At 71.1% G+C, this 57092-nt stretch carries 48 protein-coding genes, 4 tRNA genes and 1 riboswitch (1 of these 53 running past the window's edge); of the genes, 14 read left to right on the top strand and 38 right to left on the bottom strand.

Annotated elements, in window-relative coordinates:
• The 18 genes from AB0C96_RS12005 to AB0C96_RS11920 form a co-directional block, all read right to left on the bottom strand.
• Positions 1–235 carry the 5' portion of a DUF6238 family protein gene (locus tag AB0C96_RS12005; protein ID WP_362916294.1) on the bottom strand. 152 nt of this gene lie to the left of the window's left edge, so only the first 235 of its 387 coding nucleotides appear in the window; the start codon lies at positions 233–235; the stop codon falls past the left edge of the window.
• Entirely contained in the window at positions 232–1668 is a 1437-nt protein-coding gene (locus AB0C96_RS12000; protein ID WP_362916292.1) for an ATP/GTP-binding protein, read from the bottom strand. Before AB0C96_RS12000 ends, AB0C96_RS12005 begins: the two co-directional genes overlap by 4 nt.
• The gene (locus tag AB0C96_RS11995) at positions 1665–3191 is read right to left on the bottom strand and encodes an SCO6880 family protein (protein ID WP_362916290.1); all 1527 of its coding nucleotides are present in this window, start codon (positions 3189–3191) and stop codon (positions 1665–1667) included. Before AB0C96_RS11995 ends, AB0C96_RS12000 begins: the two co-directional genes overlap by 4 nt.
• A 6-nt stretch (positions 3192–3197) precedes the next feature.
• The gene (locus AB0C96_RS11990; RefSeq protein ID WP_362916289.1) at positions 3198–4832 is read right to left on the bottom strand and encodes a hypothetical protein; all 1635 of its coding nucleotides are present in this window, start codon (positions 4830–4832) and stop codon (positions 3198–3200) included.
• Entirely contained in the window at positions 4813–6126 is a 1314-nt protein-coding gene (locus tag AB0C96_RS11985) for a hypothetical protein (protein WP_362916287.1), read from the bottom strand. Before AB0C96_RS11985 ends, AB0C96_RS11990 begins: the two co-directional genes overlap by 20 nt.
• A 3-nt stretch (positions 6127–6129) precedes the next feature.
• Positions 6130–6468, bottom strand: coding sequence for a hypothetical protein (locus tag AB0C96_RS11980; RefSeq protein WP_362916285.1), 339 nt, complete (start codon positions 6466–6468; stop codon positions 6130–6132).
• Positions 6469–6514: 46 nt separating this feature from the next.
• Positions 6515–7507 (bottom strand): bifunctional lytic transglycosylase/C40 family peptidase, encoded by a 993-nt coding sequence (locus AB0C96_RS11975; protein ID WP_362916283.1) that lies wholly within the window; start codon positions 7505–7507, stop codon positions 6515–6517.
• A gap of 8 nt (positions 7508–7515) precedes the next feature.
• The gene (locus tag AB0C96_RS11970; RefSeq protein ID WP_362916281.1) at positions 7516–7986 is read right to left on the bottom strand and encodes a hypothetical protein; all 471 of its coding nucleotides are present in this window, start codon (positions 7984–7986) and stop codon (positions 7516–7518) included.
• A gap of 606 nt (positions 7987–8592) precedes the next feature.
• On the bottom strand, positions 8593–9144 hold the full coding sequence (locus AB0C96_RS11965) for a hypothetical protein (protein ID WP_362916279.1): 552 nt from the start codon (positions 9142–9144) through the stop codon (positions 8593–8595).
• Positions 9145–9227: 83 nt separating this feature from the next.
• Positions 9228–10280, bottom strand: coding sequence for a DUF2637 domain-containing protein (locus AB0C96_RS11960; RefSeq protein ID WP_362916278.1), 1053 nt, complete (start codon positions 10278–10280; stop codon positions 9228–9230).
• 65 nt (positions 10281–10345) lie between these two features.
• Complete coding sequence (locus tag AB0C96_RS11955) at positions 10346–10765, bottom strand: DUF6195 family protein (RefSeq protein ID WP_129281817.1); 420 nt, start codon at positions 10763–10765, stop codon at positions 10346–10348.
• Positions 10762–11112 carry a DUF4326 domain-containing protein gene (locus AB0C96_RS11950; protein WP_362916276.1) on the bottom strand — a complete coding sequence of 117 codons (351 nt, stop codon included), beginning with the start codon at positions 11110–11112 and terminating at the stop codon, positions 10762–10764. Before AB0C96_RS11950 ends, AB0C96_RS11955 begins: the two co-directional genes overlap by 4 nt.
• Positions 11112–11840: an ATP-binding protein gene (locus AB0C96_RS11945; protein WP_362916272.1), complete on the bottom strand. Its 729-nt coding sequence runs from the start codon at positions 11838–11840 to the stop codon at positions 11112–11114. Before AB0C96_RS11945 ends, AB0C96_RS11950 begins: the two co-directional genes overlap by 1 nt.
• A gap of 2 nt (positions 11841–11842) precedes the next feature.
• Positions 11843–12706 carry a hypothetical protein gene (locus tag AB0C96_RS11940; RefSeq protein ID WP_362916271.1) on the bottom strand — a complete coding sequence of 288 codons (864 nt, stop codon included), beginning with the start codon at positions 12704–12706 and terminating at the stop codon, positions 11843–11845.
• Positions 12706–13065: a hypothetical protein gene (locus tag AB0C96_RS11935; RefSeq protein WP_362916269.1), complete on the bottom strand. Its 360-nt coding sequence runs from the start codon at positions 13063–13065 to the stop codon at positions 12706–12708. Before AB0C96_RS11935 ends, AB0C96_RS11940 begins: the two co-directional genes overlap by 1 nt.
• Before the next feature lie 62 nt (positions 13066–13127).
• Positions 13128–13715 carry a WhiB family transcriptional regulator gene (locus AB0C96_RS11930; RefSeq protein ID WP_362916267.1) on the bottom strand — a complete coding sequence of 196 codons (588 nt, stop codon included), beginning with the start codon at positions 13713–13715 and terminating at the stop codon, positions 13128–13130.
• Positions 13716–13772: 57 nt separating this feature from the next.
• On the bottom strand, positions 13773–14087 hold the full coding sequence (locus AB0C96_RS11925; RefSeq protein WP_362916265.1) for a hypothetical protein: 315 nt from the start codon (positions 14085–14087) through the stop codon (positions 13773–13775).
• Between the two features lie 59 nt (positions 14088–14146).
• Positions 14147–14461 carry a transcriptional regulator gene (locus AB0C96_RS11920; RefSeq protein WP_362916263.1) on the bottom strand — a complete coding sequence of 105 codons (315 nt, stop codon included), beginning with the start codon at positions 14459–14461 and terminating at the stop codon, positions 14147–14149.
• A 345-nt stretch (positions 14462–14806) separates the two neighbouring features.
• On the opposite strand from AB0C96_RS11920, the gene AB0C96_RS11915 reads away from it, so the two are divergent.
• Positions 14807–15673, top strand: a complete 867-nt coding sequence (locus AB0C96_RS11915; protein ID WP_362916261.1) for a helix-turn-helix transcriptional regulator — start codon at positions 14807–14809, stop codon at positions 15671–15673.
• A 56-nt stretch (positions 15674–15729) separates the two neighbouring features.
• On the opposite strand, the gene AB0C96_RS11910 is transcribed toward AB0C96_RS11915, so the two are convergent.
• From AB0C96_RS11910 to AB0C96_RS11900, 3 genes are read right to left on the bottom strand one after another with little or no spacing between them, the layout of a single operon-like run.
• Positions 15730–16917, bottom strand: a complete 1188-nt coding sequence (locus AB0C96_RS11910) for an amidohydrolase family protein (protein WP_362916259.1) — start codon at positions 16915–16917, stop codon at positions 15730–15732.
• A gap of 23 nt (positions 16918–16940) precedes the next feature.
• Positions 16941–18056, bottom strand: a complete 1116-nt coding sequence (locus tag AB0C96_RS11905; RefSeq protein WP_362916257.1) for an MAB_1171c family putative transporter — start codon at positions 18054–18056, stop codon at positions 16941–16943.
• Positions 18057–18059: 3 nt separating this feature from the next.
• Positions 18060–18638: a hypothetical protein gene (locus tag AB0C96_RS11900; RefSeq protein ID WP_362916255.1), complete on the bottom strand. Its 579-nt coding sequence runs from the start codon at positions 18636–18638 to the stop codon at positions 18060–18062.
• 678 nt (positions 18639–19316) lie between these two features.
• On the opposite strand from AB0C96_RS11900, the gene AB0C96_RS11895 reads away from it, so the two are divergent.
• On the top strand, positions 19317–19754 hold the full coding sequence (locus AB0C96_RS11895; protein WP_362916253.1) for a PPOX class F420-dependent oxidoreductase: 438 nt from the start codon (positions 19317–19319) through the stop codon (positions 19752–19754).
• Between the two features lie 217 nt (positions 19755–19971).
• Here AB0C96_RS11895 and AB0C96_RS11890 read toward each other — a convergent pair.
• The 5 genes from AB0C96_RS11890 to AB0C96_RS11870 form a co-directional block, all read right to left on the bottom strand.
• Positions 19972–20045 (bottom strand) — tRNA-Phe (locus tag AB0C96_RS11890).
• A 23-nt stretch (positions 20046–20068) separates the two neighbouring features.
• Positions 20069–20143 (bottom strand) — tRNA-Asp (locus AB0C96_RS11885).
• A 242-nt stretch (positions 20144–20385) separates the two neighbouring features.
• Positions 20386–21621, bottom strand: a complete 1236-nt coding sequence (locus AB0C96_RS11880; RefSeq protein ID WP_362916251.1) for a site-specific integrase — start codon at positions 21619–21621, stop codon at positions 20386–20388.
• A gap of 105 nt (positions 21622–21726) precedes the next feature.
• Positions 21727–21799 (bottom strand) — tRNA-Glu (locus AB0C96_RS11875).
• Positions 21800–21955: 156 nt separating this feature from the next.
• Positions 21956–23509, bottom strand: coding sequence for a metallophosphoesterase (locus AB0C96_RS11870; protein WP_362916249.1), 1554 nt, complete (start codon positions 23507–23509; stop codon positions 21956–21958).
• Positions 23510–23628: 119 nt separating this feature from the next.
• Between AB0C96_RS11870 and AB0C96_RS11865 the strand changes: the two genes are divergently transcribed.
• The 4 genes from AB0C96_RS11865 (at position 23629) to AB0C96_RS11850 (ending at position 27624) form a co-directional block, all read left to right on the top strand.
• On the top strand, positions 23629–23979 hold the full coding sequence (locus tag AB0C96_RS11865; RefSeq protein WP_362916248.1) for a metallopeptidase family protein: 351 nt from the start codon (positions 23629–23631) through the stop codon (positions 23977–23979).
• A 335-nt stretch (positions 23980–24314) separates the two neighbouring features.
• Positions 24315–24848, top strand: coding sequence for a hypothetical protein (locus AB0C96_RS11860; RefSeq protein ID WP_362916246.1), 534 nt, complete (start codon positions 24315–24317; stop codon positions 24846–24848).
• A gap of 251 nt (positions 24849–25099) precedes the next feature.
• Complete coding sequence (locus AB0C96_RS11855) at positions 25100–27328, top strand: DEAD/DEAH box helicase (RefSeq protein WP_362916244.1); 2229 nt, start codon at positions 25100–25102, stop codon at positions 27326–27328.
• Between the two features lie 223 nt (positions 27329–27551).
• Positions 27552–27624: transfer RNA gene (locus AB0C96_RS11850), tRNA-Lys, on the top strand.
• Between the two features lie 183 nt (positions 27625–27807).
• Here the strand turns inward: AB0C96_RS11850 and AB0C96_RS11845 are convergent.
• The 3 genes from AB0C96_RS11845 to AB0C96_RS11835 form a co-directional block, all read right to left on the bottom strand.
• Positions 27808–28305 (bottom strand): VOC family protein, encoded by a 498-nt coding sequence (locus tag AB0C96_RS11845; protein WP_362916503.1) that lies wholly within the window; start codon positions 28303–28305, stop codon positions 27808–27810.
• 118 nt (positions 28306–28423) lie between these two features.
• Positions 28424–29140, bottom strand: a complete 717-nt coding sequence (locus AB0C96_RS11840; RefSeq protein ID WP_362916242.1) for a hypothetical protein — start codon at positions 29138–29140, stop codon at positions 28424–28426.
• A complete protein-coding gene (locus tag AB0C96_RS11835; protein ID WP_362916240.1) occupies positions 29137–29484 on the bottom strand; it encodes a PadR family transcriptional regulator in 348 nt (115 codons plus the stop codon). The genes AB0C96_RS11840 and AB0C96_RS11835 overlap by 4 nt, the downstream gene beginning before the upstream one ends.
• 351 nt (positions 29485–29835) lie before the next feature.
• Here AB0C96_RS11835 and AB0C96_RS11830 point away from each other — a divergent pair, with 351 nt between their 5' ends.
• Positions 29836–30894, top strand: a complete 1059-nt coding sequence (locus tag AB0C96_RS11830; protein ID WP_362916501.1) for a PP2C family protein-serine/threonine phosphatase — start codon at positions 29836–29838, stop codon at positions 30892–30894.
• Between the two features lie 96 nt (positions 30895–30990).
• Here AB0C96_RS11830 and AB0C96_RS11825 read toward each other — a convergent pair whose 3' ends face one another.
• Positions 30991–32133, bottom strand: coding sequence for a DUF2332 domain-containing protein (locus AB0C96_RS11825; RefSeq protein ID WP_362916238.1), 1143 nt, complete (start codon positions 32131–32133; stop codon positions 30991–30993).
• 282 nt (positions 32134–32415) lie between these two features.
• A riboswitch (cyclic di-AMP (ydaO/yuaA leader) is annotated at positions 32416–32570 on the top strand.
• Between the two features lie 11 nt (positions 32571–32581).
• Between AB0C96_RS11825 and AB0C96_RS11820 the strand changes: the two genes are divergently transcribed.
• Both AB0C96_RS11820 and AB0C96_RS11815 read left to right on the top strand, forming a co-directional pair.
• Positions 32582–33727 carry a M23 family metallopeptidase gene (locus tag AB0C96_RS11820; protein ID WP_362916236.1) on the top strand — a complete coding sequence of 382 codons (1146 nt, stop codon included), beginning with the start codon at positions 32582–32584 and terminating at the stop codon, positions 33725–33727.
• A gap of 76 nt (positions 33728–33803) precedes the next feature.
• A complete protein-coding gene (locus tag AB0C96_RS11815; RefSeq protein WP_362916234.1) occupies positions 33804–34745 on the top strand; it encodes an aldo/keto reductase in 942 nt (313 codons plus the stop codon).
• A gap of 94 nt (positions 34746–34839) precedes the next feature.
• On the opposite strand, the gene AB0C96_RS11810 is transcribed toward AB0C96_RS11815, so the two are convergent.
• From AB0C96_RS11810 to AB0C96_RS11790, 5 genes are all read right to left on the bottom strand, one after another.
• Positions 34840–35145: a hypothetical protein gene (locus AB0C96_RS11810; RefSeq protein WP_362916232.1), complete on the bottom strand. Its 306-nt coding sequence runs from the start codon at positions 35143–35145 to the stop codon at positions 34840–34842.
• Positions 35146–35323: 178 nt separating this feature from the next.
• The gene (locus tag AB0C96_RS11805; protein WP_362916230.1) at positions 35324–36631 is read right to left on the bottom strand and encodes a PrsW family intramembrane metalloprotease; all 1308 of its coding nucleotides are present in this window, start codon (positions 36629–36631) and stop codon (positions 35324–35326) included.
• An 83-nt stretch (positions 36632–36714) separates the two neighbouring features.
• Positions 36715–37569: a tRNA (guanosine(46)-N7)-methyltransferase TrmB gene (gene trmB / locus AB0C96_RS11800; protein WP_362916228.1), complete on the bottom strand. Its 855-nt coding sequence runs from the start codon at positions 37567–37569 to the stop codon at positions 36715–36717.
• 130 nt (positions 37570–37699) lie between these two features.
• Complete coding sequence (gene lhgO / locus AB0C96_RS11795) at positions 37700–38920, bottom strand: L-2-hydroxyglutarate oxidase (RefSeq protein ID WP_362916226.1); 1221 nt, start codon at positions 38918–38920, stop codon at positions 37700–37702.
• A 195-nt stretch (positions 38921–39115) separates the two neighbouring features.
• Positions 39116–40564 (bottom strand): MFS transporter, encoded by a 1449-nt coding sequence (locus AB0C96_RS11790; RefSeq protein WP_362916224.1) that lies wholly within the window; start codon positions 40562–40564, stop codon positions 39116–39118.
• An 884-nt stretch (positions 40565–41448) separates the two neighbouring features.
• On the opposite strand from AB0C96_RS11790, the gene AB0C96_RS11785 reads away from it, so the two are divergent.
• Entirely contained in the window at positions 41449–43545 is a 2097-nt protein-coding gene (locus tag AB0C96_RS11785) for an asparagine synthase-related protein (protein ID WP_362916222.1), read from the top strand.
• Between the two features lie 125 nt (positions 43546–43670).
• Positions 43671–47093, top strand: a complete 3423-nt coding sequence (locus tag AB0C96_RS11780; RefSeq protein WP_362916220.1) for a BTAD domain-containing putative transcriptional regulator — start codon at positions 43671–43673, stop codon at positions 47091–47093.
• Between the two features lie 143 nt (positions 47094–47236).
• On the opposite strand, the gene AB0C96_RS11775 is transcribed toward AB0C96_RS11780, so the two are convergent.
• Positions 47237–49252, bottom strand: coding sequence for a sigma-70 family RNA polymerase sigma factor (locus AB0C96_RS11775; RefSeq protein WP_362916218.1), 2016 nt, complete (start codon positions 49250–49252; stop codon positions 47237–47239).
• 269 nt (positions 49253–49521) lie between these two features.
• The gene (locus tag AB0C96_RS11770; protein WP_362916216.1) at positions 49522–50418 is read right to left on the bottom strand and encodes a helix-turn-helix domain-containing protein; all 897 of its coding nucleotides are present in this window, start codon (positions 50416–50418) and stop codon (positions 49522–49524) included.
• A 447-nt stretch (positions 50419–50865) separates the two neighbouring features.
• On the opposite strand from AB0C96_RS11770, the gene AB0C96_RS11765 reads away from it, so the two are divergent.
• Positions 50866–52245, top strand: coding sequence for an NAD(P)/FAD-dependent oxidoreductase (locus AB0C96_RS11765; protein ID WP_362916499.1), 1380 nt, complete (start codon positions 50866–50868; stop codon positions 52243–52245).
• A gap of 309 nt (positions 52246–52554) precedes the next feature.
• Entirely contained in the window at positions 52555–54372 is a 1818-nt protein-coding gene (locus AB0C96_RS11760; protein ID WP_362916214.1) for a SpoIIE family protein phosphatase, read from the top strand.
• An 89-nt stretch (positions 54373–54461) separates the two neighbouring features.
• Here the strand turns inward: AB0C96_RS11760 and AB0C96_RS11755 are convergent, their stop codons facing one another.
• Complete coding sequence (locus AB0C96_RS11755; protein ID WP_362916497.1) at positions 54462–55760, bottom strand: MFS transporter; 1299 nt, start codon at positions 55758–55760, stop codon at positions 54462–54464.
• A gap of 237 nt (positions 55761–55997) precedes the next feature.
• Here AB0C96_RS11755 and AB0C96_RS11750 point away from each other — a divergent pair, with 237 nt between their 5' ends.
• The gene (locus AB0C96_RS11750; RefSeq protein ID WP_362916212.1) at positions 55998–56558 is read left to right on the top strand and encodes a MarR family transcriptional regulator; all 561 of its coding nucleotides are present in this window, start codon (positions 55998–56000) and stop codon (positions 56556–56558) included.
• The last annotated feature ends 534 nt before the right edge of the window (positions 56559–57092 follow it).

Genomic DNA, 57092 nt, shown 5'->3' with positions numbered 1-57092 from the left:
CCGTGCGGACGCGGCCCCCGGCGGCGGAGTAGTCGCCGTGGTCCAGTACGACGGCCAGCGCCTTCGTACGTCGGGCGAGGTCGAGCGCTTCGGCGTGCAGCTGGTCGATGTCCTGTCGCGCCGCGTGCTCGTCGGCCGGGAGCGTGGTGTGGTCGGGGGTGATGCTCATGACGGGGGCGCGCTCCGAATCTGAGTGGAAGGGGTAGGCGGCGGAGAGGTGGCGGTGCCTGCTCATTCGGTGTCCGGGGAGGTGCTGGTCAGGTCGGTCATCGAGCCGGAGGAGAAGCACAGGTGCTGTTCGGCCTCGACCAGGAGGTGTTGGACGCCGGGATAGATGACTTCGCCGACCTTCCACAGTGCGATCCCGCGGCGCAGGCGCATGATGTGCTCCGCCGTCCAGGCCGGCAGGCCCAGCCGGGTCACCGTCGCTTCCGCCTCGGCCTTCTTCTGGCTGTAGATCACGATGGTGTCGGCCATCTTCAGGGCCGCTTGGGTCTCCGGGCTGTCATCAATGTCCGACAGGTGATGGACGATGAAGATGCAGGACAGGCCGTAGCCCCGTGCGAACTTGAGGAACTTCTCCAGCAGTGAGGCGAGTTGGGGTGTGCCGAGAATGTGCCAGGCTTCCTCGCAGACGAGGATGCGCTTGCGCTGGGTGTAGCGGCGGCAGCCGGATTCCGGGTTCGGGCCCAGCTCCCAGGCTCCGGAGTTCGCGTCGACCACGATGCGTTCGTGCTGTCCCGGCTCCGTCCCGCATTCGCACAGCGGGCGCAGCCACACCTCTTCGAGGAAGACGCTGATGACGGCGACGAGGATGGTCATGGCGACGCCGCCGGACGGGACCTTGGTCAGGTCGAAGACGATCATGTCGGCGTCGAGGTCCACGCCGAGGCTGGTCGGGCCGTCGAGCATGCCCGTAAGGTCCCCGGTTGCGTCTTGCTCGCTTCCGCAGAGCCGGTCCAGGACGTAGGACGCCTCCAGGCCGTCACCGAGGAGTTCGTCCCGCGTCCGCTGCTTGGCCGTCGCATCGGACTCCTCCGGGGACCGGAGTGCGGCGGCGACGTCGGCGAGGACCGGGGTGCGGCCGAGGTCGCCCGCCCGCTGGTGGGCCCGGCGGATCGCGATCCGCAGAGCAGAGCCGGCGAATTCGTCCAGGGCCTTGCCGAGCCCGAGTTCAACGATCGTGCGCACCAGCTCGACTTGCCGCTTGCCCGCGATGGCGGGGTCCATGGGATTGATGCACGAGGCGCCATGGCCACCGCCGGGGGCGAACTTCACCGGGGCCTTGCCGGTGAGCGAGCGGCCGAGCGCGGCCCACTCGCCTTCCTCGCGCTCCTTCTGCTCCTTGGTGTCGAGGACGACCACCTGTCGGCCGAGGCGGATCTGTCGCGCGGTGTACGTCTTGGTCAGGGCCGACTTCCCCCGGCCGGTGTCACCCATCACGATCATGTTGCCGCCGGGCAGGCCGTCGCCGAAGGCGCTGAAGGGGCAGTAGATGAACGCCTTGCCGGAGTAGAGTTCCCGGCCGATGATCGCGCCCGCAGTGCCAAGGGTCGGCGGTGCGATGGGCAGGTACAGGGCCTGGCTGGTGGTCGTCTCGGTGTAGAGGGGACGGCGCACCGTCTCGTGCATCGGGGACAGCGGGGCGAGGTCGAGCAGGTCAGTCACTTGATGCCTCCGGCGAGGGGGAGGGTCGTGGCGAAGGCGCGAGCGTGTTCGAGGTCGAGCCATTCGATCCGGAGGTGGGCGTTGCGGGCGCGGGAAGCGGTGGTGCGCTTCGTGCGCTCCAGTTCCCCGGCACTGCGCGAGGAGATGGTGATGTAGCCGACGACAGCGGAGCCGGCCGCGCCAGAGGAGGCCAGGGCCATGCCGCGTGATCCGGTGGCGCTGGCGGCAATCTGGTCGCGCGGGTCGATGTTCTTGCCGCGCTTACGGTCGCGGTCCATCTCGGCCTGGTTGTTCGTGTCTTCCGCGAGCATGCGCTCCACGGCTTTGTCGTTGGGTTCGAGCTGCTGCGTGATCGAGATTGTGCGGATGACGTCGGGCATCCCGATCAGCAGGGGCGACAGGAAGTCGGGGCCGACGGGGGTGGTGGGCCATCCGACGACGGCGGCCGTGGCGTGGTACCAGCTCTCGGTGGAGCCTGCCGCACGGGTGGCTAGGTGGGCGCCGTCGCGGACATCGACGTTGCGGGGGAAGGCGTGCGCCTGTGGGAGGTCGGTGTCCCAGATGGCGTGATCCGGGTCGTAGCTGTTGCGGATGAACGCGGTCATCCGGCCTTCGTCCAGGGGTGCAATCACGGAGAGGTCGGCGTCCTCGGCGCGGGACCACAGCTCATCCAGGTACGCGGCCATGGCGGCGGCGACTCCTTCGTCACCGGTTCCGCGGGCGGCACCCTCGGCCGCCAGGTCGCGGGTGAACTTCGCGTGGATGGTGATGTAGTAGCGGTGCTCCTCCGCAGAAGTGGACACGGCGTTGGCCAGCACGTCGTACGAGTCCTTCAGCCACTGCGGAGCGTCCGTCGTCGCGGCCGACTCGTCGCGCTGCGCGATGAACCGTTGGTGGGCGTAGGGGTCGGACTTCATCTGCCGGGCAAGGACCTGAATCCGCTTCACCGGGTGCTCTTCAACGTTGCCGAAGGCGTCCAGGAGTTCGCCCCAGCGCTCCAGGGCGACGACCTGTTCACCGACCTCCTTGCCGCCGAGGCCGGGCGAGGCGATCTCCAGGGTTGCCGTGACGCACCCAGCCTCCGGCTGGAGGACCACGACGGCCTGCTGTCCGCGGACCGTGACCGGCACCCACGTCATCCCGGTGACGCCCTCCGGCTCCGCCAGGGCGGTGTCCGGCGGGGTGCCGTCGTGGCGCACGCCGGCCTCGAAGGCCGGGGACACCCACACGCCGCCAGTCCGGCGGAGCGCCTTGCGGTGGTAGCGGTTGATCCGCCACCAGCGGTACAGCGTGCGTCGCTGGGACGTGCCCCTGGGCCGATACGGGGCGTACACGATGACCAGGGCGAGCAGGATCGGCAGGACGAGGCTCGTCGCGGCGATGGCCGTCACGCCGTTGAAGAGGTAGCCGAACAGGATGCCGGTGACGGCACCGCCACCAAGGACGACCTGTTCGCCGAGGTCGCGGCGGCCCACCAGCCCCGTGGGACGGTGCTTTCCGAACTGATACGTACGAGTCGACATGGAGGGTCACTGATCCTTGCTGGGGTTCGGTCGTCCGGGGGCCTGGCCGCCCGAGGGCCGCGGAGGCGGCGGGGGTGTGACGGAGGGCCCGGAGCCCGAGGTGGTTCCTGATGCGGACGAGGGGGAGGCGGGCGGCGTCGGACCGGCGGTTCCCCGGCCGGGCGACGGTGGCGAGGGCGGTTGAGCAGTGCTCGGTGCCCCGTTGGCTCCCGGTGGGCGTCCGGCCGACGCGTGGCCACCGGCCGAGGACCAGTCAGGGGAAGAGCTGACGACAGGGTCGGATGTCGCTCCCTGGGGACGAGCGGCGGCCGGTGCGCCGGACGTGCCGGCGGTGTCACCGCTGCCCTGTTGGCCTTCGGGCTGATCGGGCTTGCCGCCGCCTGCGGCGTCGGTGCCCTGCGCGCCCGGGGAACTGGTGGCCTTGTTCTTCGCCATGTCGACGCCGGCCTTCGCCACAGCGGCCCCGGCAGCAACCGGGTTGGCCGCAGCCGTTCCGCCGCCCATCTTGGCGCCAGCGGTCTTGGCCCCCGCGGTCTTGGAGCCGCCGCCGACCAAGCTGTCTTGCACGCGGGCGCCCATCGCCCGGTTGGCGTGCTGGGCAGGTCCGTCGACTGCGGCGGCCGGGCCGGAGGACTGGGCGGCCTTGCGGTCGTGGTGGAGCTGGGCCATCTCGTCGCCGAAGGCGGGCACCCACTTGTAGAGCGTGGCGGACGCGAAGACCGCCAGGAGCAGGATCAGCGCTCCGACCAAGATCTTGGAGACCGCATCGGACATGCTCCCCGAGGTGTCACTCAGGACCGCGCCGCCGAGGCCCAGCAGGGCGAACAGCACGGGCTTCGACAAGCCGACGGCGAAGAGGGCGCCGAACCACTTCTTGGACTTCCCCCAGAGATCGCGGTCAACCAGGCCCGCGTTGACGATGGGGCCCAGTGCGACAGCCACGTAGATGGCCGCGCTGCGGATCAGCAACTCGATCCACATCAACAAGGCACCGAACATCATGATGAGGTTGACGGTCAGCAGCTGACCCACACCCTCGGTGGGGTTCGCCGCCATGACCTTGAGGATGGTCCCCAAGAATGGCTTGAAGTTCGATGTCGCATAGGGCTCGAAGACGGCCGTGACCTCGTCAATAGCCTTCATCAGCAGCGCGATTGCGCCCGGCGTCATGGCGTTGACTACGAACTGAAGGAGCAGGAAGCCGATCGCCTCGGAGATCGCGGTGGTCACTGCGACTCCGCGGACCGCCCGCTTGGCCACGGCGATCAGCCACAGGGCGACGGTGAGCAGGCTGGAGGCGGCGAAGATGATCGCGTACTGCTTCAAGAAGCCGGGGCTCGTGAGGTCGATCTTCGTGGTGTTCTGAATCAGCTCCAGCATCTTGCGCAGGAACCAGATGTTGGCCTCGGTGAGCTTTTGGAGCAGGAAGCCCAGCGGGTCCTTGACGAAGTCGATGGCCGCCTTCGCCTCGCACACCATCGGTATGTAGCAGAAGGGGTTGGCCACCGCAGACGGCACGAAGATGAACCCGATGATCACGTTGACCATGGCCACCGCTTGGAGACGGCGGCGCCAGCGGCCCGGTGAGCCCCGCTCGATGGTCAGGAGACCGGGTGCGTCGTCACGCAGTCGCAGGCGCATTGCTGTCACCCCCCACGTCCGCGAAAGAGTCGGCAGGGTCTGCCTCCTGCATGGCCGGCGGTGAGGGCACGAGAGGTTCGGACGGGGTGACGGCCGTCGTCTTCCAGGTGCCGTCCTCCCAGACCAGATCCACGGTCATCCGCAGGTAGGCGACCTGCGGGCGCTGCGTCTCGTCCTTCCCGGCGACGCCGCCCGCCGACGCGGTCCACAGTTCGACGCTCGCGGCCTGGTCGGAGTACGAGATCGAGCGGGTGGCGAGCGCCGCGGTCCGCGTGATCAGTTCACTTCCGTCGGCGGCCTTGCCGTCGGTACCGACCCCGCGGTTCTCCATGACCAGGCGAGCCGTCGAGTCGGTGTCGGAGGTGACCGAGTGCAGCACGCTGGACGCAGCGGTGGCAGCCAGCATCCGGTGCCGCCAGCCCTCATCGGTGAAGAACCGGGGATCGCCGTAGAGCATGGTGGCGCTGACCGCAGCGGCGCGAGCGCCACGCTCACTGTGTCCGTACGGGGCCGGGAAGCCGCGCTGGTCCTCGGCGCCGCTCAGCACGGGGTCTTCTGCAGCGTCCGGAACGTAGTCGGAGAAGTCCCCCGGCACGTTGGATGCCTGCCGCACGTCGATCGGAGCGACCAGGCCGGTCGAGGCCGAACTGTCCTTCAACTTCCAGTCGTTCGACTCCCAGACCAGCGTGACCGTCACCGACTGGAAACCCGCCTTGGGTGTCGCGTGCCCGGCCGCGCTGCCGTGAACCGTCGTCGTCCACAGCCGGACCATCGCCCTATGCGAGTCGAAGCCCAGGACGTGAGCCGAGAGGACACCGGTACGTGCGATGGTCTTCTTGACGGAGACCTTGGAGGCGTCGCCTCGAAGGGAGCTGACCGCGTCACCGGCGGTGTGGTCGGCCTTCTTCGCTGCCGCACCGGCCGTTCCCTTGGCCGCCATGACCGACACCGCGCGGCGTCGCGCGTCCTTGTCCGTGAGGAACTGCGAACTACCGGACACCGTGGTGTAGTTGGCTGCCGCCGCCTTGGCCCCTGACCGCGTGTGCGGGTAGCCGACCGAGACGCCGTCCAGCTCGTGAACGCCCGCTTCGCTCGTCTGCGGAGTCGAGTGGGCGGGTGCTGACGCGGCGGGGGCGGAAGCGGGCGGGGTGCCCGTGACCATGCTGACGATCACCCCGGCCGCGGTGACCACTGCCGCCCCTGCGGCGGCGATTCCCCAGAGCTTCGCCGACGGTCGGCGCGCTCCGGTGGACTCGGGGGAGGAAACCTTCCTCCGTCGGGATCGGGACGTCATGGGTCACACACCCATGCCGTAGGTGATGGCGAAGATGGTGCCGAAGGAGGCGACGAGGAAGACGCAGGCCAGGCCACCGACCATCATGCCCTTGCCGCGCGAGCTGTCCATCGTGGAGTGGCCCTCACCGAACCAGCCCTTGGACTTGCCGACACCGGCCAGGAACGCACCGGCCCCGACGACGAGGACGACGGCTGCGATGACGCCGAGGATCACCTTCGCCGTGCCGCCGAGCTTCCCGAAGGGGCCCCAGTCGGGCTTCACACCGGACACGACGTCGGCTCCGGCGGCGAGCGTGGAGTGCAGAGAGGGATCGGCAGCGGCAGAAAGGAGGTTGTGCATGTGAGATCCTTTGGTGCTTGGGTAGTTTTGGTATGTTTTGGCATGATTAGCCGACGTGGCGCATCGCGATGATCTGGGGTTTCCAGTAGCTGAGCGGCTTGATCCGCACCTGAGCGCCGGTGTGCGGGGCCTCGATGACCTGGCCGTCGCCGATGTACATGCCGACGTGCTCAGGCCCAGCGCTGCCGGGAACGCTGAACAGCAGGTCGCCCGGAGCGAGTTGGGAAATGCTCTTGACGGCGGTCCCGGAGTGGACCTGGTCGTACGTGACCCGGGGAAGATTCACGCCTGCCGCGGACCAGGCCATTTTGGTGAGCGAGGAGCAGTCGCAGCCGCCCGCGCCCTTGTACGGGGAGGTGCAGGTGCCGCCCCACTGGTACCAGGTGCCCAGGGCCGTCTTCGCGGCGGCGATGGCGCGAGCGGCGCCCTTGCCGGCCGGGGCGTCAGGGCTGACGGCGTCCGCCCATTTCGAGGCCAGCGCACGGATGTTGCGTACGTAGTCGCGGGTCTCGGGGTACGGCGGGATACCGCCGTACTTGATCACGGCGCCGCCGCCCGCGTTGTACGCGGCCAACATGTTGTCCGTTGAGTCGCCCGGCACCTTCTTGACCTCTTTGGCCAAGGTGCAGTCGTACGCGGCCTGCGCGGCGATGGCGTCGGCCGGGTTCCGGACGTCCTTGATCCCGTCCCCGTCGCCGTCGACACCGTGAGCGGCCCAGGTCTCAGGGGTGAACTGCGCAATGCCCTGCGCGATCGGGTTGCCGTCCTTGTCCTTGGACTCTGCTTTCGGGTTGAAGCTCGACTCCTGGTAGAGCTGAGCTGCCAAGAGCGAGGCCGTGACCTGCGGGCACTCGCCAGCGTGCTTGTTGATCAACTCGCGGACCCAGCCCGGTACCGGCGCGTCCGTCTTGATGCCGCCGCCGGGGCCGGTTTCCTGTGCGGAAGCGCTGTCGGCCCCGCCGAACGTGGTCAGCATGGCGACACCGCCGATCAGCCCGGCCGTGACGAGTCCCAGGCCAACTTGCGTGCCCTTGTTCATCGCGGCCGTCACGCCCAGGGCAAGGCGGTGACGCGCCAGCCCTTGGAGGTGTGTTCCAGGCGGAGCACGAGCTGTTCGCTGCTGCTTCGCGCGTGCCCGGACTTCGGGGTGGTCGTGAGGGTGTAGCTCACGCGGACGAGAGCGGAGGAGGCCGTCACGGCGGGTGCGCCGTCGGGGATGGCCGCTGACGTGATCTTGGCCGTCTGGTGCGCCTTTTCGGCCCGCAGGGCGGCCCATGCGGCGTCCTGGCTTGGACGCTTCTGTGCCAGAACGCCCGCCAGGTCCCCAGACGCGAGCCGGGCGGCCCGAGCGCCGGCGTCCGCGTATGAGTTGTCGGCTCCGTCGCGGGCGTCGTGCTCCGCGTAGGCCGCGGTGAAGGCGCGCGCCGTCCGCTCAACGTCGCTGGGGAGAGCGGTAGTTGCTGAAGTCTCTGTGGCGTTCGTGCTCGGTGAGGCTGTATCCGGGATGCCCGCCGACACAGAGTGTGGCTGCGCTGCCGATGCCGAGGTGTCGGGCTTGCCGCTGTTCGAGCTGGAGCAGCCGGACGACAGGAGGACCAGTGACCCAGCTACGCCTATTGCGGTTGATATGGGTATGAAACGGGTGGATCGAGGCATGCGGGGACCACAACCTTGGTGCAGGAGATTTCAGGAAGTGCGAGCGGCGCGGCCCCGCGGGGGCTGGGGGCCGCGCCGCTCCTTCGCAGGAGGGGGAATCCTGCTGCGGGCTCTACCGGCGATTGCCGGAGGATTTGAGAATCAGGCTGGAGCGTGTGTATCTCTCGACCTGTCTCTTCTGCGGAAGAGTTCGATCGCGTATCGCGTCAGGTCGGATTCCGGATTCGGTTTCAGCTCACGTACTTGTGCGTGATTGCTGAGCCGGGAGCGTTACTCATATCAAGGTCATCAGCCCCTTGCGTGATTCGAGGGAGATCGCGAATAGACCTCCGCGGCCTGAAAGTGCCTTGTGGCGTTGGCCGTGCCTGAATCCTTGCAGGGGTTCGCGGACAACTCGAATCAGCAAAAAAGCCGGAACTTAATTCCTGGAATTAAGTTCCGGCTTTCGCGGTGGAGGGGGTCGCGGCCCTATATGGAATGCTGATGAAGGTGCTCGATCGCCACGCCGAGCCACGGCGCGGCCGGGCCGGAGAGGAGCAGGGGCGCGCACACGCTGTACGAGAGCACGACCGCAGACGGCTTAGCGGCGATTCCAGACAGAAGCGCGTGGTCGAACGGCAGCCAATCATTGGTTCCCACCGGCAGGAGCCGCACGCCGACCGAGGTGAGCACCACTCGCGCCGCGGTGTGATCGCGCCACTGCGGAAGGGCGGAGTCCTCCGCCTCTTGACGCCGACGGGCGTCGAGGCGGCCGTTGGTCACCCACCGCCGGCCGAAGGTCGGGTGATCCTCGAAGTACCCATTCGTCGAGGACGGGTAGTCGACCTCCGTCCCGTAGAAGCGGGCGGCTGAGCACTGCGCGTCTGCGAAGGCGACTTCCCCGTCCGCAAGAGGAGGACCGTCCACTGGGACCGGCGTAAGTTCGCCGCCGCCCTGGAGGTGAAGCGCGAGTGCGGTGGCCGCCTGCGCGGCATCGGGCCGGGTCGTGTCCTGCCCCCGGTTTCGTCGGCGAAGCCACATGGTGGTCGTTCCTTCCTGATCAAGCGGGCTGCCCGGGGCCTCTATGGGGAGAACCAGAGTCCCCGGGCAGTCATGCGATGAGATCACCAGAGCGCACTGGAGGCGTCGGCGGGTGCCCGGCCTGCTGCCTCTTCCTCCTGCTTCAACCGAGCCAGCAGCACGCCCATGCGGTCGTTTCCGATCCGCTGATGTGCCCGGACGGCCTCCTTCACTGCGTCACGGCTGATCCGTCCCGCCTTCTCGGAAGCGGCCCGTGCGATCGGGAGCAGATCCTCCAGCCACTCGTCATCGGCCTCCCGGCCCTGCGGGCATTCCGTGTCGTCCGGGACGGATGGCTTTTCTCCGTCCGCAGGGGTGCGGACCGCCGTGGGCCCAGAGGGTTCGGCGCCTGCCGGAACTGCTGTGGTCGGCGTGTGGTCCGCAGGTCCACCGCTCGGTCCGTCCGCAGTCCTGCCTCCCGTCTCCTCTTCGTCCGCTTCTGCGGACGGGTGGGCCGCGGCGCCGTCCGTACGCGGTTCTTCCTCGGGCTGAGTCTCGGCTTTCCGCAGGTCAACGGTTGCGGCGGCGGTGTCCTGCCGTGCGGACGGACCGCCCGTCAACGGCCGTGGAGGCATCGGCGCCGGGGCTTCCAGTGGATGAGGACTCGGCCGGACTGCGACGCGTTCGAGCGTCGGAGTCTGTTCGCGGACCGGTCCGGGACCAATGTCAGCCCCGTCCGGGACCGCCCGCTCAGCCGTCCGCGCCATCAGGATGTAGAGGTGGACCGAGCCCGCCAGCGCGAGGGGCGCGAGCATCGACAGCACACCGACGACGCTGTCCGTAAGGTGCAGCGCGGACCGTCCGGCCTGCGGAGAATCGTTCAACGTGATTGCGTGCAGAGCGTTCGCGCCGAGGCTCGCCCCGGTCGCCGCGAGGAACAAGAACCAGGCGTAAAACCGCGCGGCGAACCGCTGGTGCCGAAGGAGCACGATCGCCCGCACGCCGTAGGCAATGAACCCGTCGATGAACACCGGGAACAGGTAGGACAAGATCTCCCTGGCGTGGATCGCGAGGGCGATCTGACGCAGTGCGTCGTACGAGAAGGCGAAGCCGGCCGCGCCGAGCAGGATGATCGCACTGCGGTCCCAGGCCGTCATTCCGCGCAGGCTGTAGCCCACTTGCCGTTCGGTCCTCGCCGCCGTGTCTATGTGCGCGTGTGACATCAGAGGTTGCCCCCGTCGCGCGGGTTGATGTCCTGCCAGGCAGGGGTCTGCGAGAGCAGCTGTCCGAGCTGTTCCAAGGACGTCACCTCGTACACGTGCTGACTCGGGCAGCTCACGCACGAAATCCGCAGCAGGATGCGTTCCGTGCCGCCCTGGTCCGTGTAGTACAGCTCCAGGTGCTGACCCCCGGTCGTGTCGAGAGACGCGAAGGCTTGCAGGTGTTCCTCGAAGCTGAGGAGTCCCAGCACTTCCCAGTCGAGCGTGACTGCGGCGTCCCCCAGGAGGGTGCGTGCGTACTTCGACGCTGCGGTGATCGACCTCGGCCCCCAGGTGCGGAACGCGGCCTCCCGAGCGGTCTTGCGTCGCTCCTCTGCGGTGGTGAGGTGCTTGGCCGCAGCGAACATGATCGGGTGGCTCATCGGGGGCCTTCCAGAAGATCGATGATGCGGAGTGCGGTGCCGTCGCCGGGCTCATTGGCGAGGTGGAGAAGGACGTCCGCGTGGCACGGAGCATCAAGAGGGCATGTGCACATCAGATCGAGCCCCCGCAGCGCTCGGGCGAAGCGCGCGGCGTAGTGGCGGCCTACCGGGCCTCGGAGCGTGGCCGCGAAGAGATCCACCGACTCCGCAGCGCTCAGGGGAGGACCGAGCGGGGACCGGGCCCCGGCCGTGAACGGGTTCGCATACCGGCTGCGAGGACCGACGTAGGCACAGGCTGTGGGCAGTGCTGCGGCATCGCGGGATGCTCCGCGAAGGCGGACGGGCATCACGCCGCCCTCCCGCCGCGGCGCCGGTCGGCACCGATCATCGGCACGAGGGTCGTGACCATCTCCGCCAGGCGACTTGCCACGCGCGCCCCGGCGAAGTCGGTCAGGTCCGGCCCATTCTCATCGCGAGCTGGAAGGTTGGACGTGATGATCGTCGGCAAACAGTGGTTGTACCTGTAGTTGATCAGCCGGTACGTGATCTCTTCGGTCCATTCCGAGGTCTTCGCCGTACCGAGGTCATCGAGGAACAGGTACTGAACCCGGCTGAGTCGTTGCAGCTCGTATTCCGCGGCGCCCATGACCTGTGAAGGGCGCAGGTTGCCGTACATGTCCGCCGAGTTCACGGCGATCAGCTCGAACCGGTCCGGTGCGCCGGCCGCGATCCTCCGCAAGGCCCCGTATGCCTGGTGCGTCTTGCCCGTCCCCGTGAGGCCGGTGAGGAGCAGAGCACCAGCGGCGGCGTTGTCCGCGAGTGCGCGGTCGGCCCACTTGATGACCTCCGCCAGCGTGGCCTCAGCGTCACGGAACCGGGGAGGGGTTGCCTTCTGCCAGCGGCTCAGTGCGTAGTCGGCCCGAGCCCGGCAGTGCCACTCGCGGTCTCCGGGGTTCTCTTCCGGGGCCTCGTCGGCGGGGTCGACATCCGGCACGACCTGAAGTCCTTTCGCAGCGAGTATTCGTTCCATGGCGCGCATTGACCTGGCGCTGCCCGCGCGTTCCGGCTCTGCCATGATCAAAATCCGTTCTGGTAAGCGCTGGGGGCAGCGGTGTTCTGAAAGGGAATCCCGCCTCCGGACTGCCGACGCAACGGCACGACATTCCCTTGGGAGGCTGCTGCGGAAGCGTGCGAGGGCAGATCCGCCCAGATGCGCAGCAGGTAGCGGGCAGACTGTGGCGGGCGGTCGGCGTTCCACCGCCGCGCCACCATCTCGACCAGCCGTTCATTTCCCCAGCGTGCTGCGAGAGCTGTTACCCGATCCCATTCGGATTCGGTCAGTCGCCAGCCGACAAGCATTCCAGCGCTTGTTATGGCTGTTACCAGGTCCTTGGCTCCGTCCGGAACCTTCACCGAGTCCTGCTTGGCGGTGGTGTTCTCTCGGCGCGATCCCAGCAAGCTAGCTTGCTCTTTGGTGGTGGTAATACTCCCTACGGGAGTATTACCACCACGCACGCGCGAGGAAGAAACTTCCGAATCTGCGTGCTGAAACTTCCCACTTCCGGCTTCCAAGGCGGAGTTTTGGGAAGGAACTTCCTGGACCTTCTCTCCCGATTCTGACTCTTCAGGGCGCAGAGTAGGAAGTTCCTTCTCTGAACCGGTGCGGTCCGCAGCGGTCCCGCTGCACAGTAGTATTGAGTAGGTATTCGGGTTGGAAGCTCCCCCTCCCCGCTCGTGACTGAGTTCCCCGAGCCTTTCCAGCTCTCCGAGGCACTTCGTTATCGAGCGAGGCGTGAGACGAGTAAGCGTGGATATTTCGTCCAAGGTTAGCGTTGCCTTGCCGTCGTCGTCCGCCTCGCGGGCCAGCGCCAGCATGACGAGGCGCGAGCCCCTGCACGACTTTGATTGTGACCAGATCAGTTCGGTCGCTATGTCGCTCATCACTGCTCACCGCCGACTATCGCTATGCGACGGCGGAGGGAAAGGCCAAAAGAGTGGTCGTCCTCCGGGATGTAGCCGTCCTGATGCGGCTCCGGGGTGAGGTACAGCGTTTCGGTAGGGAGGTAGAAATCGTGGGCGAGACGCCAGTCGGCGGCCTTGCCGAAACTGCGCCTGACCATGCACGCCACTTCTTCTTCGGTCCTGCGGTCGATGAGCATGCGGTAGAAGTCCGATTCGAAGAGGTGGGTAACAGACCGGCGCTCGGGATAGACCCGCACGAGTACGGCTGTAGGTGCAATTTCTCGGATCGCGGCACTGATATTCGTGTGCCGAAATCCGGAGTGGCTGTTCTGAAGCATGGGGAGAACTCCCGTGAACGCAGGGTCCGCCGTGCGGAGGAATCGTTTCCTCGGGAGCGGCGTCAGGCCGCATCGGCGACGACGCGGAGCGGGGGCGTGCCCTGCCCCGCCTGCGACTTTCGGTAGCGACGGGCGAGTTTCAGCAGATACTCGTGCGTTACGCCGAGCCCGCGAGCGACAGCGGCAGCGTCCAGCGAGGGATCAGTGGCGAAGCGCGCAATCACGGCGTCCCGGGCGGTCTTGCTCAGTACCGCGGTGCACCCTTGAAGCGCGCCTTCTACAGCCTTCTCGTTGACTCGCTCTTGCCATGCCCGCCGCAGCTCTGAACGCTCCGAGGCCAGAAGGCCGCCCCGGATTCCAAACTCGTCGTCATCCTTCAGGGATTCCACCAGGCACCGGGCAGCGACGGCCAACGGGCATGACGCGCAGAGATTACGTGGACGGTTGAGGTGAATTCCCAACTTGGCTTTCACCAAGTCCGGGTCTTCGCGTGGACCGTCACAGAGAGGGACGAAAATGTTGATGTCCTGGTTGGCGCATCGGGCGGATTCCGCCCAGTGCTTGCCTGGAGCCTTCTTTGACTCCTCTATGAGGGGCAGCCAATTTCCCTGGCGTGCAGCCTCGATGAGGCTGAATATGTCAGTGCTCATTTGTATCTCGCGATGTTCACGGCGCCGCTTATTGTTGCAATCGGGCGCGAGAGGAGATCAGGAACGCTTACGAGAGCGCTTGGAAGGCTGAAGCGTCATCAGCGCCGACTCGTCATCCTTCTGAGCCTTTGCGCCAGGGCTGACGAAATGCATATCGGAAATCGCCTGGAGGTCGTCTTCCGCGAACTGAACGTACCTTCCGAGCTTCCGGTGTGGGAGCGTTGATATGCGCTCACGGAGCCACTTCTCCGGAATGTTCAGCCGTTCAGCGGCCTCGCTGTATCCGATGTGCAGACGCTTGTCGCGGGAGTCCGTAGTCCGATTGCCCAACAGGGCATCCAGAGCGCCGACTTGAGCCAAGAGGTCGACCACGGCCGCGAGTCCCTGCAAGTCGAGAGCCGGTCCAGCGTTCGCCGGTGCCACGGCCGCCATCACGCTTCCAGCCCGCACAGCTCAGCCGTCCGCAGATCGAAGGCATGGCCGCCGGAGGCTGCCCATCCGGCATGAGGGAACGAGCGGATGATCCACCGGGCGATGGTGAGCGCCTTCGCCCGAGGCACACGAAGGGTGCATCCTCGGTCGTTCACAGCGGTGAGCCCGAGGTGGGGCCACAGGGTCTGAGGGCCCTGGAGGCGCACCTGTACGACAGCGGCCTCGGGCAGCATGGATGCCAGTTGCGCGGCCAGCCGCTCGGCCGGGCCCGAAGCGATCTCCGGCTTCGGGTTGCAGTCCGTAGTAGGGGACATGCGACACTCCTTCATGAAGTACGCCGCTCCGTCGTGCCGTGCGAAAGGACACGGAGTGGCCGTTCGAGTGACCAGCGCCCCTGTCGGGAGCCGCGGATCACGAGCTGTCTGGCGTCCGAGAGGTGCGAACTCTCGGACGCCGATGGCGTTTTGAGGGGGAAGAGCCGCGCCTGAGTGATGCGCAGCTTCCCCTCTCCACCAGACCGGTCCACGATGGGAACCGCAGGTGGGCGAAGGTCGAGAGGGGTGCGAACCCGCTCGTTTTTCGCTAAGCTGAAGCTATCTTGGTTCGCACGAAAAGTCAACAGCCCGAGGTTTCCTCGGTTCATACAAAAACGAGGTCCGATGCCAGCTCGCCGTTTCGACAGAGAACGTGTGCGCGCGGTACGTCGAGCCGCGGACGTCTCGCAGGCCGACGTGGGGTCCGGCGTCGATGCTGCGGACTCGACGGTGGCGGGGTGGGAGTCGGGAGCGACGACACCCGATCAAGAGAAGCTGCCTGCTCTTGCCAAAGTGCTCAATCGGCCGCTGGACGACCTCTTCCCGCGCGACGGCTTGCCCGATTTGGCCGACCTGCGATGTGACGCCGGCCTCTACCGGTACGAGACGAAGGCGATCATCGGGACCAAGAGCGACGGGCCTGTGGCCGGAGCCGAACAGGGCGTCCGACGGCTCAAGGATCGGTACATCCCTCTCCTGGCGGCTGCCTACGGGGTGACCGAGGAGGAGTTGAAGCGCGCCCAGGATCGGTCTTTCGGAGAGGCCGACGAAGACGCCGCCGAGGCCGAGAAGGTGCCGGAGACGCTGGCCGAGAAGATCACTCTCCTACTGGAGCGCTCCTATCCGGGCCGAACCGCGCCAGGGGACCAAGAGATCGCGGACTCGGTGAACGCCTACGCGGGCTCCCAGGTCACCTCAGCCGAGGACATCGAGGCCCTGCGGACGGGTGAGGACGACGCACCGGTGCCCGTGGTCCTCGAAGGTCTGGCTCGGTTCTTCGACGTCTCCAAGCTGTACTTCGAGCCGAACGACGCCGTCGCTCGGCAGGTCTACGAAGGGCTCCGCCTCATGCAGGCGGCCAAGGAGGGCAAGGTGGGCCGAGTCCGAGCCCGCGGGATGAGCGCCGAGGGCCTGCCGGCCGATGTCCTCTCGATCCTGAACGACCTCGCCAGCGAACTGGACAAGAAGGCCGATCCAGGCACCGACAACTAGTGCCCTGTTTCCCGGACCCGCGAGGGCCAGGGAAACAGGGCACCAGCGTGCGGTTCCTACTGCCCCGTGCTGTTCGGCTCGTGGCGCAGACCGGAGGCGAACACGGCTCGGACTCCGCTCAGCGCGGAGAGATCCCCAAGCGGGTCACCGTCCACCAGGAGGAGATCCGCGCGGTAGCCGGGAGCGACCTTCCCCGTGACGTCGCCCAGGCCCAGTGCAGCGGCAGCTTGCGACGTCGCCATGTCGATGATCGAGGCGTTCGACAGACCCAGGTGCGAGTAGAACGACAGGGCCTGATCAAGTCCGTCGAAGCCGGCGCGCTGCACGCCTGCGTCCGTCCCCGCGATCAGGCGGACTCCGGCCTCGGCCATCTGCCGCACCAGATCGAACATCGCGTTGGCGCGGTCCTCGCCGAAGAAGCGCGGGAGCATCTGCCAGTGCGGGCTTACGGCTGGGCAGACGGTGATGTCCTTCGCGATGATCTGCTGGACCACGTCGGGCCGGAAGTCCAGGCCATCGCTCGACATCCAGGTGCAGTGCTCGATGGTGTCGACGCCCGCCTCGACAGCTGTGGCGATGCCGTCGGCACCGTGGGCATGGGCCGCGACAGGCACGCCCGCCTTGTGGGCTTCGTCTACCAGAGCGGCCAGTTCCTCCGCCGTGAACTGCGACTGGTGGCTCTTGGGACCGTCCTTCGTCAGACCACCACCGGTGACCATCGCCTTGATGACCCCGGCCCCGGCCGCGAGGTTGCGCCGTACGAGGTCGCGGATCTCGGCCTCGCCGGAAACTTCGCCGCCGAGGAAGTGACAGTGTCCGCCCACGGTGGTCGCCGGGGTGGCCGCGGAGACGATCCTCGGTCCCGGTGTACGACGATCGTTGATCTCGGCAGCCAGGCGAAGCGCCAGCCCGGCGCGGTCACCGAGATCGCGGACAGTGGTGACGCCACTGCGCAGAAGCTGTTCGCCACGACGCCGCATGTCCTCGAACAGAGCCTCGTCCGTCGAGCCCTGGAGGGTGGACACCGGATCAGGCCCGCCATCGAAAGCCAGGTGAACGTGCGCGTCGATGAGCCCCGGCAGGACGGTTCCGCCGAACTCGAATCGGGGCACGTCGGCCCCGGCCCGCTCCTCGATCTCCTTGCGCGGCCCGACGGCAGAGATCGACTCGCCCTCGATGAGAACGGCGCCGTCTTCCAGGTAGGTCCCCGAGCCGACGAGCACTCGTCCACCAGTAATCAGCATCGTGACTCCTTGATCTTGCGTGGCTATGCGGCTGCGCGCAGTTCGTCGGATACCGCAATCAGTTGTTTCACATCTGACTCGCGGTCGCTGCCCAGCGCCATCGCAAGGGGAACCGCGCGGCGGGGCGCGGGGACACCTTTTTCGATCCGGGCAGAGGCCCGGCGGAGCCGGGCGGCAAGCTCGGCGGAGTCGATGTTGAGGACTGTGCTGTCGTCACCCTCGTCCAGCAGGTAGGGGCTGATGTCCACTAGGCCGTCGCGGCACTCCACGATGCGGCGGTGGTAGCGCCGGTGCACGCCACGGGCTCGCCACCGGTCCAACGCGGCCGAGGACGCCGGCCTCAGCACGTTGTCCGGGTACGCCTCCGCCAGCAGCTCCCACAACGGTGCAAGACGGCGGTGATCGCGCCGGTGCTGGAGCCAGAGGCGCAGAGACGAGATACGGGTTCGGGCTCCGGAGTACGTGATGCCCGCCGCGAACAGCAGAACGGACGCCACCAAGAGGAAGGCGATGGCTGCCATCAGCGGTTCAGACACCGCTACGTCGGCAGCGCGAACGGCGACGATGACGGCGCGGATCGCGCAGGCCACCGCCATTGCTCCCAGACCTACGGCGGCCATCCAGAGCCCGGTGGAGTGCGGGCGCCGGGACATGCGGGCGTAGCTGCGAGTCCACCGGCACGCCATGCCGAGCGCGTACATCAGGTACAGGCCAGCGCCGCCGTAGAAGAACGCGATCTGCGGAATCGTCATGTCGGCCGTGCTGAAGGAGCCGGCGAATACGTCGCGCGGCACCGACTCGGCAGCCACAGTGATCGCCACCGCGACGACCGCAACAACGACGGCTTCCTTACGGGCCCTGCGCCGGCCCGCATCCTCGTCGGCGGCGGAGTAGAGGTAGAAGCACATCAGGAAGTACACCGCGAGAAGCAGCAGCACGTTCTGGATCAGCTTCGCCGTCCCATGGCCGGCGACGGTGTCGACGCCGGACGCGCCGCCGGGCATCGCTACGGGGTACGAGAGCCCGGCGCAGAGCAGGCAGAGGGTGACCGAGCGAAGAGGTGCGTCATGCGGGCTTCGCTTCCACTGGTAGAGCTTCCAGACCAGTGCGGCCAGGAGCCCCAGGAGCAGGAGTTCCACGTCTTACAGCCATCCTCGCCGGTCGCCGAGAGCTGCTTCGACCCGTCGCAGAGCGGGGTCATCAGCCGGAGGAGTGGAGCTTGCGAGCAGAGCCGACCACTCCAGGATGATCGTGGCCACGAGCTCGACGGAGCACTCCTCGCCGTCGTCGTACGAGCAGCGCTGGGCGACACGCTTGATCGACTCGGTACCGAAGACCGGCATCAGGGTGGCCCACCCCTCCACGTCGACGGCCGCCGCCTCTTCATCAGGCTCGGTATCCGGCGTGTCCGTCTCCACCTTGCCGGAGGCGTCCCCGGCAGCCTCCTCGTTCTCCGCCACGAGGATGTGCCCGACCTCGTGCAGGATGATGTGCTCCTGGTGCAGGCGGGTTGTCTCCTGCTGGTACAGAATCACGTCGTAGGTGTCGTACTCCGCCCACATGCCCGAGGGGCCGGGCTTGGGCAGCGGGGCCTCGCGCAGGAACAGAGGACGCCCGCGCCGTCGGCTCAGGGCCTGGCAGAGTTCGTCAACGTCAAGCGGGGGCGTGACCCCGAGGTCTTGCAGCTCGCGGCGTATCAGGCGATGCAGATCCTTCTCCACCGTCCGGGCCCCGGCCGGGCGCCAGCGCCCGAAGCGTCGGCGGCTGGCTCGGCCTTGAGCAGGAATCTTGGACTCCGCCGCGTCTCGACCACTCTTATCCGACCACACTGAGTAATCCCTCCAACCGGCAGGTGATGGCTCCCACGAGCCGGGCGACACCGCGCCCAAGTCGATGACGTCCGGTTCCCGGTGCCGGAAAGGACCGCAGCCGGATGAGCCTGCGCTCCACCAAGCACCTCGTAGAGGTTGTGGGATGCCGTGGCATCCAGGGGCCTCTTGCCTACTCGGCAGTCACGTACGCGAACGCGCACGGAGACCCGAGCGGGCGGCCCCGTGGAGCTTCCGGGAACCACTTTGGACAGTACGTGACGCTTCCGACAGGACATGGCCTAAAAGTCATGATCGATTCATGCAGTCCGCAGGTAACTGCGAGCGTCGAAAGCGGCTCAAAGCGACCATGTTCAATGTCGTACAACACCTTGAGCTGTGGCTTTATGTTCTGGCGTGAACGGGTCAACCTTCGCGAGACGTCGGTGGCTCCGTTATTAATCCGATACTTTTGTTGGTGGGAGCTCTTTCGCAAACAGTTGCTAAGCGGACAAAAGATCTGCCCAGAGGGTTTGTGGTGGCGGTCACTTTGGGGCAGTTCGGGCAACTAGCGCGTTTACGCTTTCAGCCATGTCGAACGCGATATCCGTCCAGCCGGACAGCTACCTGGAGTTCTGGAACGAGTACCACCTGTGCACGTTGACTACGATACGCCCCGATGGTCGACCGCATGTCGTGCCCGTTGGCGTGACCGTGGATGCTTCCGCTGGAGTGGCCCGAGTTATTACCCGCAAATCCAGTCGCAAAGTAGCCAACATCCTTGCGTGGGGCAGTGAAGCTCGCGTGGCTGTATGTCAGGTCGACGGTGGCCGCTGGGCCACGCTCGAAGGCGTGGCGGAGGTGTGCACCGACGAGGCGATTGTCCAAGATGCCGTTGCTCGTTACGGAGAGCGATACGGACGTACGCCGGCCCCGGACCCTGAGCGTGTGGTCATCAGGATCGCGATTGAACGAAGCATGGGGCAGACCCTCCCGGCACGCCCTCGTCCGTCCGTAGCGGCCGAGTAAGCCCGGTTGCCTTCTTCTCTCCGACGGCGCTGCCAGTGACGGGGGCTTCACGGGCATCGCCGACGGGGATGAGGCGGCAGGGGCGCGCCATCAGGCACGAGCACCTGGTTCGTGGGGGCGGTGCCGATCTGACCGCCGGTGTACCTATCCGCGAGGGGGCGGCGGACGCTTGACGACATACAACAAGGCCCCGATCCGAAGATCGGGGCCTTAGCTGTGGCTGGGGCCGGGGTCGAACCGGCGACCTATCGCTTTTCAGGCGATCGCTCGTACCAACTGAGCTACCCAGCCACGAAGTTCACGAGGAACTTCAGCGGTCCTGACGGGATTTGAACCCGCGGCCTCCACCTTGACAGGGTGGCGAGCACTCCAAACTGCTCCACAGGACCTTGCACATCGCGCATTCGGCTAAAGGGTACGCAATGGTGGGGATTGGTTCCGGCGCTGGCGCCCGAACCGAGTGCTGACTATACCCGACGAAGACCGACGAGCTGAAATGGGTATTTTGCCCGCTTCGCGGGTGCTGCACTGCTCGCCGGGGTTCGTCTGCCTGGACAGTTCACCCGCTACTTGGCCGTGCACCCCGCACCCCGCACCCCCTCCGAGGGGGTGCGGGAAGGCCCCACGGCCGTCACGCAGCCAGGGTGGACGCGGGCAGCGGTGCGTCCGGGTTCATGGCCCAGTCGACCGCAGCGACGACTTCGTCATCCAAGGCGTCGAGCAGGTGGCCATAACGGTCGACGGTCGTGGTGATGGACTCGTGCCCGAGGCGGCCCTGAATGGCTGGGAGCGGAACCTTCGCGGCGATGAGCCAGGAAGCATGCGAGTGCCGTAGGTCGTGCACGCGTGGGGCCTTGGTGAGCCCATCGGCGCGAGCGCCTTCGATCGCGGGGTGCCAGCGCAGGCTACGGAAGGTCCAGGTGTCCCAGTGCCCGCCCTTCGGCCCCGTGAAGAGGAGATCGTTGGGAGTGATGCCCTTGGCCCGCCTTCGGAGCATCTGGTCCAGGTTGCTGGTGATCACTATGGTCCGGCGAGCCTTCTTGGTCTTGGGGGCACCGAGGTAGGCCGCGCCGTCCTCGTCCCGCTTCCAGCCTCGCTGGATGCGGATCGCGGGCCGACCGTTGCGGCGCACGAGGTCCCGAGGCTGGAGCGCGGTGATCTCTCCCCAGCGGGCGCCGGTCTCGGCAAGAGCGTCGGCGAGTTCGCGAGCATCCTGGTCGACCAGGTGAGTGCGCAACAGTGCCCACTCGTCACGTTCGAGAAAGACCATTTCGTCTTCGACCCCGTCGTCCTTACGGGGGAGCCGGGTGCCTGCGCACGGGTTCTTCGTCCGCAGGGGCGGGTTCCGCTCCACCGCGCTTTGGCAGATGCCGGAGAGCAACCCGTGGACGTTGCGGATGGTCTTGGGGCTGAGTTTGCGGCGCTTGGTGCCTTCCGGGTCATGAGGCGCCGGCCGCCCGGCCTCCAAGTCGTTGACCCAGGTGCGTATGAGGTCTGAGGTGAGCCCGCCCTCCCCATCGCGCATCGAATAGCTGCGGAACCACGGGGAGAGCTTCTGGTGGACCAGCTTGCGGTACTCGGCCTTGGTGTCGCCCTGAACTCCGGTGAGCTGATCGATGTAGCGAAGCGCGAAGGGCTCGAAGAGTTCACCGGGTTGGCGTACGTCCTCGACGAAGCCGTGCCCGCGCACCCACCCCGGCGGCCACTGCTGGCCGTGGCCGTTCACCAGGTCCTTGAAGCGCTCGGCGGCCGTCTCGTCCTCGAAGACCTCCGATTCCTGCTTCCCGCCCCGTGCCCCGCCAGCACGCCACATCACCGTGTGGCTGACCGTGCCGTCGCTCTTTGCTCGCTGCTTGATGTACGCCATGCAGCGCACCGTAAATCAGATCGGTGCTGACACGGTGCTGACGTTATAGACACAAAGAGTCCCCCTGACCGGCGTTTCCGCTGGTCAGGGGGACAATGATCAAGGTGCCCCCAACGGGATTCGAACCCGTGCTACCGCCTTGAAAGGGCGGCGTCCTGGGCCACTAGACGATGAGGGCTGGTGGCCACCTTGGCGTCGTTACCGGCGCCGTCGGGGACGTGAGAAGCATATGGGATGGGAGGACCGTTCGCCAAAACGGTTTAGCCGGCGCCGCCGGAAGGGCCCCTGCCCGGGCCCGAACGGGCGCCGGACGAAGGGCCGGAGACCGGGTGGATCAGCGGGATGACGGGCGCCCGGACGGGCCGCGCGGCGACCGGCCGGACGGGTGAGGCGGGCCGGACGGCGCCGGGGTGGCGCCGGGTCGGTTCTCGCGGGGGAGGTGCCGGCTGACCTCGGCACGGGACAGCCCCAGCCCGCCGAGCGTGATCTCGTCCCACGCCTGGAGCCGCTTGGTGTGCCGGTCCAGGTAGAGCACCGACGCCTGGACCGGCGCGGGCCTGGCGTTCTGCACCGCGCGCAGCCCACCCCCGCCCGTGGAGCCCTCGACCATCAACCGGGTGCCGCGGGGGAGCGTGGTGTTCTCCCGGTGGTGGAGGTGGCCGGCCAGCGCCAGGGGGACCAGGCCGTCCGCCTCGGTCGCGGCGGCGGGATTGTGGGCCAGCGCGATGTCGACCGGGGTGCCGGCGAGCCGTTCGGTGCGCAGCGCGTCGGCGAGCCGGCCGCCGGCGGTGCGCTCCGCCGGGTCACCGGCCGGCACGACCGAGCGGTCCGGGGTGAACTGCGGATCGCCGACACCCGCGATGCGGACGCCGGCGACCTCGGTGACCTTGCCGTCGTCGAGGACGGTGACGTGCCTGCGGCCGGCCAGGTACGACTGCGTGGTGCGCGAGTCGTGGTTGCCGCGCACCCACACGTAGGGCGCGCCGAGCGTGGCGACCGGGTCCAGGAAGTGGTTCTCGGCGGCCGAGCCGTGGTCCATGGTGTCGCCGGTGTCGACGATCACGTTGATCCGGTACTGCTTCACCAGGGAGGCGATGATCCGCCAGCTGCCGGGGTTGAGGTGGATGTCGGAGACGTGCAGGACGCGGATGGTGGTGGGGTCCGGGCGGTACGCGGGCAGCGTCGAGGTGGCGTCGTAGAGCTTGGTGACGTTGGTGACCAGGCGCGCCAACTCCTTTTGGTAGACGTCGAATTCGCTGACGATGGCGCGGGCGTTGCCGACCACGGACGGGGCGGAGGAGAGCAGCCCGGAGAACTTCGGCTCCAGGACCGAGCGCGGGTTCCAGGTGGCGTACGCGGTGGCCGCGCAGGCGGCGAGCAGGGCGAGCGCCAGGCCGCCGGCGGCGAGCGCGCGGCGCGGGCGGCGGTGGACGACCAGCCCCAGCGCGGTGGCGCCGGACACCACGGCGACGCCGGACGCGAGGACCACCCCCAGGGCGCCGTGGGTGACGTCACGGACGACCTCGGCCTGGAGACCGGCGAACCGCTCGGGGTGGTCGACCAGCGCCTGGGAGCGGACCGGGTCCAGTCGGTCGACGTCCACGTCGAGCCGCACCGGCGCGGAGTGGCTGCGCAGCTCCAGGTCGCCGAGCGGCGGGACGGTGATCCGGGTGCCGCCGGCCAGCGAGGGCCGCAGCGCCATGCTGGTGTCCATCGGGCCGACGGGGACGTGGACGGTGCCCAGGAGGAGGAGCCCGAGCCAGGCGCCGAGGACGGCGACGGACACCAGCCCGAGGGCGGCGGACACGGGACGGCGCGGGGCACCGTCGAGCAGGCGGCTTCGGGATATGGAACGGTTCGCTGTCCGGGAACGCGCGACGCGGGCCATTGGTCCCGTATGCCCCGTCTGATGGTCGTTACGCCGGGGGAGGCGGCTCCTGCTCGCCCGGCGTGCGGAGGGCGGGCCGCGACCACCGCGTACGCCGCCCGTTGGCGGAGAATGGTGGTGTGCTGGATATGACGCGCGAGGAGTTCGAGGAACTGGTCGCCGAGGCGTTGGACCGGATCCCGCCGGAGCTGACCCGGCTGATGGACAACGTGGCGGTATTCGTGGAGGACGAGCCCCCGGCCGCCGACCCCGAGCTGCTCGGGTTGTACGAGGGGACGCCGCTGACCGACCGCGGCGAGTGGTACGCCGGTGTGCTGCCGGACCGGATCACCATCTATCGGGGGCCGACGCTGCGGATGTGCGCGACCCGCGAAGACGTGGTCGCGGAGACCGAGGTGACGGTCGTTCATGAGGTGGCGCACCACTTCGGCATCGACGACGAGCGGCTGCACGCCCTGGGATACGGCTGAGGCGCGTCGCACCGGCCCGTGGGGCGGTCGCCGGTCCTGGGATGGTCGCCGGTCCTGGGATGGTCACCGGGCCTGGGACATCGCCGGTCCGTGGGGCGGGAGGCCGCCCGTGGGGCCCGCGCTGCGCGATCGGCCCGGCGGTGCGCGTGTCCTCGGGCGGGGGGCGGGAGTTGGGCAGGGCGTCCGTGCCGCCGTCCCTGCGCTCCGGATCCGGAGGTCCCGCCGTGCGCCCGAGCCCCAGCCGTCACACATCCCCGAAACCGCCCGCCGCGCCGGCCCCCGCCGCGCCGCCACCACCGACGCGCCGGGCGCTGGCCCGTGCCACCGCCGCCGCCGTGACCGTCTCCGCGCTGGCCGCGTCCCTGGCCGGCTGTCTGAGCGTCAGCGACGCGCCCCGGCCGAAACCGGCCGACAGCGCCGCGCAGCACGACGGGAAGGACGCCCGGCCGGGCCCCGGCGTGACCGCGGACGGCCGCGGCAACGGGGCGCGGCGGACCGGTCGCAACGGTGCGGCGCAGCCGGCCGGCGGCGAGAAGGCCGGCGGGCCGCCGTCCGAGGCGACGCCCACGCCCTCCGACCCCGGTACGCCGTCCCGCCCGGTGAAGCCGTCCGGACCGGAGCCCGATGCGGGCGACGGTCACGACGGTTCGGGCGGCAAGGGCGGGCACGCCGGGACGCCGGGTCCCTCGCCGTCCCGCTCCGACCGGCCGTCCACCCCGCCGGCCTCGCCCACGCCCGACGCGCCCAGCGCGGAGCCGACCCCGCCGCCGAGCAGCCCGGCGCCCCCGCCGAGCGCCCACGCCTCCGGCCCGTCCCCCGTCGAGCCGATGTGGCCGCACGCCGATCTGGACGAGGAGACGGGGGCCTGACGGGTCGGACGGGGGGCGGCGTAGCCTTGCCGGAGCGGGGTGGCGGGTGGTGGTCGGTAGGCCATTTGCCATCCGGGGGGCGGAGTGCGTATGGTGGTAGATCGTTTGATCCCATTTGCCCGGCGCCAGAAAAGAAGCGCGCCGCGTGGCGCGTACTCTCCCTTGCCGTGGCCGGACCGCATTGAGGCGGTCGTTGTGAAACACACGGAGTTTGGGCGCGTGCCGAGACTCCGGAAGGTTTCGCATTTCGCATGTCCATTTCCACTGAGCAGTCCGTCGTGCCCGCGTTCGACGAGCAGAACGAGCCGGCGGCCGCCGAGGTGACCGAGGCCACAGCCGCCGCCGAGTCCTCCGTCGACACCGATGCCGACGCCGCGACCGACACCGACGCCGCGACCGACACCGTCACCTTCGCCGACCTCGGACTGCCCGAGGGCGTCGTCCGCAAGCTGGCGCAGAACGGCGTCACCACCCCCTTCCCGATCCAGGCCGCGACCATCCCGGACGCGCTGGCCGGCAAGGACATCCTCGGCCGCGGCCGCACCGGCTCCGGCAAGACGCTCTCCTTCGGTCTGCCGACCCTGGCCCGACTGGCCGACGGCCGCACCGAGAAGAAGAAGCCGCGCGCCGTCATCCTCACCCCAACCCGTGAGCTGGCGATGCAGGTCGCGGACGCCCTCCAGCCCTACGGCGACGTCCTCGGCCTGAAGATGAAGGTCGTCTGCGGCGGTACGTCGATGGGCAACCAGATCTACGCCCTGGAGCGCGGCGTCGACATCCTCGTCGCCACCCCGGGCCGGCTGCGCGACATCATCAACCGTGGCGCCTGCTCCCTGGAGGCCGTCGAGGTCGCCGTCCTCGACGAGGCCGACCAGATGTCCGACCTGGGCTTCCTGCCCGAGGTCACCGAGCTGCTCGACCAGGTGCCGGCCGGTGGCCAGCGGATGCTCTTCTCCGCCACGATGGAGAACGAGATCGGCACGCTGGTCAAGCGCTACCTGAGCAACCCGGTCAGCCACGAGGTCGACAGCGCCCAGGGCAACGTCACGACCATGACCCACCACGTCCTGGTCGTGAAGCCCAAGGACAAGGCGCCGGTCACCGCCGCCATCGCCGCCCGCAAGGGCCGCACCATCATCTTCGTCCGCACCCAGCTGGGCGCCGACCGGATCGCCGAGCAGCTCGTCGAGGCGGGCGTGAAGGCGGACGCGCTGCACGGCGGCATGACCCAGGGCGCGCGCACCCGCGTCCTCGCCGACTTCAAGGACGGCTACGTCAACGCGCTGGTCGCCACCGACGTCGCGGCCCGCGGTATCCACGTCGACGGCATCGACCTGGTCCTGAACGTCGACCCGGCCGGTGACCACAAGGACTACCTGCACCGCTCGGGCCGTACCGCCCGCGCCGGCCAGTCCGGCACCGTCGTCTCGCTCTCCCTGCCGCACCAGCGCCGCCAGATCTTCCGCCTGATGGAGGACGCCGGCGTGGACGCCTCGCGGCACATCGTCGGTGGCTCCGGCGCCTTCGACGAGGACGTGGCCCGGATCACCGGCGCCCGCTCGCTCACCGAGGTGCAGGCCGAGTCCGCCAACAACTCCGCCAAGCAGGCCGAGCGCGAGGTGAGCCAGCTCACCCGCGAGCTGGAGCGCCTCCAGCGCCGCGCCACCGAGCTGCGCGAGGAGGCGGACCGGCTGACCGCCCGGGCCGCCCGCGAGCGCGGCGAGGACCCGACCGAGGCGCTCGCCGCGGCTGCCGAGGCGGCCGAGGCCGAGGTCGCCGCCGAGGCCGCGGTGCCGGCCCAGACCACGTCCGACGAGCGTCGTCCGGCCTCCGCCGACCGCCGGGACGACCGGGGCAACTTCGAGCGCCGTGACCGTCGGGACGAGCGTCGTCCGTTCGACCGGGACCGTCGCGATGACCGTGGTGACCGCGGCGAGCGGGGTGGCTTCGGCCGTGACCGTCGCGACGACCGTGCGGGTGGTCGTTCCTTCGACCGTGACCGTCGGGACGAGCGTCGTCCGTTCGACCGGGACCGTCGCGATGACCGCGGTGACCGTGGCGAGCGGGGCGGTTTCGGCCGTGACCGTCGCGACGACCGTGCGGGTGGTCGTTCCTTCGACCGTGACCGTCGGGACGAGCGTCGTCCGTTCGACCGGGACCGTCGCGATGACCGTGGTGACCGTGGCGAGCGGGGTGGCTTCGGCCGCGACCGTCGCGACGACCGGGGCGGCTTCGGCCGTGACCGCGGCGACCGCCCGAGCCGTCCGTTCAACCGCGACGACCGCTCCGCCGGCCGCCCGTCCTCCGGTGGCTACCGCTCCGGCGGCGGCGACCGTCCCTTCAACCGCGACGACCGTTCCGCCGGCCGCCCGTCCTCCGGTGGTCACCGCCCCTACGGCCGTCGTGACGACCACCGCGGCGCCCCCGCCGGCTCCTACGGCCGCCGCGACGACAAGCCGCGCTGGAAGCGCAACGGCTGACCGCCGGCCCTGATCGACAGGGCTGACCGGACGCACCGACGCAGGGCCCGTACGCACGCAAGTGCCGTACGGGCCCTGTGCGTTGAGGCGCGTGAGGCCGGGGGGCGTGGGCCGTTTCGCGGCCCTCGTGCGCCCGTCGGGCCGGCGCGTGACGCCCTTCCGACCGGCTCAACCGCTAATGCCTTCGGGCTGTGGCGGATCCTCGGGCTATGCTGCTCGGTGCGGGCCATTAGCTCAATTGGCAGAGCAGTGGACTTTTAATCCATTGGTTCAGGGTTCGAGCCCCTGATGGCCCACCGAATCCCTCCCAGGTCAGGCCGTCTGACCTGCGGCTCAGCGCCCCGACCGGAGAACACCGGCCGGGGCGCTTCGCTTTTCCGGCCGCATGCGTGCGCGATGCGTGAGCGGACGGCGTGGCAGGCGCCCCGTCAGATACCGGGCGGGCGCGGCGGACGAGCCGGGCCGCGGCCGCGATGTCGTCAGCCGAGACCAGAAGCCCGGTCCGGGAAGAAGTCGGCGCTTTGGACGTACTCCATCGCTTCGGCGAATTCCGGGTCGCCGAGGCGGCGTTCCCTCTCCTGCGGGCTCACGTCCTCCACGCGGGTCTGGATCCAGTACAGGTTGCCCAGCGGATCGCGCACCCGCCCGACCCGGTCTCCGAAGAACAGGTGGGTGACCTCGGTGACCGAGGTGCCGCCGGCCGCGACGGCCCGCCGGTGCGTGGCGTCGGCGTCCTCGACGTAGAGGCGGAGGAAGCCGGGGGTCGGCGGCCAGTCCGGCCGCGCGTCGAACATCATCACCACCGAGTCGCCGATCCGCACCTCCGCATGCTCGATACGGCCGTCCTGGCCGGCGAGGCACGCCAGCTCCTCCGCGTCGAACGCCCTCTTCATGAAGTCGATGAGCTGCACCGTGTCGGGAGAGATGATCCACGGCGTCACGGAGTGGTAGCCCTGGGGAACCGGCTTGACGGACATCTGGCTCATCTGGCTGCCTCCTGGGGTGCGAGTGCCTCAACGTGGTGATGACGCTAGGTCCCTTGTAGGTCAGTTCCTGTCCTAGAAGGCGCCCCGGTGGGAGAGTGGCCCCCGAGGTTCAGCCGGTGGCGGTCGCGGCCGGGCAGGTGCGGTGCCGGACCCAGGCGGCACCGGCTGCGACGGCACCGATCATTCCGACCAACGCGATCGGGATGGTGAAGAGCAGCTGGAAGTACCCGACCACGTACGCCCCGAAGACGCCGATCGCCCAGCCCAGCAGGGCCGCTGCCACGAGGATGACGGGAAGGGCCTTGGTCAGGGCCCGCATGGTCGCGTCGCGGGCGGGGTCGAGCGGGCGCTGGAGGCTCTCGGCCACGGCGCGCCGGACGAAGAAGAAGGCGGTCGCCAGGCATGCGACCCAGCCCACCCACATCAGAGGAACGCCGGGATCGGGGAACTTGCGCACGTCCCGCAGCACATGCCCGTCGAGCGTGGTCGTCAGTGATTCGCTGCTGGGGTCGAAGAGGTGGGACGTGCCCATCCACCAGAAGAGGAGCGCGGCAAGGGCGGGGAGCGCGGCGCCAGTGGCCGCCGCGAAGGCGGTCTCCTTCAGGCGCCGGTGCTCGGGCACCAGACCGCGTTCGACCGCCCAGGAGGTGGCCAGCGCCTCGATGTCACCGCCGATGTAGTCGGCGGGCGACCGGCCGTCGAAGGCGGCGGCGGTCAGGTCCGCAGCCAGTTCCTCGGCCATCTCATCGGCTGCGCCCGGTTCGATTCCGAGGCGGCGCCACACCTCCGTGGCCTGGTGTATCGCGTCCTCGACCGTCAGCGTCATGATTTCTCCCGTGCGGGCTGGGTGATGATCGAGCCGATGCTCGTGGCGAATGCGTCCCAGTCGCGGCTCCACGACCGGAGCATCTGCATGCCGGCTTCGCTGGGCCGGTAGTAGGTGCGGGCGGGGCCCCCGCCTCCGCTGCGGCGCTCGATCTCGACCAGCTCGCGCTTGCGCAGGCGCGCCAGCGCCGGGTAGATCGAGCCGTCCGCGACGTCGAGCCCGGCCTTGGCGAGCCGGACGGTCATCTCGTACCCGTAGACCGGGGCCTCGGCCATCAGGGCCAGTAGGCACATGTCCAGCACCCCTCGTAGCCACTGGGCGCGTGGGGCGGATGTCTCCTCCATGGGACCAGTACCTTACACAGCATGAGTCATGCACTACAAGGTAGTGCGTTGCGGCGTAGTGCGAGGCAAGGCACTGCGGTGCTCCTCTACGGCACGGCTCCCGGGCCCACCTCCGGGCCCACCTCCGGGCCCACTCCCGGGCCACCCGTCCGGCCCCCAGGGCTCGCCGGACGCTCCGGTAACCGAAAGCCTTGGGACGTCGAGGCGGCCGACGCGTCGGGGCTCGTACGTACGGACGGGCGGAGCGGGATGAAGCCGGTGCGGATGCGGCAGCATGACGGGGCTCCTGCGGGTGACGACGCGGAGCGGCGGGCGGACCGCGTCCGGAGGCCACCGCCGGGGCGGCGCCTGATGCGCTGGCTGCCCGCGGTCCTGATCGTCGGGGGCCTGGCCTTCGACATGAGCACCCCGCCCAGCTACACCGCCGCCCCCTTCTTCTCCGCCGCCCCACTGGTCGCTGCGCCGCTGTTCTCGCTGCGGGCCACCGTCCTCACCGTGTTGGCCGCCCTGGCGGGCGAGATCTGGGTGGTCGCCTACCGCAGCACCGACACGGGGTACCACCAGTCGGTGACGGAGGTCGCCACGGTCTTCGTCGTGGCCCTGCTGGCGCTCGGCATCAACCGGGCGCTCCGGCTGACCGGCGCTCGGCTGGCGTCCGTACGGGACGTCTCGGAGGCCGCCCAGCGCGCCGTGCTGCCGGTGCCGCCGGAGCGGCTGGCCGGGTTCGCGGTCGCCGCCCGGTACCTGGGTGCGCGGGTGGACGCCCGGATCGGCGGCGACCTCTATGCGGTGCAGGACACCCCGCACGGCGTACGGCTGATCGTCGGCGATGTGCGCGGCAAGGGGCTGGAGGCGGTGGAGGCCGCGGTGGTGGTCATCGGCGCGTTCCGGGAGGCGGCCGAGCAGGAGGTCACGCTGGAGGCGGTGGCGGGCCGGCTGGAGCGGGCGCTGCAACGGGAGGGCCGGCGGCGCGCGGGGATCGAACGGGCCGAAGGGTTCACCACGGCGGTGCTGGCCGAGCTCCCCGCTGACGGTCAGTCCGTCCTACGGGTCCTCAACCGGGGCCATCCGGCTCCCCTGATGCTCACCCCGGACGGCGGGCTGCGCGAACTGGTCCCCGCGGCGCCGGCGCTGCCGCTGGGGATGAGTGACGTGGCGAGTTGGCCGGACCGGTCGGACGAGACCTTCTTCCCGGCCGGTGCGCTGCTGCTGTGCTTCACCGACGGCGTCACCGAGGCCCGCGACGGCAGCGGTTGCTTCTACGACCCGTCGGACCGGCTGCGCGGCCGCCTCTTCGCCGGTCCGGACGGCCTCCTGGACACCCTCGTCGAGGACGTCGCCCGGTACACGGGCGGGGCGCAGGCGGACGATATGGCCCTGCTGGCGGTGCAGCGGCCGATGGGGACGTGAGGGGGCCTCCTCGGCGGGCAGTTGGCCGGGACGGGGGCGGGGACGGGGGTGGTGGACGGTGGGTGGTGGACGGTGGGTGGTGGAGGGTGGTCCGGTCTACGCCGCGGGTCCGGTCTGCGCCGTGGGCTCGGCCTGTGCCGTGGGGTCCGGCAGGCCGCGCAGGCTCTGTCCGTGCTGCCCGGTGCGGGCGACCGGGCGCCCGTCCAGGGCGAGGGTCAGCAGCAGTCCGTCCTCCGAGTGCCAGGAGTCCTGCTCCGGCCCGGCGGTCCACGGCAGGACGGAGTGGTGCTCGTTGGAGATCCAGTGCCCGCCGCCGGGGTGCCCGTCGAGTACCGTGCGCACACGGTCCGCGAACTCCACGCGGCGGGCCGGCGCGAGGTAGGTCAGCACCGCGCTGTGGAAGACGACCAGGGTCGCCTCGGGCGGCGCGGCGGCGGCCAGCGCGGGCAGCTCGTCGATCAGGTCCCCGCGAGCGATCCGCGGCCGCGGCGCCGTGCGCACCGCCTCGACGGCCGCCGAGAGGTGGGCCGCCCGCTCCTCCTCGCCGGGCCAGACGAGCGCCCGCAGCCAGCGCAGGTCGTCCGGCTCGGCGACGGCGTCGAGCGGGTTCAGGTCGATACCGGCCCGCCAGACGACCTCCGGCATCCGGTCGGGCAGCCGCCCGGCCGCCGGCTCGGTACGGCATGTGAAGAGCGCCGGGCTCGTCGCCGGGCCCAGCTCGGTCGTCCGGACGGCGCCCCCGGGGTCCTGCCGGTACGCGTAGCGGTAGCGGTAACGGTCGGGGTGCAGACACAGGCCGGCCGAGGTGCCGACCTCCAGCAGGGCCAGTGGCTGGGTGAGTCGGGCGAGCAGCGGCAGCAGGGTGGCGCAGCGGGCCGGTTCGTTGGTCTGGGTGGCGCGCTGCATGACCACCGCACGGACCTCGTCCCAGTGCCGGACCGTCCACTCGCGCCAGCGACCGTAGGCCGCCTCGTCCCGCGGTCCGTGTTCGGCGTGCGGGCCGTCGAGGTAACGGACCGCGGCGAGCAGGAGGTTCGGCTGCTGTTTGTTGCCGGCCGGCAGCGACCCCGAGAGCAGGTCGCAGAGCTCCGGGTCCTGGCTGATCCGCGCGGTCAGTTCGGTATGGGCGGCGGAGCGGCCGTACGCCTCCCACCGCGAGAAATGTCGGTACCGCCGCGCCACGTCCTGGGCGCTACCGCTGATGACCCCGCTCCCGGTGTTCCCGGTGTTGACGACCATGATCCGACGTTACCCAGTCACACTGGGTAATCGGCGGGCACCCCTCCGCATAACGACTCATGCACAATCGCCGGGAGATCGTTTAGCGTTCGGCGGTCAACTCGCCCGGTTTGCGGCCATGGTGGCCGAAAAAGTCCCCGCCGAACCTCGTGTGGAACGGACAAGGTTTCCCGGGAAGGCTTGGAAAACAGCCACGATCTCTATTACTGTCCGATAACGCAGCGCGGTCGTCCCAGCCGTCGCAAGAGGCGGCACCGTGCGCCGACGCCGAATCCCGCACGCACTGTTCACGCACCTCCAGCACCTCGAACTGCACCAAGGGAACCGGGGAACCACCACATTGGGGTGAATCGGACGCCTCTGCCAGAGGGTGCCCGTAGGAGACCTTCCTGCTCCGAACCCGTCAGCTAACCCGGTAGGCGAGAAGGAAGGAAAGGAGTGCGCCCCAGTGGCGTCCAACAGGCCTGCCCCCGAGGCTCCGTCCGGCTACCCACTCGACGACCGAGGAGCCTTCGACGGCCCCGGATACGCGGGCGGCGGTGCGGCCGGCGACAGCGACGGCCCGTGGGAGGAGTGGAACCCCACCGAGGATTCCGTCCGACCGGTCCGCGGCAAGCACCGGGTGGCCAAGCAGCGCGCCGGAGGCCTCGCCCGCGGCGGTACGGTCCTGGGCGTCGGCGTCATCGCGGCGGTCGGTGCGGGTGGCATGGCCACGGCCGAGGACCGCCCGCCGGTCCCGATCTCGATGCCCGACGTCGGGGGCCTGGCCCACGAGATATCCGACAGCCTGCCGGACGCCGCGTCCCTCCCCGGCGTGGGCGACCTCATATCCGACTCGGGATCCGACTCCGGTTCTGATTCCGGTTCTGATTCTGGTTCTGACTCTTCTTCGGGCGCGGACTCCGCCGCGTCCGGTCCGCTCGGCCAGAGCACCCAGCGGGGCGCGTCCGGCGCCGGCGAGGCCCTGCGCAGCCGCATCCTCCAGCAGGCCGATACGCAGCAGGACGCCGCCGAGGAGGAGGCCCGCGAGGCGGCGGAGAGCGCCGCCGTCAAGCAGGCCGCGACGGACGCGGCCGCGGCGCAGAAGACCGCCGAGAAGGCCGCGGCCACCAAGAAGGCCGCCGAGCTGGAGGCCAAGCGCAAGGCCGAGGAGGAGGCCCGCCGCAAGGCGGAGGCCGAACGCCTCGCCCAGCTGGCGAAGAGCTACCTCACCCCGGTCGCCTCGTACACCCTGACCGCCGGCTTCGGTCAGGCCGGTGACCGCTGGGTCGCCGACCACACCGGGCAGGACTTCGCCGCACCGACCGGCACGCCCGTCAGGGCAGTGCACTCCGGCACCATCACCCAGGCCGGCTGGGCCGGGTCGTACGGCTACCGCATCGTGCTCACCCTCGACGACGGCACGGAGCTCTGGTTCTGCCATCTGTCCTCGATGGTGAAGACCTCCGGCAAGGTCAACACGGGCGATGTCATCGGCCGGGTCGGCGCGACCGGCAACGTCACCGGCCCGCACCTCCACCTGGAGGTACGCCCCGGCGCCGGTGACCCGATAGACCCGATGCCCTGGCTGCGCGAGCACGGGCTCGACGTCTGAGGGCGCGTCCGGGGCGGCGGAACTCCGTTGTGGGGGAGAGGGAATATGCGCCCTCTCCCCGACGCTCCAACAACGTATGACCGCGACACTCAAAACTGTTGGTTCGCTCTCCGTCTCCCCGCTCTGCCTCGGGGGCAACGTCTTCGGCTGGACGGCCGACGAGGCCGAGTCCTTCGCCGTGCTCGACGCGTACACGGCCGGCGGCGGCAACTTCATCGACACCGCGGACGTGTACTCCGCCTGGGCCCCTGGAAACAAGGGCGGTGAATCCGAGACCGTCATCGGCAACTGGCTGGCGTCCCGCGGCAACCGCTCCGACGTGGTCATCGCCACCAAGGTGGGCGCGCACCCCGACTACAAGGGCCTGACCGCCGCCACGATCACGTCCGCGGTCGAGGAGTCCCTGACCCGCCTCCGGACGGATTACATCGACCTCTACTACACCCACTATGACGACGAGTCGGTGGCGGTCGAGGAGTTCCTCACCGCCCTCGACGGGCTCGTCCGGGCCGGCAAGGTCCGCGAGATCGGCGCCTCCAACATCTCCGCGAAGCGCCTGGAGGAGTCCCTGGCCTGCTCCGCACGGGAGGGCCTGGCCCGGTACGTCGCGCTACAGCCCCACTACAACCTGGTCTCCCGCGACACCTACGAGGGCGAACTGGCCGCCGTGGCCGCCCGCGAGGGCCTCGCCGCCATGCCCTACTACGCCCTGGCCTCCGGCTTCCTCACCGGCAAGTACCGCCCGGACGCCGCCGTCGACAGCGCCCGCTCCGAGAAGGCTGCCGGCCACCTGGCCACCGACCGCGGCCGGCGCGTGCTGGCGGCCCTCGACACCGTCGCCGCCGCCCACGACGCCGAGCTCGCCACCGTGGCCCTCGCCTGGCTCGCCGCCCGGCCCACCGTCGCGGCCCCCCTCGCCAGCGCCCGCACGGTGTCCCAGCTCCCGCCCCTCCTGGCCGTCGCCGACCTGACCCTCACGGAGTCCGAACTCGGCCTCCTGAACGAGGCGTCGGCCTGAGCGAAGTCTCGGCCTGAGCGGGCGTGCGTGCACTGCGCAGCGGGGGCAGACCGGCGTACCGGCCTGCCCCCGCTGCGTACCGTCCGGTCCGCGTTCACCGCCCCCGACGGTCGACCGCCGCCCACGACGCCAGTGCGACGCCACCCGCCACCGCGAACACCGAGGGCCAGGCCCCGATCTTCTTGGCCAGCGCGTGCGACCCCACGAACGCCGCCACATAAGCGCCGCTCAATGCCGCGGCCGTCTTCGCCCCGGCCTTCTCCTGCCACCCCTTGGCCGCCACGGCACCCGCCGCCGCGAGCGCCACCCCACCGAGCGGCCGCTTCTTCGTCCACCGGGCGACGCCGTACCCGCCTACGAGCCCACTTGCCGCCACCACACTGGTCGGTACGCCGGACATCACGGAAACCTCCACATCAAAGACGACTTCCCCGAGCCTACGCGCGGGCCGCGCCGCACCGGGGCGCGTGTCGCGGGCATGAGGCCGAGCTCCCCTCGCCGCAGGCGAGTCCACAGCCGAGGGGCGTCTACCGCCAAGGAGCCTCTACGGCCGAGGAGCCTCTACGGCCGAGGAGCCTCTACGGCCGAGGAGGGAGCGAGCCCGGGGCCTGGGTGCCGCAGCGGGTGCCCCACGCATGGGTGAGCGCCGGCTGTCCCCACGGCTGGTAGTGCCGCAAGTGGTGCAGCAGATGTTGCTCGCGGGTGGTGAAGTCCGGGGTGGCGCCGGTGAGGTGGGCGCGACGGCGGTGGAAGGAGAGGGTGGTGGCGAGGGCGGTGTATTCGATGACGGCGCGGGCGGCGGCGGGGCCTTGGGTGCGGCAGGCGATGTCGCGGGCCAGGGCGCGGGTCTTGAGGGAGGAGAGGGCGGTGGGCTCGGTGGGGGCGAGCCAGCCGGCGGTGATGTAGGGGGCCAGATAGCCGCGCAGGGAGAGCAGTTCCTGGTTGCGGGCCCAGACGGCCAGCCAGCTCAGGACCAGCAGCACGGGAACCATGAAGAGGCCGTAGACCAGGAGGAAGCCGGGGTCGCCGAGGGAGGAGGAGGCGTTCCAGATGGCGTGCAGGAGGATCGCGGTCAGCAGGCCCAGGGCGGCGAGGGCGACGCGGGCCGCGCGGCTGCGCGGGTAGCGGGTGGCGGCTATGCCCACGGCGAGGCCGGTGAGGATGGTGAAGAGGGGGTGGGCGAAGGGGGAGACGATGATCCGGACGAAGAAGGTGCCGGCCGTGAGGGAGTCCAGGCCGGAGTGGCCCATGGACTGGTCCTCGCCGAAGGCGTCGCCGAGGTAGAGGACGTTCTCGGTGAACGCGAAGCCGGTGGCGGTGATACCGGCGATGACGATGCCGTCCGTGATGCCGTCGAAATCGCGTCGGCGGAAGCGGTAGAGGAGGAGGACGGCGGCGGCCTTGACCGTCTCCTCGACGATCGGGGCGATCACGGCGGCGCCCCAGGCCTCGGCCTCGGAGGGCGAGGCGGAGGCGATGTTGGCGGCCAGCCAGTCGGTGGCGAAGCCGTTGGCCAGCAGGGCGACGAGGGTGGCGGCACAGGCGCCCCAGGCGAACGCGAACACGAGGTTGCGCCAGGGCTCGGGCTCTATCCGGTCCAGCCAGCAGAACGCCGCGACGAGCACCGGCACCGGGAAGACGGCGAGGCCCAGCCCGACGAGGAAGCCTTCGGTGCCGGTCTGCTGACGGACCATGCCGATGATGAACACGCCGCAGAGCGCCAGCAGGGACACCAGGGCCACGGCGCGGACGGTCTTGCTCTGCCACGGTGGCGTCCGGCGGCGCGGGTGGGCGTGACCGTGCGCGGTGGAGGGTGCGTGCGCGGGGGGTGTGTACGGGGGAGGGGGCGGCGCGGAGGGGTGCGGGGGCGGCTGGAACGGGTACACCTGTCGACCCTAGCGAGCAGGCGGCGCGTTCAGCGGGGAGCCCTCGGAACCCTCGGGACCCTCGGAGCCCTCGGAGCCCCGGCTCACTCGCCGCGGCGGCGGAAGAGCAGGTCGTGTACGACGTGCCCCTTCTCCAGGCCCTGGCCCTCGAACTTGGTGAGCGGGCGGAAGTCCGGCCGGGGCGCATAGCCGCTGTGGAGGTTCTCCAGCGTCGGCTCGGCGGAGAGGACCTCCAGCATCTGCTCGGCGTACGGCTCCCAATCGGTCGCGCAGTGGACCAGCGCGCCCGGCGCGAGCCGGGTGGTGACCAGGGCGAGGAACTCCGGCTGGATGAGGCGCCGCTTGTGGTGGCGCTTCTTGGGCCACGGGTCCGGGAAGAAGACGCGCAGGCCGGCGAGGGAGGCGGGGGCGAGCATCTCGCGGAGGAGGATGATCGCGTCTCCGTTGGCGACCCGGATGTTGGACAGGCCGTTCTGCTCCGCGAGACGGAGCAGGTTGCCCTGGCCGGGGGTGTGCACGTCACAGGCGAGGATGCCGGTCGCCGGGTCGGCGGCGGCCATCTGCGCCGTGGCCTCGCCCATCCCGAAGCCGATCTCCAGGACGACCGGCAGCCCACCGAAGAACGCGTCGAGGTCGAGCCGGGAGAGCCCGTCGATGTCCACGCCCCACGTCGGCCACAGACGGCGCAGCGCCTCGGCCTGCGAGGGGGAGACGCGGCTGCGGCGGGGCTGGAAGGACCGGATCCGCCGCTCGTGGTGCGAGCCCGCGGGGTCGGCCGCGGGACCGGTCCCGTCGGGGAACATGGGCGCGCCGCGGCGGGGAGCCGGCGCGGTGGGCCGGACGGCGGCGGGGCCGGCCGCGGCGGCGACGGCGGTACCGGCGTCGGGCGCGTCTGCTGCCGCGGGGACGGGGGCGGGGGCGGTGGAATTCTCGGACACAGTGTGTCGATTCTACGGAGCCGGGCCGGGTGGGCGGGAATGGCGACTGCTGGGTGGGCGGTAGCGGCGAGTGCCGGAGGAGCTGCGGGGCCGGCGGCCGGGCCGGTCGGGTGCCGGCCGGTGAGCCGGGTCACGCCCGGGGCTCTCCCAGCACATCCAGCACCCGCCGCGCCACCTCCCGCCCGATGGGCAGTGACGCCGTGGCCGCCGGGGACGGGGCGTTCAGGACGTGGATCATGCCGGGGGACTCGGCGAAGAGGAAGTCGTCGACCAGGGTGCCGTCGGGCAGTACGGCCTGGGCCCGGACGCCGGCCGGGGACGGGATCAGGTCCTCTTCGCGGGCCGCGGGGAGGAGGCGGCGGACCGCGTCCGTGAAGGCCCGCCGGGACAGCGAGCGGTGCAGTTCGCCGGCGCCGTGGCGCCAGTGGCGGCGGGCTATCCGCCAGGAGCCGGAGTAGGCGAGGGTGCCGGCCAGCTCGGCGGGGTGGATGGTGCGCCAGTTGTAGCCCTCGCGGGCCAGGGCGGGGACGGCGTTCGGGCCGATGTGGACGGCGCCGTCGATGCCGCGGGTCAGATGCACGCCCAGGAAGGGGAAGGCCGGGTCGGGGACGGGGTAGACCAGGCCGCGGACGAGGGCCGCGCGCTCCGGGGTGAGCTCGTAGTACTCACCGCGGAACGGGATGATCCGCATGCCGGGGGCGTCGCCGGCCAGCCGGGCGATTTGGTCGCAGTGCAGACCGGCGCAGTTCACCAGGGCACGGGCGCGGTGGACGGTGTCGTCGGCGGTACGGACCGCGACCCGGCCGGGGCGGCGGCCGATCGCCGTCACCTCGGCGCCGTAGACGATCCGGGCGCCGGCGTCCTGCGCCAGCCGGCCGTACTGGCGGGCGACCGCGGTGAAGTCGCAGACGCCGGTCGTGCCGACGTGGATGGCGGCCAGGCCGCGCACCTCGGGTTCGTACTCGGCTATCTGGGCGGGGCCCAGCTCGCGCACCGGCAGGCCGTGCTCCCGGCCGCGCTGGATGAGGCCGTGCAGCCGGGGGAGCTCGCTGCGGTCCGTGGCGACGATCAGCTTGCCGGTGACCTCGTGTGGAATGTCGTGTTCGGTGCAGAACTTCACCATCTCCGCGGAGCCCTGGAGCGCGAAGCGGGCCTTGAGCGAGCCGGGCGGGTAGTAGATGCCGCTGTGGATCACGCCGCTGTTGCGCCCGGTCTGGTGGCGGGCCGGACCGGGCTCCTTCTCCAGGACCACGACGCGCGTGCCCGGCGCGGCACGCGTGATCGCATGGGCCGTAGAGAGCCCGACGATGCCGGCACCGATCACCAGCACGTCGCAGTCGTACGCCGCCACTGCACCTCCCCAACCGCATGACCGCAGGCCCGGCCGTCGCCGCGGACCTGCGCGTTCATCCCGTCATCCGTCTTCCCGACGACGTATCCCATCATGACGGTCGGCACTGACAACGGCGGTGCGGCAGGGGCCGCACCGGACGGCTCGCCCGGTGCCGGCCCCCTTCCGCTTCCTTCCGCCTCCTGCTGCCGCTCGCTACGCCGGCGCCGCCAGCAGCGGTCTCGCCCGTTCCCGCAGCTCCACCACCCGGGGCTCGTCACCGTAGGGCTCCAGGCGGTGCAGCAGGTCGCGGACGTACTCCGTGGTGCGGGCCGAGGAGATCCGGCCCGCCACCTCGACCGCGCGGGTGCCCGCCGCGCAGGCCGCGTCGAGGTTGCCGGACTCCAGTTCGGCGACCGCGGACACGACCAGGCGCAGTCCGTGGGAGCGGACGAACTCCTCCGTGGGGCGGGAGAGCGCCTGCTCGGTGAAGCGCCGCACCTGACGGGGCAGCCGCAGGTCCCGGTAGCACTCGGCGGCGTCGGCGGCGAACCGCTCGTACGAGTAGAAGTCCAGCCACGACGGGTCGGGGTCGCCGCTGCGGGAGCGCTCCAGCCAGCCCTCGGAGGCCTTCAGCGCCACCTCGCAGGCCCGCGCCTCACCGGCCTTGGCCTGCGCCCGCGCCTCCACCAGGCGGAAGAAGCTCATCGTGCGGGCGGTGGCCAGACCGCGGTTGCGCTCCAGGGCCGCCTGCGCGAGGTCGACGCCCTCGTCGGCGAAGCCGCGGTAGGTCGCCTGGAGGGACATCGACGCCAGGACGTACCCGCCCAGGGGGACGTCGGCGGCCGCGCGGGCGAGCCGCAGCGCCTGGATGTAGTAGCGCTGCGCGGCCTCCTGTTGGCCGGTGTCGAAGGCCATCCACCCGGCGAGCCGGGTGAGTTCGGAGGTCGCCCCGAAGAGCGCCCGGCCCACCTCGTCGCTGTACGAGGCGAGCAGTAACGGTGCCGCGTCGACCCGGAGGCACTCCGGAACCATGGACGAACGCCAGTCCCCGCCGCCGTACTTGGAGTCCCAGCGTCGTGCGTCCTCGGCCGCCTCGCGCAGTTTGCTGACATCGCTGTGGCCCACGTGCTGCGGGATCCCGGCGTCACCGGCCGCCGCGGCGTCCTTGTCGCGCGCCTCGGTCGCCTCCCGCGCCACCGAGCTGTCGGCCGGGGATATCAGCCAGCGCGACGCGGGGGTGGCGTAGGCGGTGACGGCGAAGGATCCGGCCAGGCTCTGCCAGATGCCGCCGCCGCCGGCCCGCCGTCCGGCCAGATCGAGACGGTAGAGCTCGGTCGCGGACCGCACCGCGGCGCCCACGTCGCGGGGGAAGGCCAGGCCGACCTCGGGCGCCGGGTCCGCGTCGGCCAGCCCGATCTCGTGCAGCGGCACCGGCCGGCCCAGCTTGCTGCCGATCGCGGACGCGATCAGATGGGGCGCGGCACCCTGGGGCACCATGCCCTTCGAGACCCACCGGGCCACCGACGTCTTGTCGTAGCGAAGCGTCAGTCCTCGTTGCGCACCGAGGTCGTTGACCCGGCGTGCCAGTCCGGCATTGCTGATACCCGCGAGGGCGAGAACCGTGCCGAGCTTCTCGTTCGGCCCGCGTATATCCCTGGACATGCGCACCCCTCGAACCAGCGACAGCCGCCCCGCTACCCCGGGGCATGCGTCCACCCAGAGTAGTTCGCCGGATCCCGACCGTTAAGAGTTGGTATCCCGGATGGCGAGATTCGTGTTCAAACAGGGGTGCGGGAGTTGGCATGTGCTCCGGGTACGTGTGCCCGTGCGCCCGTCCGTGCGCGCTGGCCGCCCACCGTCGTGAGCGCTTCCATGGCTTCTGCGTGGGTCGGCCCGCTGCACTGGATCCAGTGGGCTGGGGGACACCGTCACCTCATTCCCCGCGGGTGACGGTCCGGTCCGGGAGGCGCAGCCCGCCTCCCGGACCGTCGCACCGGCCGGTCGGCGACCGATCACACCGCCGGTTGACACGACGCCTGCGCGTGTCAACTGGACTACGGGCAACGGACTTTGGCCGAAAACCGACGGGTGATGATTTCGCGCCGCGGCGCACCCGGAGCCGCCCCGGGGGCCACACGGGGGGCCTCCCGGGGTCGATACACGTGCCTGCCGCGGGAGCGGTCCGCGCTCGGCCCCACGGCCGGCGCACCGGCACCGCGTGCCCCCGTCCGCTCCGCCGCGCCGCGGCCCGCCCGCGGTGCGACGCAGCACCGTAGCGGCCTCGCCCGTGACTTCGCCCGTGACCTCGTCCGCGGCCCTGCCCACCGCCTCGTCCGCGGCCCTGCCCACCGCCCCGTCCGCGGCCCTGCCCCCGGCCCCTCCGGTCGGCCCGGCCGTGAACTGCCCGTATACGGAGCCGCTCCGGCGCTTCCCCCGCGCCGTGGTCATGGCAGCATGGTCGCCGCAACAGCTTGGCGACAGCTTGGCAATCCGCTGTACGGGGTGGTCGTTGACCCCGGCGGACGGGGAATCGGGTGGAGGCGGCGATGCGCTGGTTGGTGGGGTGGAGCAGTGCCGCCACGGGGGCTTCCGCCGCCGGGCCGGCGGGTGCGGAGGCCCGCGCCGTGCTCCCCGTCGGTGCCCAACTCCTGTGGGACGGACCGGATCCGCTGTGGGCGGTCGGCGACTGGCGGCCGGACGAGGTCCGGGTCGTCCAGGCCGACCCCGAGACCCGGCTCGCCGTGTTCGGCGTCTGCGGCGCCACCGACGACCAGCTGCGGGTGGGCCTGTTCGCGGCGCGCGGGGGCGCTCTGCGCCACCTCACCGCCTGGTCCGGCAGCTACACCGCGGTCGTCCAGGTAGGGCGGCGGATCACCGTCACCGGAGACCTGGCCGGCGCCCGCCCCGTCTTCCACACCCCGTGGGCCGGCGGCACGGCCTATGCCACCGCGGCCCTCCCGCTCGCCGACCTGATCGAGGCCAGCCTCGACGTGGGTCATCTGGCGGCGCTGCTCGCCTGTCCGGACGCCCCCGAGGCGCTCGGCGCCGGCACGCCCTACGAGGGCGTCCGACGGATCCCGCCCGGCCACGCCCTGGTGCTGCGCGGCGGCGCCCGCGACATCACGTCCTACGAGCCGACCGCCTCGCTCGCCGTCGCAGCTCCCCAACTCGCCCCGGACCAGGCCGTGGACGGCGTCCGCGACGCGCTGGTCGACGCCGTCCGCGCCCGGCTGGCCGGCCCCCGGCACGCTCCCGACCCGGACGGCCTCGACGGGCTCGACCCCGGCCCGGTGCCCGGGATGGGCCCGGCCGAGCGGCGCGCCGCCCGCGGCGGACCCGCCCCCGGTATCGGCGCCGACCTCTCCGGAGGCAGCGCCTCGGGAACCCTCGCCCTCCTGGCCGCCGGCCTGCCCGGCCGGCCCGGAAGGCTGGGCGGCCACGGCGAGCGCCTCCTGGCCGTCACCTTCAACGACCGTGCCACCAAGGGCGGTCAGGCCCACCGCGACGCCGAACTGGAGCGCGCCCGCAGCATCGCCGACAATCCGCGGCTGCACCACGTCGTCGTCGCGGCCGGCGAGGAGGCCCTCCCGTACGCGGACCTCGACGGCGGCCCGCTCACGGACGAGCCGGGCCCCTCCCTCGTCACCGCCGGCCGCCACCGCCGCAGGCTGCTGGCCGGCAGCGCCGACCACTTCGTCGGCCACGGCGCCCGCCAGGTCCTCGACGCCCACCCGGCCCGGCTCGCCGACCTCCTGATGGACCGCCGCCGACGGCATCTGCTGCGCCCGGTCACCGCGCTGGCGAAGGCCGACGGCCCCTCCGCCCACTCGGTCCTGGTGCCCTTCACCGTCTACCGCGCCGCCCGCCGGCTCGCCCGTACGCCGTACCCGGTCGGTATCGCCGATGCCGCGCGCCGCCTGCTGGAGCGGGAGTTCGCCGACGAGCCGGTGGCCGGCGGCGCGGTGGACGCCTCGCTGGCCGCGCTCACCTGGTGCCGGCCGGGGCCCGCGGCGCGCTGGCTCACGGGCGAGGCGCTGGCGGAGGTGTCGGTGCGGCTCGGCGAGGCGGCGACCCGCTCGACCTCCGCCGGCCGCCCGGGGGAGCAGCGGGCCCGCGCGGCACTGGCCCGCCAGGCCGCCGACCACCGCGTCCTCGAACAGGCCGCCGAGGTGCGCAACCAGCGGCTGCACGCCCCGTTCCTCGACAACCAGGTGGTGCTCGCCTGCCGCGCCCTGCCGGACACCCTGCGGGTGCAACCGGGCGCGCGGGCCGCCGTCCTGCGGTCCGTCCTGGCCGGCGCCGGCGTACGGGACCTCCCGCCGGGATGGGGCGCCACCTCGCACCTCACCCACGCCGCGGCGGTGCGCGCCGGGCTGCGCGGCGCCGTCGGCGATCTGGTGCGGCTCTTCGACGCGCCGCTGCTGGCCGATGCCGGGCTGATCGAGGCACGGGTGGTCCGCCGGGCGCTGCGGGCCGCCGCGGAGGGCGCCCCGCTCCCGCTGGACGGGCTGGCGGAGCTGGTCTCCACGGAGCTGTGGCTGCGCCGGCTGGTGGCGCGGCGCGGGACGTGCTGGACGGGGGCCGAGGCGCCGCGGCAGCGGGCGGTGGCCGGCGGCGTGGTCCCGCGGGCCCGGCTCTCCTGAGCGGGCCCGCCGCCGGCGGGGCCGGGCTGTGGACGGGCGGCGGAGCTGTGGACAACCGCGCGGCCGCCTCCGCGGCGACCTGTGGACAACCGGCGGGGAACGCCCCGGGCCTGGACAATGGCCGGGTGAAGTTACGGATTCTGGGTTCGACGGAGGTCCTGGGCGAGCAGGGGCAGCCGGTGTCGCTCGGTGGGGCGCGGGTGCGGGCACTGGTCACCGCGCTGGCGCTGCGCGGCGGGCGGCCGGTGGCCGTGGAGACGTTGATCGACGAGGTGTGGGCGGTGGACGCACCGCCGCAGGACGCACCGGCGGCGTTGCAGGCACTGGTGGGGCGGTTGCGGCGGGCACTGGGCAAGGGGGCCGTGGAGTCGCTGCCGGGCGCCTACCGGCTGGTCGTGGAGCCGGAGGAGGTGGATCTGCACCGGTTCGAGCGCCTGGTCGCGGAGGGGACGCGGCAGCTGCGGGAGGGCGATGCGCCGGGCGCGGCCGGGACGCTGCGGGCGGCGCTGGCCCTGTGGCGGGGGCCGGCGCTGGCGGACCTGCCCGACGCGGCGGGTGCGGCCCGTGGCCCGGAGGCGCTGCGGCTGGCGGCGCTGCACCGGCGGATCGACGCCGACCTGGCGCTCGGGCGCGCCGAGGAGCTGCTGCCCGAGCTGCGGCAGCTGACCGCGGACCATCCCCTGCACGAGCCCTTCCGGGCCCAGCTGATACGCGCCCTGGAGGCTGCCGGCCGGGGCGCCGACGCGCTGGCCGCGTACGAGGAGGCCCGACAGCTGCTGGCGGACCGACTGGGCGCCGACCCGGGGCCCGAACTGCGTGGCCTGCACGCCCGGTTGCTCGCCGGAAGCCGCGGAGGCCCCGGAAGCCTCAGGCACGCCGGGAGTGCCGGGAACACCGGGAACGCCGGGAGCACCGGACCGATGGCTGCTCCTGCTGTTCCCGCCGCTCCTGCTGCTCCCGCCGCTCCCGCCGCGCCCCGCACCCCGGACGTGCCCCCGCGCCGCGGCAACCTCCGCGCACGCCTCAACTCCTTCGTCGGTCGCCAGGCCGAACTGGCCTCACTGCAAAGAGAAGTGACGGAACGCCAGGCACGCATCGTCACGCTCACCGGTCCGGGCGGATCCGGCAAGACCCGGCTGTCCGAGGAGCTGGCCGCCGCGCTGGCCGGGGAGTACCCGGACGGGGCCTGGATCGCCGAACTGGCCCCGCTGGACGCCCCGGAGGCGGTACCGGGGGCCGTGCTGTCCGCGCTCGGGCGGCGCGACACCGCGGTCTTCTCGACGGCCATGGAGGCGCGTACGACCGTCGAGCACACCGACCCGACGGCCAGGATCGTCGACCACTGCGCAGCCCGCCGACTGCTGCTCGTCCTCGACAACTGCGAGCACGTCGTGGGCGCCGCCGCCGAGCTGGCCGACCTGCTGCTACGGCACTGCCCCGGGCTGACCCTGGTGGCCACCAGCCGGGAGCCGCTGGGCATACCGGGCGAGGTCGTACGGCCGCTGGACCCGCTGGCGCCGGTGCCCGCGCAGCAACTGTTCGCCGAGCGGGCGGCGGCGGTGCGACCGGACTTCCGGGCCACCGACGACCCGGCCGCGGTGGACGAGATCTGCCGCCGGCTGGACGGCCTGCCCCTCGCCATCGAGTTGGCCGCGGCCCGGCTCCGGCTGATCTCCCCGCGGCAGATCGCCGACCGGCTCGACGACCGTTTCCGGCTGCTGACCAGCGGCAGCCGGACCGCGCTGCCGCGCCAGCAGACGCTGCGCGCGGTCGTCGACTGGTCCTGGGACCTCCTGGAGGAGCCCGAGCGGGCCCTGCTGCGCCGGCTGTCGGTGTTCGCCGGCGGCTGCACCCTCGCGGCCGCCGAGGCGGTCTGCGGCGAGGGAGGCGACGGAAGCGACGGAGGCGACGGAAGCGACGGAGACGAGGGAAGCGAGTACGGCTACAGCGACAGCGTCCGCGTCGGCGATGCCGAGGTGCTCGACCAGCTCGGAGCGCTGGTGGACAAGTCGCTGCTGGTCGTCGACCACCGGGGCACGGAGCCCCGCTACCGGATGCTGGAGACCATCCACGCCTACGCCCGCGAACGGGCCGTCGCCCGCCCCGACGAGCACCGCCGCACCCTCGCCCGGCACACCGCCCACTTCCTGCGCTTCGTGCTGGACGCCGACCCCCGCATCCGCTCCGCCGAACAACTGCCCTGGCTGGCCCGCATCGAGGCCGACGTGGACAACGTACGGGCGATATTGCAGCGCGCGGTCGCCGACCGGGACGCGCCGACCGCACAGCGGGTCGTCCTGGCCATGGGCTGGTTCTGGTGGCTGCGCAACTACCGCGCGGAGGGCGCGTCCTGGGTGGAGCGGACCGTGGCGCTCGGACCCGCCGCGCAGGGCCTCGCCGACACCGATCCGGCCCTCTCGGCACAGCTGGACCTGCAACTGCTGCTCTTCTTCCTGCTCCAGGACCAGCGGCAGGACCGTCGCCTCGACAGCCCGGAGCACCGCGCCCTGATCGACCGGATGCTGGCCCTCTACCGCCGTCCGCACTCGCGCAGCGCCCGCTTCCCCGGGCTGCTGTGGCCGTTCACGGCGTTCTTCCTCGGCGGCTACGGCCAAATCCTGTCGCTCATGGACGATGCCGTCGCCACCACCCGCGCGCTGGGCGGCAGCTGGGAGCTGGGGGTCTCGCTGACGTTCCGCACGCTCATCGCGATCGACCTGCCCGGCGGTCTGGCGTCGGCCGAGGCGGACGAGCGGGAGCTGGTCGAGCTGGCGCGCCGGGTCGGCGACCGCTGGATGCTCGCCCAGGTCGCCGCCACCAGCGCGGAGCTGCGACAGATCCGCGGCCACTACGACGAGGCGCGTGCGGCCTATGTCGAGGCGCTCGGGCTGACCTGCGAGCTCGGCGCGTACACGGAAGGCCCGTTCATCCTGTCCCGACTGGCCGAACTCCACTTCGCCGGCGGGGATGTGGACGCCACCGAGAAGGCCCTGGTGCGGGCGGACGAACAGGCCGTCGAGTGGGGTGTCCAGGACCCGCGGGCCTTCAACCACTCGCTGCGCGCCCGGCTCGCGCTGCGCCGCGGGCAGCCGGAGGCCGCGCGCCAGGCGTGCGACGCGGCCCGCGAGGCTGCCGCCCAGGGGACCCCGCCGCCCCAGTTCGTGGTCGTCCTGGACGCGCTGGCCGGCCGGATCGCGGCGGAGTCGGGCGATGTGGCGGGGGCGCTGCGCCAGTGTCACCAGGCGCTGAGCTCCGGGCTGACGCTCTACTGCACCGAGCCCGCGCTGGCGTTCGTCGCCGAGTGCGCGGTCCCGGCGCTGCGCCGTGCCGGCCGCCCCCATGACGCGGCCCGGCTGCTGGGCGCCTCGGACGCCTGGCGCGGTGAACTGCCCAGGATCGTCCCCGACGAGGAGGCCGTTCGGAGCATGGCCGACGCACTGCGCGCCGAGCTGAACGGCGCAGGCGACGGCGCATACGAGGCACTGCACGCCGAGGGCACACGCCTCACGCCCGCCGAGGCCGTCGACATCCTCGCGCCGCGCCCCTGAGCCCCCCGCGCCCCTGAGCCCCCCCGCGCCGCCCCGTGTCGCTGAGCCCCCCCCGCGCCGCTGAGCACCTCGCGCCGCCCCGTGTCGCTGGTCGCCGCCCGGGCGTCGCGCCCCGAGCCGGCGACCCGGAGCGGTGCGGCCCGTCAACGACAGCTGATCTGCGCCCGCGCCCAGTCCCCGATCGCCACCGCATCGACGGGCGACACCGGCTCGACCACGAGCCGCAACGTGGAGCGCCCCGTCAGCGGCACATGCACCGGCAGCCCCCGCTCCCCGCCGCGCACCACCGCCGACCGCCACAGCCGCTCCCCGTCCGCATACACGGAGAAGCGCAGCGCCCCCAGCCCGAAGCTGAGGTCGTCGACGCCCACGACGGCGTCGTACGCGGTGCACGGGCGGTTGAGATCGATGATCACCGAGGACGGCGCATTCACGCTCGCGCCGTTCACATACGTCGTGCCGGCGATCGTGGGCGACTGCCGCTGCCACAGCCAGCCGCTCCCGATGCTGCGCACCTCCGGCTTGCTGCCGTCGCCCATGAAGTCGTGGTCGAGCGCGTTGAGCTGGTAGGACGTCGGCGCGGGGCGCGGCGGCTCGGGGGAGGGCTCCGGCGGGGTGGGCGTGGGCGTCGGTGGGGGCGTCGACGTCGGGGTCGGGGTCGAGGTCGGGGTCGGCGTCGAGGTCGGGGTGGGTGTCGAGGCCGGGGTGGGTGTCGGCGTCGAGGTCGGCTCCGACGGCGTCGGCGTCCGGCCGGGCGTCGACGGGGGAGTCGGCCGGTGCGGCGGGCTCGGCTTCGGCGACGGTTCGGCGCCGGCCGCCGGCGGCAGTGGCTTCGCCGGCGCGGGCGAGGGCCTCCACGGCGCGACCGGGGCCGGCCGATGCGGTCCGGCCTGGGGCTGCGGCGCCGGCGTGGGGCTGCCCGCCAGCGCCAGCGCGAGCGCCGTGCCCGCCACCACCGCGGCCCCGACCCCGATACCGATCGTCACCGGCGCGCCGAGGCCCTTGCCCGCGAGGGCGCCACCGGCCCCGCCCGCCGCACCGGAACCACCACCCGTCCCTGCCGCCGCCGTCGCACCGGCGCCGGCCGCCGCGCCCACACCGGCCGCACCCACCACCGCGGCCGTCGTCTTGACGGCGTACCCGGCGGCGAACCAGCCGATGACCGCGACCGGCAGCAGGGCACCGATCCGCTGGTTGACGTCCTCGACCTCCAGCGCGGCCAGCCGGCACCGGGCGCACTCGTCCAGATGCTTGCGCAGCCCCCGTTCGGCCCGTATCCGCAGCCCGCCGCGGGTGTACGCGCCGAGCCGGTCGGCGAAGCGGGCGCAGTCCCCGCCGGCGGTCAGCGACTGGCTGACGTGCGCCTGCAAATACGCCTGCCGAAGGCCCTCCCGGGCGCGGTGCGCCAGGACCGCGGTGGCGTTCGCGGTCAGCCCGAGCAACGGGGCGACCTCGCTCGGCGACTCCTCCTCGACCGCCGTGTGCCAGAGCACCGTCTGGTAGCGCTCCGACAGACTGCGGAACGCCTGCACGGCCATCGACTGCTCGGCCTCGTGCATGGCGCGCACATCCGCGCCCAGATCCAGCGTGTCGTCGTCCAGCGACGCACCGGTCGCGAACACCGCGAAGTCCTCGACCAGTTGCTCCCGCCGCGCGGTCTTGGCCCAGGACGCGGCGACCCGGCGGAGAGTCGTCAGCAGATAGGCGCGCACCGCCGTGTCCGGGCCCGCGCCGCCGCGCACCGCCTGGAGCGTACGGGCGAAGACCTCACCGGTCAGATCCTCCGCGGTGTGGACGTCCCGGCAGCACTGGCGGGCATAGCGCCGGACCGCCGCGGAGTGCCTGCGGTACATCTCCTCGTACGCGCTGTCGTCGCCGGCCCGCATGGCGGTGATCAACTGTGCGTCGGACGGCGGGAGTTCACCCTCCTCGGAACCGGCGGTCGGCGCCGTGCCGCGACCGGGCCCACGCTGCGGGGGCACGCTCGGGCCCTCGCCCGCCGGGCCGCCGACGCGGTCCTGGCCGGTGCCCGGCCCACCCGCCGCGGGGGTCGCCCCCAACGGCCCGGTCTGGCCGGGTACCTGCCGGCGCGACGCGGACTCGCTCCCGCCCACTCCGGCATCGGTCTCGCGCCGCTGGTCCCGCTCGTCACCACTCATCGCCGAGGCTCCCGAAGCCGTCGTCACACCGCAACACCGCGCAAGCGTGCCACATCGGACCCCGGCCCCCGAGGGCTCCGTCGGTCAACCACTCATCCGAGGCGGGGACGTGGACGGCCGCGCGGTCGTTCACCCGTACGGGCCAAATGCCGCAAACCGGCCGTCATCCATGCGGTACCCGCACCGCCGCACCCCGCCACACCCCGCCGGGCCGCCCCGCCCGGCGGACCCGGCGATCGGATCCACCCGGACGGGGCCGGCCGGCGACGTCACCGCACGGGGCGCGAGCGCAGCCCCTCCAGCAGGATCTCCAGCAGCCGCGCGGACGCGGCCTGCTGCTGTGCCGAGTCGGGCAGCGCGGGCGCGCCCGTGGCGATCACCAACAGCACGTCGGAGACCGTCACATCGGCCCGTAGCTCACCGGCCGCCCTGGCCCGCTCCACCAGCCGTCCGACGACCTCCAGCAGCGCCGTGGCGCCGGCCGTCTCCTCCGCCGCGGCCGGCGCGCCGTCGACGGCCGCCGGCTCGTCACGGAGCCGCGCCGCCGCCCGGAGGTCGGCTGCCGTCCCGTCCGCGCCGGGCGCCATGCGCTGCTGCGGCACCCGCGCCTCGCCCAGGCCCTCCGGTATCCGCGCCCCGTCCGCGGCCTGCGCCGCCGACTGCCCGGACCGGCCGGTGTCCGCGCCCACCCGCAGGATGCTCGGCGGCAGCAGCCGACCGGCACCCGAGGCGACCGACGTCCGCAGGAAGCGCGAGAGCGCCGACCACGGGTCGTCCTCCTGGCCCAGCGCCGTACGCGCCTGGTCCGTCAGCCGCGAGGTCTCCTCCTCCGCTATCCGGCGGACCAGGACGTCCTTGCTCGGGAACCGCCGGTAGACCGTGCCGACGCCGACCCGGGCCCGCCGCGCCACGTCCTCCATCGGCGCGCCGTAGCCCAGCTCGCCGAACACCTCGCGCGCGGCCCGCAGTACGTGTTCGAGATTGCGCTGGGCGTCCACCCGGAGCGGAGTGCTCCGGCCGCCCGCCCCCGCGCCGACAGCGGTGGTCCCGGTGACCCCGTCGGCGCTGCCGCTTCCGTTGTTGCTGTTGCTGTTGCCGTTGCTGCCGCCTTCGGAGGCGTGCGCCATAGCGACGGCAGTCGGCCATTGAGAGCCCTGAATGTGCATATAGATCCCCCGGTAAATGACGTCTCCCCCCGGAGACTCCCCGCTCAGACAGTCAGGGCGTACCGCTGACAGGGTGCACCCCAACGACATACGAACATAGTTGAGCCCGGGTCAAGATTGAAGGGGGCGTTCCGTACAGTGCGCCCCCCGATCGGCCCAACGGGCCTGATCCGCCCGGATTTCGCCCCCACCCCTCGCCGGCCACCCACCCCCTGACCAGCGCACCTCGGGCGGCACGCGCGGAATATGCCGCTCCGTCCCCAGCGCCGCACCCGGTCATACATTTCGACGAGCCTGTGGACAAAGCCGCGCCGGCAGTGCGTCATGGAACAGTGCTGTGCTTTCCCGGGGGCGCAGCGCCCGAGGGTGACCGCGCCGCCGGTCGGTCACCGGATCGGTGCCGCCCCGGGCCCGGTCGACACCGCGAGGAGTACCTCTGTGAAGGCTGTGTCTTCGAACGACGTGGCGCGCATTCTCGTTGTCGGCGGTGGCTACGTGGGGATGTACACCGCCCTGCGGCTCCAGCGGAAACTCAAGCAGGAGCTGCGGCAGGGCACCGTCGAGGTGATCGTGGTCGACCCCGAGCCGTACATGACCTACCAACCGTTCCTGCCCGAGGCCGCGGCCGGCTCCATCTCCCCGCGCCACGTCGTCGTACCGCTGCGCCGGGTGCTCCCGCACTGCACGGTGGTCATCGGCGAGGTCACCGACATCGACCACGCCGAACACCGCGCCACGATCACCACCCTGGCCGCGGAGGAGACCGGCAGCGGCGCCGTCGAGGTCGCGTACGACGAACTGGTCCTGGCCCCCGGCTCGATCTCGCGCACCCTGCCCATCCCGGGCCTGGCCGACGTCGGCATCGGCTTCAAGACCGTCGAAGAGGCCATCGGACTGCGCAACCACGTCCTCGAACAGCTCGACATCGCCTCCTCCACCCGCGACCCCGCGGTCCGCGACGCCGCGCTGACCTTCGTCTTCGTCGGCGGCGGCTACGCGGGCGTGGAAGCGCTCGCCGAACTGGAGGACATGGCCCGCTACGCCGTGCGCTACTACCACAACATCACGCCCGACGACATGAAGTGGATCCTGGTCGAGGCGACCGACCGGATCCTGCCCGAAGTCGGCCCCGAGATGGGCCGCTACGCCGTACGGGAGCTGCGCAGCCGCAACATCGACGTACGCATGGAGACCCGGCTGGAGTCCTGCGAGAAACGCATCGCGGTGCTCAGCGACGGCTCCCGCTTCCCCACCAGGACCCTGGTGTGGACCGCCGGCGTCAAACCGCACCCGATCCTGGCCGCGACCAAACTGCCGCTGAACGGCCACGGCCGCCTCAAGTGCACCGCCGCACTCCAGGTGGACGGCGTCGAACACGCCTGGTCGGCGGGCGACGCGGCGGCCGTGCCCGACCTGACGGCCGGGCCGCCCGCCAAGCCCGACGAGCCGCACCCCACCTGTGCACCCAACGCACAGCACGCCCTGCGCCAGGCCCGGGTGCTCGCCGAGAACATCGCGGCGGCGGTACGCGGTGGCCCGATCGTGGACTACGCGCACAAGTACGCCGGTTCGGTGGCCTCGCTCGGCCTGCACAAGGGCGTCGCGTACATCTACGGGCGCAAGCTCCGGGGCTATCCGGCATGGCTCATGCACCGCGCCTACCACCTGGGCCGGATGCCGACCTTCAACCGCAAGGCCCGGGTGCTGGCCGAATGGACCCTCGCCGGCCTGTTCAAACGCGAGATCGTCTCGCTCGGCTCGCTGGAGAACCCGCGCGCCGAGTTCGAACTCGCCGCGGACACCGGCCGGCACAACGAAGTCCTGTGACGCGCCGCGCTCACCAGGAGAGATGACACACCGCCGGCGCTGCGGCGGCCGGAGGTCGCGGAGTGCGGAACTCCACACCGGTCACCGGGCGTCTGACGGATGTCCGTCCGGTCGGCCACACTGGACGTGTGACCATGGGTGGGCTCGTATCTGCAAAGAGTGACAACCACGAGGATTCTGGACGTTTGCTGCATTCCGTAAACGGGTGCCGAGAGTGCCCCCAGCCGCCCCTCCACCGGCCCCCGGCCGGGAGGCCCCGCCATGCCGACGGCCCGATCCCGCGCGACGCGAAGTAAGAGGTACCCCTCCGTGATCTTCACGCGCTGGAGCGCCAAGTTCCCCGGCACGCAGCGGCGCGCCGCCGCGCGGGCCGACCGTGCGGCATCCCGCCCCGCGCCCGGCACGCCGGCCGCACCGCCCGCCGAGGCCCCGGCCGGTGCCGACACGCCCGCCGCGGCGGACGACACGCCGACCGCCCCGACCGGCGCCACCACCGGCTCGGTCCCCCCGGCCCGCGCCGAGCGCGCCGACACGGAATGCGCCCAGGAGCCCGTCCACGTGGCCCTGCCGCCCACCGTCGACGCCCTCTCCGTCCACGACATCCTCGGCACCATCCCGGCCCTCGTAGCCGTCGTCTACGGCCCCGAGCACCGCCTCGCCTACGTCAACGGCGCCTACGCCGGGGTCTTCGGCCCCCGTCCGGCCGGCCAGACCGCCCGCGAAGCCCTCCCCGAACTGGACGCGCTGGGCCTGCTGCCCCTGATGGACCAGGTCCTGCGCAGCGGCAAGCCGCGCACCGTCAAGTCCCGCAAGGTCCCCGGCGGCGCGGGCGGTGACCGCACCCGCGACGGCTACTACACCTTCACCTGCACCCCCATCGAGGTCGCCGCCAGCGGACCGGCGCCCGATCCCGAGGTCGCCTGCGTCGCACCGCACAAGGGCGTCCTGGTCTTCGGCGCCGAGGTCACCGACCAGATCGAGTCCGCCGAACGGCTGCGCGCCAGCGAGGCCCGCCAGCGCGAGGCCGCGGTCACTCTCCAACGCTCCCTGCTCCCCCAGGAATTGGAGCAGCCCGACGACCTCCGGGTGGCCGCCACGTACCAGCCCGGCGGCACGGACGCCGCGGTCGGCGGCGACTGGTACGACGTCATCACCCTCGGCGCCGGCCGTACCGCCCTGGTCATCGGCGACGTCATGGGCCGCGGAGTGCGCGCGGCCGCCGTCATGGGCCAACTGCGCACCGCCGTACGCGCCTACGCCCGCCTCGACCTCCCGCCCCACGAGGTCCTGCAACTGCTCGACGGCCTGGCCGCCGAGATCGACGCCAACCAGATCGCCACCTGCGTCTACGCCGTCCACGACCCCAACGAGGGCCGCCTGGTCTACGCCTCGGCCGGGCACCTGCCCATCCTCGTGCGCGACCCGGACGGCAGCGTCCACCGCGCCGAGGAACCCACCGGACCGCCCCTGGGAACCGGCGGCTGGCTGCACACCTCCGGCTCCGTCCCGCTGGGACCCGGCAGCAGCGCCGTCCTCTACACGGACGGCCTCGTCGAGCGCCGTGACAAGGACATCGACGACGGCGTCGAGGCCCTGGAACGCGCCTTCGCCGGCGCGGCCGGCGCCCCCGACATCGTCTGCGACCGCCTGCTGCGCTCCCTGGGCATCACCGCCACCCACGACGACGACGTCGCGATCCTCGTCCTCCAGCACCCCGAGCGCACCGGCCACGACGCCGAGCTCTTCCACAACGCCGCCCTCGAACTCCACGGCGGCACCGAAGCGGCGCCCCGCGCCCGCGCCTTTGCCTCGGGCGTCCTGGCTTCCTGGCGCTTCTCGCCCGAGCTGCACGACCTCGGTGTCCTGGCTGCCAGCGAGCTGGTCGCCAACTCCCTACAGCACGGCCATCCACCCATGCGCCTCCGCCTGCGCCGCACCGACCGCCGCCTGATCATCGAGGTCACCGACGGCGACGACCACCTCCCGCGCCGCCGTCGCGCCGAACCGGCCGACGAGGCCGGGCGCGGCATCTCCATCGTCGCCACGATCGCCTCCTCCTGGGGTTCCCGTCGAACCCCGGGCGGTGGCAAGGCGGTGTGGTGCGAATTCGCCCTGCCCCGCGGATAGCCGAAGGGCCGGTTCGGTGACCACAGCCACCGAACCGGCCCCGACTCAGGCCGAACCGGCACAGGACTCAGGACGAACCGGCCACGGACTCAGGCCGGGCAGCCCACCGACTCCGCCTCTGCCGGGACCCGCGCTGCCGGCACGGCGACGGGCACCCGGTGCGGGTTGTCCTGCGCGGGCCGCAGCATCCGCCCCAACCGGAGCGACAGCACGCTGATCCCCACCGCGCACACCACCAGCATCCCGATGTACGCCACGTACATCCCATGGCCGACCATCAAGGCCCCCACCGCCGGCCCAACGGCCAGCGCCAGCTGCTTGACCAGCGCAAACGCCGAGTTGTACTGACCGATCAGCGAGGCCGGCGCCAGATCCGCCACCAGCGGAGCCACCGTCGGCGACAGCATCGACTCCCCGATCCCGAACAGCGCATACGTCGAGATCAGCAGCGTCGTCGCCACCGCCTGCGCACCGTGCACCAGGCCGGACAGCCCGGCGGCCAGCCACGCCACCGTCCATATGAGCCCGACCAGCGCCATCACCCGGCTGCGCCGCCGGCGCTCCACCAGCCGCAGCACCACGAACTGCGCCGCCACGATCGCCGCCGTGTTGGCCGCGAGCGCCAGGCCCAGGCTCGCCGGCGGTATCCGCGTCACCTCGGTCGCATACGCCGCCAGCCCGGACTCGAACTGCCCGTAGCAGGCGAAGAACAGCACGAACCCCAGCACGCACAGCCACACCATCCGCCGGTCCGCGAACAGCACCCGCCAGGCGCCCTTGGCCCGCTCGTCGCCCGGCACCCGGTCCTCGACCTTCGGCGCCCGCGGCAGCCGTACGGTCGCCACCGTCACCCCGAGCACCAGGAACATCACGGCCTCGATGGCGAACAGCCGCACAAAGCTCGACGCATGCGACTCGTCGACCAGCTGCCCGCCGACCAGGCCACCGACACCGAGGCCCAGGTTGTTCAGGAAGAACTGGGTGGCGAAGGCCCGCGACCGGGTCACCGTCGTCGAGCACCACACGATCATCGTCGCCAGCGCCGGCTGGATGACGGCTATACCGGCACCGAGCGCAGCGGCGGCCGCGATGACCAGCGGCTCGCTGTCGGACAGGCCGATCCCCAGCGAACCGAGGGCGGCGGAGACCGTACCGACGATGGCCACCGGCAGGGGGCCGCGCCGGTCGATCGCCCGACCGGTCAGCGGCAGCACGACCAGCGCGGCCACGGCCAGCATCGCCAGTACGACACCGGCCGTACTGGCACCAAGATCCCGCACCTTCGCCACGTAGACGTACAGATACGGAACCGTGAAGCCGTTGCCGAACGCGCTCAGCGCGTTCCCCAGCTGGATCCGGCGCAGCGCGGCGCCCATCGCGGTGGTCACACTCACCTACCTAGGTCAGGTCATCAGACGATCAAGAACGAACACGAACAACAGAGAAGAAGAGCGGGGGCGAACCGACGAGCTGCCGCGACGCCCCAGACGTCAGGGCGAGACCGTGCGACGGACAGTTCCCATCCGGACAGTCTCACCCTGAAGACTTCAACCATAAAGTTCGAAGCTAAAGAGTACACGGAGAAGAACTTCAACGCCAATCACTTTCGTGTCATACTGCGCCGCATGCCTGAGCCCTCCGATGCGGCCGACGCGACTGCCGAGCCGAGCCTTGAGGAACAGATCGCGGCCTACCAGCGCGAATTCCAGGACCTCGACCCCCAGGTGGAGCAGGTCGTCTCCGCACTTCAGCGCCTCAACCGACGGATGAACGTCGCCTACGGGCGGCAGACCGCCACCCTGGGCCTGAGCAACGCCGAGTGGGAGGTACTCAAGGCCCTCGTCGTCTCCGGAGCCCCCTACCGCATGGGCCCCGGCGAGCTGGCCAAGCGCCTCGGCCTCACCCCCGCCGCGATGACCCACCGCATCGACCGCATGGCGAGCGAGGGCCTGGTCACCCGCGAGCGCGACGAGAACAACCGCGTCCGCGTCATCGTCGAGCTGACCCACGAGGGCCGCGAGAAGTGGCTGGAGGCGATGCGCATGGCGACGGTCTTCGAGGAGGAGCTGCTCCAGGACCTCTCCAGCGAAGAGCGTCAACTCCTCGGCCAGGTGCTGACCCGTGTCCTACGACGCGTCGAGGAGGCCCAACCGGACGCCGGTGGGCGTCTGAGTGATCTCGACTGACGCGGGTTGACACGGCCCCGCCCGATCTGTAGTGTCCTCCGAGTTGCCACAGCGCCGGAACGGTTCTGCGGCAGCCATCCCGCCGCATCGCGGCACACCACTACTGCACGGCCCCTCACCGGGAACAATTTCGGCATGCCGAAATTCGACCGTGGCGCGATTATGCGCCGACGAGGAATTCCGCTAACGTAGTGATCCGCCGAAAGGCGCGGCAGTAAAAAGGCCGCACCCCGGCAAACCCCCTCCGACGGGGATTCGGAAACGAATTCGGACCGGCAACGGAACGAACAAGTTCTGATAGAGTCGGAAAGGCCGAAAAGCGAAAGCGAACCGGCCACTCCCGCTCCAACAGGGAGTCAGAGACGGAAACGGATCTGGTAAGGTTGGAACCGCGAGAAAGCCGAAAGGCCGGATCGCACCGGCGAAAATCGGAGCCGCAAGGATCTGATAGAGTCGGAAACGCAAGACCGAAGGGAAGCGCCCGGAGAGCCTGGTGAAACAGGCACAAAGGAAGCGTCCGTTCCTTGAGAACTC

The sequence above is a fragment of the Streptomyces sp. NPDC048506 genome, from assembly GCF_040651315.1.
Taxonomy (GTDB): domain Bacteria; phylum Actinomycetota; class Actinomycetes; order Streptomycetales; family Streptomycetaceae; genus Streptomyces.
Note: the sequence above shows the minus strand (reverse complement) of the source record. Positions and strands in the feature narration are given on the sequence as shown.

Bases quoted from the DNA above. Each gene is read 5' to 3' on its own strand.
- AB0C96_RS11995 (WP_362916290.1), bottom strand. From the start codon at position 3,191: ATGTCGACTCGTACGTATCAGTTCGGAAAGCACCGTCCCACGGGGCTG.
- AB0C96_RS11990 (WP_362916289.1), bottom strand. From the start codon at position 4,832: ATGCGCCTGCGACTGCGTGACGACGCACCCGGTCTCCTGACCATCGAG.
- AB0C96_RS11985 (WP_362916287.1), bottom strand. From the start codon at position 6,126: ATGACGTCCCGATCCCGACGGAGGAAGGTTTCCTCCCCCGAGTCCACC.
- AB0C96_RS11980 (WP_362916285.1), bottom strand. From the start codon at position 6,468: ATGCACAACCTCCTTTCTGCCGCTGCCGATCCCTCTCTGCACTCCACG.
- AB0C96_RS11975 (WP_362916283.1), bottom strand. From the start codon at position 7,507: ATGAACAAGGGCACGCAAGTTGGCCTGGGACTCGTCACGGCCGGGCTG.
- AB0C96_RS11965 (WP_362916279.1), bottom strand. From the start codon at position 9,144: ATGTGGCTTCGCCGACGAAACCGGGGGCAGGACACGACCCGGCCCGAT.
- AB0C96_RS11960 (WP_362916278.1), bottom strand. From the start codon at position 10,280: ATGACGGCCTGGGACCGCAGTGCGATCATCCTGCTCGGCGCGGCCGGC.
- AB0C96_RS11955 (WP_129281817.1), bottom strand. From the start codon at position 10,765: ATGAGCCACCCGATCATGTTCGCTGCGGCCAAGCACCTCACCACCGCA.
- AB0C96_RS11950 (WP_362916276.1), bottom strand. From the start codon at position 11,112: ATGCCCGTCCGCCTTCGCGGAGCATCCCGCGATGCCGCAGCACTGCCC.
- AB0C96_RS11945 (WP_362916272.1), bottom strand. From the start codon at position 11,840: ATGGCAGAGCCGGAACGCGCGGGCAGCGCCAGGTCAATGCGCGCCATG.
- AB0C96_RS11940 (WP_362916271.1), bottom strand. From the start codon at position 12,706: ATGAGCGACATAGCGACCGAACTGATCTGGTCACAATCAAAGTCGTGC.
- AB0C96_RS11935 (WP_362916269.1), bottom strand. From the start codon at position 13,065: ATGCTTCAGAACAGCCACTCCGGATTTCGGCACACGAATATCAGTGCC.
- AB0C96_RS11930 (WP_362916267.1), bottom strand. From the start codon at position 13,715: ATGAGCACTGACATATTCAGCCTCATCGAGGCTGCACGCCAGGGAAAT.
- AB0C96_RS11920 (WP_362916263.1), bottom strand. From the start codon at position 14,461: ATGTCCCCTACTACGGACTGCAACCCGAAGCCGGAGATCGCTTCGGGC.
- AB0C96_RS11915 (WP_362916261.1), top strand. From the start codon at position 14,807: ATGCCAGCTCGCCGTTTCGACAGAGAACGTGTGCGCGCGGTACGTCGA.
- AB0C96_RS11910 (WP_362916259.1), bottom strand. From the start codon at position 16,917: ATGCTGATTACTGGTGGACGAGTGCTCGTCGGCTCGGGGACCTACCTG.
- AB0C96_RS11895 (WP_362916253.1), top strand. From the start codon at position 19,317: ATGTCGAACGCGATATCCGTCCAGCCGGACAGCTACCTGGAGTTCTGG.
- AB0C96_RS11880 (WP_362916251.1), bottom strand. From the start codon at position 21,621: ATGGCGTACATCAAGCAGCGAGCAAAGAGCGACGGCACGGTCAGCCAC.
- AB0C96_RS11870 (WP_362916249.1), bottom strand. From the start codon at position 23,509: ATGGCCCGCGTCGCGCGTTCCCGGACAGCGAACCGTTCCATATCCCGA.
- AB0C96_RS11855 (WP_362916244.1), top strand. From the start codon at position 25,100: ATGTCCATTTCCACTGAGCAGTCCGTCGTGCCCGCGTTCGACGAGCAG.
- AB0C96_RS11845 (WP_362916503.1), bottom strand. From the start codon at position 28,305: ATGTCCGTCAAGCCGGTTCCCCAGGGCTACCACTCCGTGACGCCGTGG.
- AB0C96_RS11840 (WP_362916242.1), bottom strand. From the start codon at position 29,140: ATGACGCTGACGGTCGAGGACGCGATACACCAGGCCACGGAGGTGTGG.
- AB0C96_RS11835 (WP_362916240.1), bottom strand. From the start codon at position 29,484: ATGGAGGAGACATCCGCCCCACGCGCCCAGTGGCTACGAGGGGTGCTG.
- AB0C96_RS11830 (WP_362916501.1), top strand. From the start codon at position 29,836: ATGCGCTGGCTGCCCGCGGTCCTGATCGTCGGGGGCCTGGCCTTCGAC.
- AB0C96_RS11825 (WP_362916238.1), bottom strand. From the start codon at position 32,133: ATGGTCGTCAACACCGGGAACACCGGGAGCGGGGTCATCAGCGGTAGC.
- AB0C96_RS11815 (WP_362916234.1), top strand. From the start codon at position 33,804: ATGACCGCGACACTCAAAACTGTTGGTTCGCTCTCCGTCTCCCCGCTC.
- AB0C96_RS11810 (WP_362916232.1), bottom strand. From the start codon at position 35,145: ATGTCCGGCGTACCGACCAGTGTGGTGGCGGCAAGTGGGCTCGTAGGC.
- AB0C96_RS11790 (WP_362916224.1), bottom strand. From the start codon at position 40,564: ATGTCCAGGGATATACGCGGGCCGAACGAGAAGCTCGGCACGGTTCTC.
- AB0C96_RS11785 (WP_362916222.1), top strand. From the start codon at position 41,449: ATGCGCTGGTTGGTGGGGTGGAGCAGTGCCGCCACGGGGGCTTCCGCC.
- AB0C96_RS11775 (WP_362916218.1), bottom strand. From the start codon at position 49,252: ATGAGTGGTGACGAGCGGGACCAGCGGCGCGAGACCGATGCCGGAGTG.
- AB0C96_RS11770 (WP_362916216.1), bottom strand. From the start codon at position 50,418: ATGCACATTCAGGGCTCTCAATGGCCGACTGCCGTCGCTATGGCGCAC.
- AB0C96_RS11750 (WP_362916212.1), top strand. From the start codon at position 55,998: ATGCCTGAGCCCTCCGATGCGGCCGACGCGACTGCCGAGCCGAGCCTT.